Genomic DNA, 55368 nt, shown 5'->3' on the forward strand with positions numbered 1-55368 from the left:
TGTCCCGCGCGAACTGCCGCAGATACGCGTCGTGTCGTCCGGCGGCAATGTCGCGGTACGGCACGCCCCGCACGCCGGACGCCAGGCCCACGCGCGGCTGCCACGACAGTTCCAGCTCCCGCCCCTGGCTGCTCAGGGTGCGGGCGTACGCCTGATTGAACGGCGTGTTCCAGTCCTGAAACCAGCGGACTGCGCCGAACGTGCAGCCCAGTTTGCGTTCCACGGCGTCCAGCACGGCGGGACTGTTCACGGTCAGCCCGAATACGCCGCAGGACGGCAGGGGCGCCGCCTGCGCGGACGGCAGGGCGACCAGACCCCCCAGGGCCGCCGTCAGAATCCACTCATGAAGGCCACGTGGGTGACGTGGCGTGCGTTGGTCCGGACGGCCGTGAGACAGGGTGACAGCAGGCATGCAAGGCGCATGATGGCAGCGTTCTGGACGGCCTGCGCACATGCCCCCGTCCGGACCCCCTCTGACTGTAGGTCGGCTTAACGCTGACCCAGCGTGCCCGAAAGGTGGCATTCATGGCCCGTCAGTAACGGGCGACTAGCGTGTGATGCGTAGGGTGTGGTCGTGGGTCCCCGACCCCCGTCCCACCCCACACTGTGCCGGGAGGCAACGATGCTCGTCTTCGATTCGGTCACCTCATGAGACGAGTGGAGCCAGTGGTGAGACCGCCCCGAGGGAGGTCTCACCATGTCTATTCCGGTTTCTTTGCCGTCCACCACGCTGGGCTGGGTGCTGCTCATCATCGTGACTTTGCTGCTTCTCAAGGCCGTCCTGACGGTTACGCTGGCCTTCGCGCACGCCCGCACTGCCGCCCGCCGACGCGCCCGCGCCCAGGGCGCCCCACTGCCCGGCGTGAGCGTCATGATCGCCGCGTACAACGAGGAGGTGGGCATCGCCGACACCCTGCGGTCCGTGCTGGCCCAGCACGGCCCGGCGTTGCAGGTGCTCGTCGTGGACGACGGCTCGACCGACGCCACCGCCGCCATCGCCGAGGACTTCGCCCGCACCGACCCGCGCGTCACGGTGCTGCGGAAACCCAACGGCGGGAAGGCCAGCGCCCTGAACCTCGCCGCCGAACACCTGAGATATCCGGTCGCGGTCAGCGTGGACGCCGACTCGGCCCTGGCCTCCGGCACACTGGCCGCCCTGGCCCGGCACTTCCACGACCCCCGCGTGGGCGCGGTTGCCGGGGACGTGCGCGTCGCCGGTCCGGTCACGTCCCTGACGCAGATGCAGAACCTGGAGTACAGCGTCGGCCAGCAGATGGAAAAACGTGCCCAGGACATGCTCGGCGCCGTCAGCGTCGTCCCGGGCGCCGCCGGGGCGTTCCGCAGCGACCTGATCCGCCGCCTGCGCTACAGCCACGACACCATCACCGAGGACATGGACCTGACCGTCGCCATCGCTGCTGAAGGCTACGAGGTGCGCTTCGAACCTGGCGCCCTGAGCTACACCGAACCCCCCGTGGACCTGCGCAGCCTGTGGCGGCAGCGGATGCGCTGGATGTACGGCACCTTCCAGGTCATGGGCAAGTACCGCCACCTGATCATGACCCCCAGGGGCGGCCGCCTGGGCTGGCTGACCCTGCCGTACGTGCTGGTCTACGGCCTGACCCTGGGCGGCGCAGGCCCGATCTTCGACCTCGCCGCGCTGGTCCTGCTGACGCAGCACCTGAACGACGCGCTGCTGCCCCTGCTGCTCAACGTCGGCGCGGACGTCGCCGTGGCCGCCGCCGCCCTGCTGCTGGGCCGCCAGTCCCTGCGACCCCTGCTGATCACCCCCACACAGCGCCTGTTCCTGCGGCCGTTCGTCTCGCTGGTCGTGATCATGACCTGCGTGACGTTCCTGCGCCGCCGGAACGTCCAGTGGAACAAGCTGCCCCGCGTGGGCCTGCGCCTGCCCGGCGCCGACCCCACCCGCGAGCCCCTGCCGCAGGCGGGCGACTGATGAGCGGCCCCGCCCGCCGGCCCACGCTGCTCTGGTCCGGGCTGACCGTCGCCGCCCTGAGCGTGCTGGCCGCCGGTTCCGCCGTCCCCAGCCCGACTGTGCCCAGCCCGTCAATGTCCAGGCAGGGCGCCTCCAGTCGCCCAGCCGCTGCGCCCGCCCCCGGGAGCGTGCTGGCCACCCGCACCGTCACCCGCGACGCCCGCACGCCCGGCGGTGAGGTTGCCGGGCAGGTCAGCGTCACCGTGCAGCTCATCCGTGACGGGGCAGAGGTGCAGGCCCGCGCAACCTTCCACTCCACCCTGCCCGGCCCGGCCGTCGCCACCGGCACGCTGCGCCTGCTGGACGGGAATGGTAGCGAGGTCGCGCGGAGCAACCCGCGTCAGCTGGCCACCCTGGACCCGGGTACCACCCCGGTCCTTGTGACGCCCCGCACTCCCTTCGCGGACCACGCGGGGGCCGCGTGCGTGGACGCCGCGCTGAACGTCTGGAGCGGCCCGCAGACCCCGGGTGCGGACGCGCGGGTACGCAGCGGCCCGGCGCTGGACCCCACTGTGTTCACCGTGCAGGTTTGCCACGCCTGAACGCGCCCCGGGGCGGCCGGATGACGGGGTGTCCTCCAGAACAGAACCGTCACAGGGCAGCGCCCGCCAGATCGATTCCTGGCAGGCGCTGCCCTGTGTGTTGCGCGCTGCTGGTCGTTCAGCGCTCCCAGGGCCACGCGCCTGGCGCGGCGGCCAGCCCCAGGGCGCGCGGGCCGACGTGGACACTCAGGACCGGGTTCACGCCCGCACGGTCGGACCACACGATGGGATGGCGCGCCGTGAGCTGCGTGAGGGCCGTGTCGGCGTCCTCGGGGTGATCGCCGAACAGCAGGCCCACGCGCAGCGGCGTGCCCTCGCCGAAGCGGCGGGTGACCTGCTCGGTGAGGGCCTGGATCGCGCCGCGGTACGAGCGGGCCCGCGCGGCGTTCGTGTACGTTCCGGCGGCCTTGTCCACCGTCACGACCGGCTTGAGGTTCAGCAGGCCGCCCACGGCCGCCTGCACGCGTCCGATCCGGCCGCCCCGGCGCAGGTATTCCAGCGTCTCGATGGTGAAGTACAGTTCCGTCTCGGCGTGCACGGCGCGCATCCACTCGCGGGCCTGTTCGGTGCTCAGACCGCGCTCCGCCGCCGTGACTGCGGCGTGCATCTGGAAGGCCAGCGCGGCACTCAGTGTGCCGCTGTCATGCAATGTGACCTGCGGCCCACCCTGTTCCTGAAGGAGCTGCCGGGCCTGATCGGCGGAGTTGTGACTGCCGCTCAGGGCGGCGCTGGTCGTGACGGCCAGCACGTCGGGCGTGCCCGGGGCCTGCATGGCGGTCATCCAGTCCTGCGGGGTGGGCTGGGCACTGGTGGGGTGGGTGGGGTTCGTCTGAAGCTGCCGGTAAAGCTCCTCGCGGGTGATCTCGGTCATGCGGTAGGTGGTGCTGCCGAAGTTCACGGCAAATGGGGCCACCGGCACGTCGCCATGCAGGGTGGGGTAGACGTCGAGGCCGCCGTCGGTGACGACGCCGAAGCGGGGGGTGGGGGTCATCGGATCTCCTTGGCGTTCATTGCCTCGATGAGTTTCAGGGCGGCCGTGTGGTCCTCGTGCGCGCCGACGACGTGCTGGGCGGCGCGCAGCAGGGCCGCGACCTGCGCGAGGACCGGCGCGCTGCCCTGCACGCCCTGGGTGAGGTCCACGGCGATGCCGGCGTCCTTGGCGAGCAGGCCCAGCGCGAAGGTGGCGGGGAACTCGCGGGTCAGGACGCGCTGCGGGATGAGGTTCTCGCTGGCGTTGCTGCGGCCGCTGCTGGCGTTGATGACGTCCAGCGCCGCGCCCAGGTTCACGCCGGCGCGGCCCAGCACGGCCAGGCCCTCGCCGGTTGCCCAGAGGGTCACGCCCAGCAGGGCGTTGTTCACGGCCTTCACGGCGAAGCCCGCGCCAGTCCCGCCGACGTGCACGACCTTGCCCGCGAAGGCCAGGTGGGGCCGCACGGCCTCCAGCGCGGCGGCGTCGCCGCCGACCATGACGGTCAGGCGGCCCTGCTGCGCGCCGACCGTCCCCCCGCTGACCGGGGCGTCCAGGAAGGTCACGCCCAGTGCAGCCAGTTCGGCGGCCTGTCGCGTGGCGGCGTCCGGGTGCCCACTGGTGCAGTCCACCCAGGTCGCGCCGGGGCGCAGGTGGGGGCGCATCTGGCTCATGACCTCGTCCACCTCGGCGCTGGTGGGCAGGCAGGTGAAGATCACGTCGGCCGCCGCGACCTCGGTCAGCGTGGCGGCCTGGGTGCCGTGCGCGCGGGCGTGCGCCCCGGCCTTTGCGTGGGTGCGGTTCCAGACCAGGACGCGGTGCCCGTGCGCGCGGGCGTGCGTGGCGAGGTGCGCGGCCATCGGGTCGCCCATGGCGCCCAGGCCAAGGAAGGCAAGTGTGGTCATCAGTGTTCAGCGTAGTGGGGCGGGAGGTGCGGCCCCCGCAAAACTGAACCCGGTGCAAAAAGACGGGGTGGAGGTCAGCGCAGGTGCGCGTCCACGGTCGCCTCGCTCAGGTCCCACAGGCGCAGGGCCGTGCCGTCATCCTGCGCCTGCGGTGCGGGCGTGGTCTCGCGCGAGTCGCTGAAGTACCGCCCGCTGACAGTTACCGGATCGGCGGCGAGGTGAATGGTCGTCTGCGCGCCCTGCTCGGGCGTGATCGCGAAGCGGTCCACGATGCGGTAGGCGCGGCTGACCCAGCCGCCATTGTTGTGCGCGAAGCCCGTGGCGACCATGCCCGGGTGCAGGCTGTTGCTCTGGATGCCGGGCTCGCGCCGCGCGAGTTCCCGCGCGAACAGGACGTTCGCCAGCTTGCTCTGCGCGTACGCCGCCCACCCGCCGTACCCGCGGCGGAATTCCGGGTCGTCCAGGCGCACGCGGCCCATCATGTGCGCGGCGGACGCGACCGTCACGACCCGGGGGGCGGTTCCGGCGCGCAGCAGCGGCAGCAGTTCGCGGGTCAGCAGGAACGGCGAGAGGTGGTTCAGTGCCCAGGTCTGCTCGATGCCCTCGCGGGTCTCCTGCCGGGTGGTGAAGAACGCCCCGGCGTTGTTGATCAGGACGTCCAGGCCCCCCCCGCGCGCCGTGAACTCCTGCGCGGCCCGCTGCACCTGTGCCAGTTCGCTCAGGTCGGCGAGCAACGTCGCCTGCGCGCCGATGTCCCGGGCGACCTGCGTGGTCTTGTCCGGGTTGCGGCCCACGATGGTCACGTGCGCGCCACGCGTCACAAGTTCGCGGGCGGTGATCAGGCCGATCCCGCCGGTGGCCCCGGTGATCAGGACGCGGCGGCCATGCATGCTGGTCGTCATGCGCCCAGGATAGAGGCAGGTCGGGCCGGGGAAGGGCGTGCCGCGCAACAGTGACCTGCGCCCGTGCGCCGACGCATGACGGCGCAGGAAGAGAGGCCGCGCTCTGGGAGTCCGGCCTCTCGCGCTGCGGACTTCACTCGGCCCGCGTATTCACTTGTGCGCTGATGTCACGAGTGTACGCCGACCGGCCTCACAGGAGTGTCACACCCGGATAGAGCACTTCTTCACGCTCGGTCTTCATGTCGGCCCGGGCGCCGCACCCTGAAGGCCGGCCTGCACGAAGCGGTCGAGGGTGTCGGCCAGCGCCGCGACCTGCGCCGGTCCGAGGTTCGCGGTGATGGCGTGGGTGGCGGTCGCCTGAAGCAGCAGGGTCAGGCAGGTCAGCAGGTACGGCGTGCGCCCGCGTCCTGCCGGGGGGGTGACGTGGTGCTGGAGGCGCGTTTCGAGGTCGTGGAAGACCGCCAGACGGCGTTCGGTGAAGGCGGGCCCGCTGCCGCTCTGCAGCAGGGTCAGCAGGGGGCGTTCCTCAATGAGCTGCGAGAGGATCGTGGCGAACGGCCGGGGCTGGGCGTTCAGGTCGCGCAGCAGCGGCGCCAGACGCTCCTCGAACTCGGTCAGGCGCAGGTCGAGCAGTTCGCTCAGGATGTCGGCGGTCGAGGTGAAGTAGGCGTACACGGTGGGGCGGGAGATGTTCAGGTGGGCGGCGATATCGCCCATGCTGACCGCCTCGAACCCCTGGGTGGTAAAGAGGAACTCGCTGCCGCCCAGGATCTGCTGGCGCCGGTCGGCGGAGGGCAGGCGTCGCCGGGGCGTGGGAGAAGCGGGGGCATTCATGCCCCGAGTCTACCAGTCTGCTGACGATTTGTCACTTGACAGAGTGTCGATTGAGAGGCACACTACCCCCAGTTGACGGAACGTCAGAACCGATTCCCTGCCGAGGTGCCCATGACCCAGTCCCCACCCCCCCGCCCCTCCCTGCGCGACAGCTACCGCACCCTGAGCCCGGCCGAACGCGGCCTGTGGCGCTACCCGATCATGTGGGCCGCCGCGCTGGCCTTCCTGTTCATTCCCATCATCTACGTCGGCGTGTACCTCATGAGCGTGTGGGACCCCACCGGGAACTTGGACCAGCTGCCCGCCGCCCTCGTGAACCTCGACCAGGGGACCGTCTCACGCGGCGAGAAGATCAATGTCGGACAGGACCTCGTCAAGGAACTGCGCGACGATCCCCCGGTGAACTTCCGCACCTACCCCAGCGTACAGGCCGCCCAGCAGGCCGTCCGAGACGGAGAGGTCTACTTCGCGCTGACCATCCCCGCCGACTTCAGCCAGAAGGCCGTCGCGGGCAGCAGCGCGCAGCACGGCCTGCTGGGGCTGTACCGCGCGCCGGGCCTGAACTACTACGCCAGCACCGTCGCCGACCGCGTGGCAGGCACCATCGCCACCAACCTGAACGCCACACTCGGCGAGAACCGCTGGGACGTCGTCCAGACCAGCCTCCAGGACGTGCAGGAGGGCTTTGCGGACATCCGCGACGCCACCCGCAAACTCGCCGACGGCGCCCAGAGCCTCACTGACGGCACCCGCAAGCTGAACACCGGCGCGGGCGACCTCCAGACCGGTGCGGGCAAACTCGCAGTCGGCGCGGACAAACTGGCCGGAGGCGCCGGAACCCTCAGCGGGGGCGTCACCCGCCTGACCGGCGGCGTCACCCAGCTGAGCAGCGGCCTGCGCCAGCTGGAACAGGCCGCCCCCGGCAAAAAAGAACTGCAACCCCTGCGCGAGGGCGCGGCGCAACTGACCACCGGAGCGACCAGCCTGAGCGGCGGCCTGACCAAACTCGCCGCCGGGGGCGACCAGCTCGCCGCAGGCGCCGGGAAACTGAGTGCCGGGGCCACCCAGGTCGCCGGCGGCAACGCCCAGCTGGCCACGCAACTCCCGCAGATGGCGGCCGGCCTGGGCGACCTGAACAAGGGTGCCCAGCAGCTCAGCGGCGGCGCCGAGCAGCTGCGCAGTGGCGTCGCCAGCGGCCTGAAACCCGCTGTGGACGGCGCCGCGCAGCTTCAGGCCGGTGCCCAGAAACTCAGCGGCGGTCTCGGGCAGGCCAGAGGCGGGGCGCAGAAGGCCGCCGACGGCGCCGGGCAACTCGCCGCCGGACTGCCGAAACTGAGCAGCAGCCTCGGGCAGCTCCAGACCGGGGCGCAGACCCTCGCCGGGGGGGCCGGGCAGCTCGGCACCGCCGTGAAGGGCACGCCCGCCGCCCCCGGCGCGGCTACCCTCCAGACCGGCGCCACGCAGCTCGCAGGCGGACTGGGTCAGGCGCAGGCAGCCGCGCAGACCGCCAGCAGCGGCGCCCAGGCGCTCGCCACGCAGCTTCCTGGCCTCGTGAGCGGCCTGGGTGACCTTCAGACCGGCGCCAGCCAGCTTCAGGCGGGTGCCGACAAGTTGCAGGCGGGCCTGACCAGTGGCAGCAAGAGCCTTCAGGACGGCGCCGCGCAGGTGCAGAGCGGCGCTCAGAAACTCGCCCAGGGCGCCGCGAGCGCCCAGGCCGGGGCGCAGAAGGCCGTGACCGGCGCGCAGCAGCTCGCGCTGGGCAGCAGACAGGTCCAGAGCGGGGCGCAGAGCCTCCAGAGCGGCGCCAGGACCCTCGCGGATAACACCCGCAAGGCCGCGCAGGGTGCCCAGAGCCTCGCGGGCGGCGCGAAGGACTTCCAGGCGGGCGTGAACACCCTCGCGGACGGCAACGAGAAGATCAAGGGCGCGCTGGGGCAGATCACCGCGAAACTCCCCGCGCAGAAGGACCTGAACAGTCTCAACAGTGGCGGGAAGACCCTCGCCAGCAGCGCCCGGCAGCTTGCGGAGGGCGCCGCCAGCCTCCAGGACGGCACCCGCACCCTGAAAAACGGCGCCGGGGACCTCTTGGATGGCGCGCAGACACTCACCGACGGCCTGAACGAACTGCACGACAGGGTTCCCGCCAGCATCGAGCAACTGGGCGGCGACCCCACCGGCCTCGCCGAGAGCGTGCAGGTGCGCATCACCAACTTCGCGGACGTCCCCAACAACGGCAACGCCTTCGCGCCGTACTTCATCGCGCTGGCCCTGTGGGTGGGCGCCACCATGACCACCTTCATCTTCCCGTACCTGCTGCTCCCCGAGAGTGGCCGCCAGACCCGGCAGGCTGCCCGCGTGGCCCGCAAGCTCACGCAGCCGCTCCTGATCGTGCTGGGGCAGGCCATCATCGTCGTGATCGGCGTGCGCCTGATGGGCGTGCAGTTCGCCACCCCCGGGCAGGTCATCCTGACCACCCTGGCGGGCAGCGTCACCTTCCTGCTGGTCATCCTGGCGCTGAACCTCCTGATCGGCCCCGCCGGGCGCATCCTGGCCCTGGTGCTGCTGATCGTGCAGCTCGCCGCGAGCGGCGGCAGCTACCCGGTGGAACTCAGCAACCCGTTCTTCCAGACGCTGCACAACGTCATCCCCGTCACGGACGTCATCAACGCCCTGCGCCACGCCATGTTCGGCGCGTTCGAAGGGCAGTACTGGACGTTCATGGGCCGCATGGCTGCCGTCGCGCTCGTCAGCCTGACCGTGGCGCTGCTCAGCCGCCGCCGCTGGGTGTACACCGACGACCGGAACTTCCGCTCCCCGATCATCACCGACGTCGGCTGAGCCCGGCGCACAACGGCCCCCACCTTCCAAAGAGGGTGGGGGCCGCTGCTGTTCTACGTCAGGCCGCAGCTTTGCGGGTGTCGGGCACGTTCCGCACCAGGATCACGCCCAGCAGGAAGAACGCCGCCGCGATCCCGAACACCAGCGTGTACCCCAGGTTCCCGCCCTGCGCGTTCCCCCAGTCGAGCAGCTGCCCCTGCGGCAGACCCACGAACTGCGGCGCGACGAACGCCACATGCCAGATGCCCATGTCCCTCGCGTAACTCTTCTCGCTGGGCATGGCGTCGCTGCCCAGCGCCCAGTCCACGCTCGTGAACGCCCCGAAGCCCAGCCCGAACGCCACCGACAGCGCCAGCGCCGCCCCGAAGTTCGGTGCGAGCAGCAGCAGCAGCGCCGCCACGGCCATGGTCGTCCCGGCCACGTAGATCACGGGCTTGCGGCCAATGCGGTCACTCAGCTGCCCGCCCACGACCGCCGACAGGATGCTCGCCACGATGATGCACGCCAGCATCAGCGAACTGCTCAGGACCTCGTTGCGCTGGCGCAGCACGTCCCCGGCGTAGTACTGCAGGAACGGCTGCACGCTGTACTGCCCCAGCGCGAACAGCACCCGCGTGATGAACACCCACAGGAACGGCTTGAACGTGAACAGCTGCGTCCACGGCATGCTCTCGCCGGTCCGGGCGGGCGGCGCGTCCCCCTCCGGCACGCCGCGCATCGTGATGACGGCCGGGACGACCAGTGTCAGCGCGATCAGCACGAAGCCCACCACCTGCGGCAGGCCCAGCTGCCCGATCGCGATACCCGCCACGGCGCCCAGCAGCTGCGCGGTCGCCTGTAGCATCCCCATGATCCCGCTGTAGCGCCCGCGCAGTTCCGGCGGCACCAGCTGCGGAATCAACGCCGAGTACGGTGCCGTCGCGTAGTTGTTCCCCAACTGCACCAGCAGGAACCCCAACAGGTACACCCAGAAGCCCGTCATGCCGCCCAGCGTCGCGACCGCCACGCCCATCACCGCAAGGCCCGCGAGGTTCACGCCCACACCCAGCTTCAGGTACGGCAGGCGCCGCCCGGTCCGGTCACTGTGCGCGCCCACCAGTGGCGGCACGACCAGCGCGATGACCGCCCCGATGGCGGTCAGTGCCCCCAGGTACGTCCCTTTCTGCGCCTCGCCCACGAAACTCACCACGTTCGTGGGCATCAGGATCGTCAGCAGCAGCAGCCAGTGGAAGGCGGAACCGAACCAGAACGCGGACAGCACCCAGGGACTCACCCGGGGGCGTGAAGAGGACACGGCAGTCATGTGCGGCGAGTATACGGGCGCCCGGCGCGCCCCGCTGCCTAAACGCCCTCCGGCAGCGCGTCCCAGTACGCCTGCAGGTCCGGGGCCAGCGGCACCGAAGCGGCCACCTGCGCGCCCGCCCACGGGAACGCCACTCGCGCCGCGTGCAGCGCCTGCCTCGCCAGGCCCAGCCGCGCCGTCAGTTCCGGCGTCTGCCCCTCCTCCATGAAGCGCAGGAACACCCCGGGGTCCCGCCCGTAGATCTTGTCCCCGACCATCGGCAGGCCCAGGTGCGAGAGGTGCGCGCGGATCTGATGCAGCCGCCCCGAACGCGGGTACGCCTCGATCAATGCGTGCCCGGCGCGGCGGGCCACCACCCGGAAGTCCGTCACGGCGGGCCGCCCGTCCGGCACGACCCCCTGCCGGATCGCGATGCGGTTCGCGCCGCCCAGGCCCAGGTCGCCCAGCGGGGCGTCCAGCGTGCGCCGCTCCCAGTCCGGCGAGCCATGCACGAGCGCGAGGTACGTCTTGCCGACCAGATGCGTCTTGAACAGCGTGAAGAACCGCTGCGCCGCCTCCCGGTCCCGCGAGAGGACCTGCGCGCCGCTCGTCTCGCGGTCCAGGCGGTGCGGGGGGGCCAGATCCGCCTCGCCCGTCTCTCGCCGCATGAACGTCAGCAGGTCCGGCACGTCCACCCGCGCCCGCACCGGATGCGTCAGCCACAGCGCGGGCTTGTGCACCACGTAGAAATCAGGGTGATCGAGGATGATGCGCGGCTTCTCGGTGGGCGGCAGCAGGGGCGCGCGCCCCGTCACAGTTCCCACACGCTGGCGTAATCCCGGCCCATCAGGCGCGCCGAGAGGTCCACGCCCCGGTCCACCGTCCGGTTCAGTCGCTCGCGCAGCCAGTCGCCCGGCACGCCCGGCGCGGCCCAGTGCGCGGACGTCGCGTACACGAAGTGCGGGTTCACCACACAGCGGAAATCCACCATCAGCCCGAACGCGAACGCCCCGTGACTCAGGTACCCGTGATCCAGCCCGCCGGACACCAGGAACGTCACGGGCCGGTCGAACCAGGCGCCGTGCAGGCCGCGCGCGGCGTCGCTGCTGCCGGTCAGTTCCACCAGCGCCTTCACGCCGGACCCCAGGCCCCAGTTGTACACGGGCACGCCCAGGAACACCCCGTCCGCCTCGCGGATGGCGCGGTGGTACACCCCGGTCTGCGGGTGCGCGTAGCAGCCCTGCGGCCCCTGGTCGTTGTCGAAGGGCGGCAGGGGCGCAGCGCGCAGGTCAAGGTGCGTGACCTCGTGCCCCTGCGCCCGTAGCTGCGCGGCGGCAAGGTTGCACAGCCACGCGCTGCGGCTCTCCGGGTCGAGGCTGGTCGAGAGGACGGCGAACTTCACCCCGACAGGGTAGCGTCCCGCCGGACGCGTGACCCGGCGCTTGTCACTCGGTGGTCGTGTGGACCGCGCCGCCCTCGCCGACCACCACGCGCGCCGACTGGTCGTCCAGCGCCCCCAGGGCCACCTCGGCCCCGCCCACCTGCACGGTCGCCTGCCCCTCGACCGGCACCCGCCACGACTGATGCGGCCACAGCCGCGCCCGTTCCACGCACCCGGCCTGGCCGCACACCCGCAGGCCCGACAGCACCTGCCCGGACTGGTTGGCGACCTCCACGCCGCCCGCCACGCCGAACAGCAGCCACGCCCACGCCACCAGCGTCCCCAGGCCCAGCAGGCCGCCCGCCACCGACCACACGGGAACAGGGGCGGTGGGCCGGGGGCGGGCGGTGGGGGCAGGCGCGTTCATGCCTCCAGTGTGCCGCGCGTCTGTCGGGCGCGCATCAGCCGTTTGGTGCAGGTGTCACGATCCGCTGGACACGGCTTCAGTCACCCAGAGGGGCACCACGCCGGTGAACAGGCGCGGCCACGCCAGATGCGGCTCGCCCAGCTCCAGGGTCAGGCCCCGCCCCGCGAAGTGCGCGTCCCACACCGCCTGCACGCGCGGCGGCAGCAGCTCACGCAGGGCCGCCTCGGCGTCCGCGCGCTGCTCGCCCAGATCGAAGGGACTGGGACTCCCCAGCCGCTCGCGGACCAGCGAACGGACCTCGCCCTGGTACAGCACGTCGTCCGCGATGCGGGCCAGCAGCGCCTCCGCATGCGCCGCCCGGTCCGTCACGAGCGGCGCGAGCTTCCCGAACGCCACCGCCGACCCCAGCGTGTTGCCCGCCGTGTTCCAGGCGCTGAAGCCCGCCAGATCCGCCAGCGGCAGCCCCCCCATCAGCGTCCACAGCCGGCCCTCGGCGCCGTTCGGGTACGCGATGTCCGCCACGCTCACCGCCCGCCCGGCCCGCAGGTCCGCGCGCAGGGCGTCCACGAACGCCGGGAGGTGCCGGTGCGGCGTGTCCACCGTCGCAAAGTCCGGCTGCCGGTGCGCCTGCCGCGTGCCCGGCGTGTTCACCGCCAGCACGAACGCCGCCTCCTGCACGCAGTCCGCCAGTCGGCACCCCGCCGCGCGCAGGTGCGCCCGCACGAGTTCCCCCGCCGGGCGGTCCTCGTATAGCAGCTCCGCGCCCGCCCCGCCCAGCCCACTGAAGCGCACCCACACCGGGACCTCCTCGGGGTGCAGCGCGCGGGCCAGCAGCGCGCACGGCACCTCGTCCGCGCCGGGGTACACGTCCAGGCGATCCCACACGCCCAGCGCGTCCGCGCGGGCCTCCAGCAGGCGCCGGTCGAAGGCCGCCAGCCCGTACGGCGTGGTGTCGTCCAGCGTGAGGCACAGGTGACTCAGCACCCCCCCCGCGAGCAGGTCCAGCGCGGCCAGATGCAGCGACCGGTTGCGCTCTCGGGTGCCCACCCAGTCCGCCAGGATCTCCGCCGGAACTGCCGCGCGGGCCGCGTCCAGCGCCGCGCGTTCCGCCTCGCCGTGCCGGGCGTGCCGGTCGAACGCCGTCGAGTACGCCCGCAGCTCGCGGCCCCACTGGCCGTAGTACGCCTTCTCCTCGTGCGGGTCGTTGTCATGCGCCACCCGCACGATCACCCCGAACGCATAGATCCGCAGCGCCGGATGCGCGGCTTTCAGCTCACGCAGCAGCGCCAGCCGCTCCAGCGCTCCCGCCAGCGGCTCCGACACCCGCCGCGCCGGGATCATCCCGCCCAGGCACAGCGTCTCCAGGCACACGACCAGCACGTCCGCGTCCGCCGCCCCGGCCCGCAGCCACGCCGCGAGCACCCCGGTGTCGCCCGGCGTGAAGAAGTCCGGCAACGCCGCCGCCGGAGGCACTCGAACCTCCGCGCCGGTCATGCGCCCCAGCTGTGCGGGCAGGTCCAGGGTGGGCGGGCGGGTATCCGGCGGAACGAGCAGCACGCGGGTCATCCGCCCGAGGCTAGCAGGCCCCGGCAGGCCAGGGCCATGCAGACCGGGGGGCGGCCACGCCCTCGCCGCCCCCCGTCCCGGGCGCCGTTCAGGCCGCGCTGGCCGCTCCCGCCGGGCGCAGTCTGCGCCACAGCCAGTGCCCGCCGGCGATCAGCCATGCCAGGATGAACACCAGCACGTACTCGATCACGGGGATGCGGATCACCTCGTTCAGCTTGCCCCATCCGCGCCCGCTGTACACCAGCGTCACCAGCGCCACGAACGCGGCGATGGCCGTCCAGCGCGCCCAGCGGGGCCAGCCCAGGCCGTACATCTGCGTGGCGATGAAGATCGCGCCGAACCCGAACGCGAACATCGGCCACAGGCCCTTGCCCTGCCCGTACGCCACGAGCGCGCCGTGCACCAGCACCGCGACCTCCAGGCTGGTCGTCCAGGCGCGGTTCAGGTGCGCCCGCGTGAAGAACAGGCTGCCCTGCACGAGCAGCAGGAACATGTAGATGAAGCCGATCAGGTGCCCCGGCGTGGACACGGTCGGGTGGAACCAGAAGGTGTAGATGGTCGCCCACGCGAACACGTACCCGTGATACCGCTTCACCACACCGATGGCGCTGTCGGGCACGCCCGCGCTGCGGCCGAACAGCAGCCCCCGGCGGCGGCTTTCCATCAGGATCACCATCACGAGCAGCAGGATCACGGACCCCTGCGAACTGAACACGCTGACGTCCTGCGCCAGCCCGTCGTAGAAGACGTGCGTCTGGATCAGGTGCAACAGGATGAACGCGGCGTTCACGCCCAGCGCCCACACGTTGAACCAGTGCAGCCCACCCGTGTACCCGGGGCGCTGCATCTGCGCGCGGTAGATCAGCCACCAGATGATCACCTGATGCAGCAGGTACGGCAGCCACGCGCTGAGGCGCGTCCAGACGGTCGCCTCGGGCAGCTTCCAGTAGTACCAGGCGGCCCCCTGGTCCGGCAGCAGCCGCACGCCGTCCAGCCGGGGGCCGAGCAGCCAGATCAGGGCGGTGAACAGGAAGCTGAACGCGATGCCGCCCAGCAGCGCGCGGTTGGCCGAGGGGCCGGAAGGATCGGAAAGGGGTTTCTCCACCCCATGAGCGTACCGTGAAGATCATGTCACTCCCCACACAATCAGGAGGTTGGCAGGCTCAGCGGTCCGCCAGCAGGAACGCCAGCGTGTCGTCCCGCATGCGCCTGCTCGTGTAGTGCCCCACGCCCGGATACACCGTCTCACGCAGGACATCAGGGCGACCCGCCGAGGCGTACGCCGCGCGGTAGGCAGCCAAGGTGGGCGCGTGATGAGTCTCCAGCGGAAACACCGGGTCCGCCCCGCCACTGCCCAGGAACAGCGGCGTGGGCACGGCGTCCGCCGCGTGCGCCAGCGGGCGATGCCGGTTCAGGAACGCCTGGAGGTCCGGGCGGCGCACCTCCGGCTCGTGCCACACGCCGGACGTGATCAGCGCCGCTGCCCGCGCGACCCGCGCCTCCGTCCGCGCGAGGGTCTGCGCCACATATCCGCCCATGCTGGAGCCCACCACCCACACCGGCACCCGCCCGTAGGCCGCCTGCGCGGCGTCCAGCAGCGCCGGGGCCTCCGCGACCGTGCGGCGCACGCTCTCCCACACGAACTCGCGGGCGTTCAGGCCCGGCGGGGCGGCGCCCTGCCGCTCGCCGTGCAGCGCCGCGTCCGGCAGGACCACCGCCGCGCCCCACGCGGCCAGCGCGGCGTACACGCCCAGCTTGCCCTCCTTGGCCGCCCAGGCCCCGTGGTACACGACGCAGACCGCCCGCACCTCCCGGCCCGGCGCGGGGCGCTCCACCAGGCACGGCACGCCCGCGAGGACCTGCCGCTCCACCGCGTACGGCTCGCCCCCGACCAGCGGCGTCGCGTGCGGGTCACCCGGGTGGAACGCGCGGGTCACGCCGGGAGGTCCAGGCGGGTCGGCGCGCCCCCCGGCGTCCAGATCCACACGTCCGGGTTGCGCAGCGCCGTCCACCCGTCATTGCCCAGGCCCAGCAGCAGCGCCAGGAGGTTGCCGTGGGTGACGACTACCGTCACGCCCGCCGGGTCGCGGTGCGCGTCCAGCGCGGCCTGACCGCGCCCCCGGGCCGCCGCGCCGGACTCGCCGCCGGGCAGGGCCAGCGTGTCGTCCGCGAAGCTGTCCCGCAGCCGGTCGCACCAGTCCGCGCGGGGCACGCCCGTCAGGACCCGCTCGGTCAGGCGCTCATCCAACGTGACCGGCAGGCCCTGCGCCTCCGCCAGCGGGGCCACCGTATCCGTGGCGCGGCGCCACGGGCTGCTCACGATCCGCGTCGCGCCCAGTCCGCGCAGCGCGGGCACCAGCGCCGCCGCGCCCGCCTGACCCTCCGGGGTCAGTTCTGCGTCGGGTTCCTGTCCCGACGCGCGGGCGTGCCGCACCAGCAGCAGCGTCCCCGGCGGCAGGGGAGCGTCCGGCACTGGCGTGGCGGTCACGCGAATTCCAGCAGCATGCGGTGCGCCAGCCCTCGCCCCGACGCCCGCTGCCACGCCGCGCGCGTGTCTCCGGCCATGATCGCCCCCATGAAGCGCTCGTCCCGCGCCAGGGTCGTCAGCACCCAGTAGTCCCCCCAGACCTCCACCCCCCAGGCGTCCACCATCGCCCGCGACGCCGTCTCCCAGATGGGCTCGCTCAGGTGCTCCAGCGGCGCGATGAAATGCAGTTCGCCGTCCGTGCCGGGCGTCCGCGCGACCTCGCGGCGGTACTCGGCCCGCTCACGGGCACTCATGCGCTCCCACACGCCCGCCTCGCAGAAATGCGCCGGGAACGCACTGAACGTGTCGCGGCACCGCGTCGGGCGGGCCTCGTAGCGGCTGCACCCCCCCGTCTCCCGGTCCAGGATCGGGCAGAAGCCCACTTCCAGCCGGTGCCGCTGCACGTACTCGTCGTCACTGCGCGCCGTGCGGGCATTCGCGATCGCCGCGCGGGCGTGCGCCTCGACGGCCGCCGCCAGCCCCTCGTCCAGTTCGGCGGCCATCACGAGCGCCTCGGCCAGACTCACGCGGATCGGCATGTTGCAGCACGCCACGCATCCCGACGCGCAGTACACCCGCCCGCCCTGACGTGCGTAGCGGTCCATCCACTCCCCCGCACGCCGCCCGTAGCGGTCGTACGCGCGCCGCACGGCGTCTGTCACGTCACGGTTCATTGCCTGCACCTCACTCATCCGCGCAGCCTAGAGCATCCGCCCGCGCCCGACCGTGTGCCGCGCAGACCCTGCACGGCGGGGCGCGCCCCCGCGTGCGTATACTGACCGCAACGTGTTCAGGCGTCCCCGCACCCCCCAGACCCCGACCGGCACTCCAGACCCGCGCAAGACCGGGACCAGCCAGGAGCCGCTCGACCCGACGCGCGTGCTGGCGGACCTCGTGTCGCGCCCCACGCAGGAAGGCGTGCTGGAGGGGGCCCTGTCGTATGCCGCGACCCTGATGGGCGGCAACGTGCAGGGCTACGCGGTCGTGCGTCGCGGCCAGGACCGCGTCGCGGCCGTGTTCGGCGGGTACCCCAAGAGCCTGCTGGGCCTCGCCCTGACCGGCCCCTGGGGGCAGATGCGCTCCCGGGTCGTGCCCGACGGCAGCCGCGAACTGTTCGACACGAACGGCCCCGAGATCACCGCGCAACTCGAGGAAGCCGGACTGCGCGACGCGCAGATCAGTCTGGTCGTACCCCTGAGCGTCCGTGGCCGGCACCTGGGCGCGCTAATCCTCGACCGGGCCAGCAGCGACGGCATCGCGCCCGCCGCGCAGGAGGCCGTCACGAAGTGGGCGGCGGCCGTCGCGCCGATCCTCAGCATCCTCGAGGGCCGCGAGGAATGGAAACAGGCCGCCCGGCAGCTCACGGGCGCGCTCGTGGAGGCCGTCGAGAGTCAGGACTTCGACTCGCTGGGGCACGCGCAGGCCGTCACGGACGTCAGCCTGAAACTGGGCCGCGCGGTGGGCCTCACCGACCGTGAACTGGAAGAACTGTGGTTCGCGTCCATGCTGCACGACATCGGCAAGATCCACGGCGAGCAGGGCCACGCGCAGGTCGGCGCGAACTTCCTGCACGGCGTCCCGCACCTCAGCGAGGCGCAGAAGGCCATCCGGCACCACCACGAGCGCGTGGACGGTCAGGGCGAACCCGACAGGCTGGGCGGTGAGGACATCCCACTGTACGCGCGCATCCTGGCCGTCGCGAACGCCTACGTCCGTCTGGGCGGCCTGGAACGCCTGAAACCCCAGGCGGGCAAGGGCCTGGACGCCAAACTGGTCGGCCTGCTGGAAAAACTCCCGCAGTGAGCGCCGCATGACCCTGCGCCCCGCCCACCCCGGAGACCCACCCACCCCGCGCTTCCCGAACCTGGAAGCGCGGTTCGGCCCCCTGACCCCCGTGGACGCCGGCATGCAGAGCCGCGTGTACGCCACGCAGGACGGCCAGACCGTCATCAAGGTGTACCGCAACCACCAGGGCGAGCACGGCGTGGAGGCCGAGAACATGCGCCGCGCCGGGATGGGCGACCGCGTGATCGACGCGCTGGAGGTGGACGGCATCGAGGCGCTGATCATGCGCCGCTTCGACGGTCACCCCCTGCGCACGCCCGACGTGCCCCGCGCCCTGACGCAACTACGCGCCAGCCTGCGCGCCCTGCACGGCACCACTTGGGGCCGCGTGAACCTGCGCCGCGTTCAGGACCGCCTGCGCCGCTTCCGCAGCGCCCTGGCCGCCTACCCGCTGGACGACCTGTTCGACGCGGTCGAGATTCCCCTGGACCGCGGCCTGCTCGACCAGCCCGCCGCGTTCTGCCACCTGGACCTGTGGCACGACAACATCCTGATCAGCGAACCCCACGGCGAGGTGCTGATCATCGACTGGACGAAGGCCGACTGGGACGACCCGCTGCGGGACCTCGCGCTGCTCAAGACCGGCACCCTCGACCTGCTCCCGCCCGACGAGAGCCTCCAGGCGGCGCTGACCTTCCTGCCGGACCAGACGCCCGCCACGCTGACCCGCTACCGCGCGTACCTCGCCATGACCACCCTGCACGACCTGTACTGGTTCCTGATGAACGAACCGTACGAATTCGAGGGCCAGCGCGACCAGAAGGTGCCGCGCGCCCGCCACGCCCTGGCCCGCCTGCCCGGCTGAGCGGCCCCGCCAGGGCCGGACGCCCTGCGGGCCGCGGGGTATGGTGGGCGCATGGTTACTGTCGTCACCCATCCCCTCGTTCAACACAAACTCTCGGTCATGCGCGACGTGCACACCGGCGTGAAGGAATTCCGCGAGCTGGCCAGCGAGGTCAGCCTGCTTCTCGCCTACGAGGCCATGCGCGACCTCGAAGTCACCCAGGAGGAAGTCACCACGCCCATCACCACCGCCGAGTTCCCCATGCTCAGCGGCAAGAAGCTGGCGCTGGTCGCCATCCTGCGCGCCGGGCTGATCATGACCGATTCGATCGTGCAGCTCGTGCCCGCCGCGAAGGTCGGCCACATCGGCCTGTACCGCGACCCCGAGACCCTCGGGCCGGTCGCGTACTACAACAAGCTCCCCACCGACATCGCCGAGCGGCGCGTGTTCCTCACCGACCCCATGCTCGCCACCGGGGGCAGCGCCAGCGCCGCCATCGCCAGCCTGAAAGCGGCCGGGGCGACCAGCATCAAGCTCATGTGCATCCTCGCCGCGCCCGAGGGGGTGGCCGTGATCGAACGCGACCACCCGGACGTGGAGATCGTCGTCGCCGCCCTGGACTCCCACCTGAACGACCACGGGTACATCGTGCCCGGGCTGGGCGACGCGGGCGACCGCATCTACGGCACCAAGTGAGTGCAGGCGTAGAACGCTCGTTTTTAGACAACCTGTGCACCCCACACTGACCGCCGCTTACGCTGAACCCATGACCGCGTTCAGCCTTCTTCTTACCTGTCCTCCGGTGGAGTGAACGGCAAGGAGAACCGCGCCTGAACCCCCCGGAGGACTTCACCCTCCGGGGTTTTTCATTGCACCTCATACCCAGCGCCAGATTCCCAGCACCAGGAGCCGCCCATGACGACCGACACGAACCGCATCCGCATCTTCGACACCACCCTGCGCGACGGCGAGCAGAGCCCCGGCGTGGCCCTGAACCACACCCAGAAACTGGAGATCGCCCACCAGCTCGCCCGCATGGGCGTGGACGTCATCGAGGCCGGATTCCCCATCGCCAGCCCCGGCGACCTGGAAGGCGTCAGCCGCATCGCCCGCGAGGTCCGCGGCCCGATCATCACCGGCCTGGCCCGCGCCGCCCGCCCCGACATCGAGGCCGCCGCGAAAGCCGTCGAATCCGCCGAGAAACCCCGCATCCACACCTTCATCGCCACCAGCCCCATCCACATGGCGAAGAAACTCCAGCTGGAACCCGACGCGGTCGTCGAACGCGCCATCCAGGCCGTCACCTACGCCCGCTCCTTCGTGGACGACGTGGAATTCAGCGCCGAGGACGCCACCCGCAGCGACACCGCCTTCCTGATCCGCATCTTCAGGGCGGCCGTGGAGGCCGGGGCGACCACCATCAACATCCCCGACACCGTCGGCTACACCACCCCCGAGGAGATCCGCGCGCTGTTCGCCGAGATCCGCGCCGCGCTGCCCGCCCACGTCATCCTCAGCGCCCACTGCCACGACGACCTGGGCATGGCCGTGGCGAACTCCGTCGCCGCCGCGCAGGGCGGCGCGCGGCAGATCGAATGCACCATCAACGGCATCGGCGAGCGCGCCGGGAACGCCAGCCTAGAAGAACTCGTCATGGCCTTCCACACCCGCCGCGACCACTACGGCTTCGAGACCGGCATCCGCACCCGCGAACTGTACCGCGCCAGCCGCATGGTCAGCCGCCTGAGCGGCATGCCCGTCCAGCCCAACAAGGCCATCGTGGGCGACAACGCCTTCGCGCACGAGAGCGGCATCCACCAGGACGGCGTCATCAAGGCCCGCGAGACGTACGAGATCATGAACGCCGAACTGGTCGGCCGCGAAGCCGCCGTCCTGGTCATGGGTAAGCACAGCGGCCGCGCCGCGTTCCGCAAGGCCCTGAACGACCTGGGCTACACCGACCTGACCGACGACAAGGTCCAGCACCTGTTCGGCCGCTTCAAGGACCTCGCCGACCGCAAGGGCCAGATCTACGCCGACGACCTGCGCGCCCTCGTCGAGGCCCGCAGCGACGTCCCGCAGACCTTCACCCTGGAAGGCTTCCAGATCACCAGCGGCATGAACATGACCCCCGTCGCCTTCGTGCGCCTCCAGACCCCCGACGGCGCCGTCGAGGCCACCGCTCACGGCGACGGGCCCGTCGAGGCCGCGTTCCAGGCCATCAACCGCATCACCGGCCTGAACCCCGAACTGGAAAGCTACCGCATCCAGGCCGTCACCAAGGGCGGCGACGCGCTGGGCGAGGTCAGCATTGGCGCCCGCCACGGCGAGACCACCCTGCACGGCAGCGGCGTCGCCACCGACGTCGTCGAGGCCAGCGCCCGCGCCTGGGTCCGCATCCACAACATGGTCGTCGCCGGCATGGGCACCGAACGCCGCCAGGGCGAATTCGCCCCCGGCCGCATTTAAGGCCATAGTCGAATGTTGATGGGTCCGCCCCTGCGCGGCTGAAGGACAGGGAGGCTGGAAGCACCGGCCTCCCCGTTTTCCCGAAGGAGGAAGCATGATCCTGGAAATCGCCCTGCTGCAGATCCGACCCGGTCAGACGACCGAGTTCGAGGCGGCGTTCGCGCAGGCGCAGCGCATCATCGCGGGGATGCCGGGGTACATCCGGCACGGGTTGCAACACTGCCTGGAAGATGACCACCGCTACGCCCTGCTCGTCTGGTGGGCCACGCTGGAGGATCACACCGTGGGCTTCCGCGGCAGCGCCGGGTACCAGCAGTGGCGCGCCCTGCTGCACCACTTCTACGACCCGTTCCCGACCGTGGAGCACTTCACGCGGGTGGAGCTGGGCTGAACCTCATACGGGATTCAAGTGATTCCAAATCATTCGGAGTCGCCTGATGGCCCCCTCACCCTTCCGTCGCTTCGCTCCTCCCTCCCTCTCCCACAAGGGGAGAGGGGACAACGGAACGCGACGACGCTGCAAGCACGTCAATTTAATCCCGTATCAGACTGTCACGAGGCCCAGCGCGATGCCGCGCGCGACCGCCCCGGCGCGGCTCTGGACGCCCAGCTTGGAGTACAGCGCCTGCACGTGGAACTTCACGGTGCTCTCGCTGACGCCCAGGTCGCGCGCGGCGCGCTTGTTGCTGAGGCCCTCGGCGAGCAGGGCCAGCACGTCGCGTTCGCGGGGCGTGAGGGTCACCTCGCCCGAGGGGAGCGGCTCCTCGTCGGCCGGCGCCAGCCACGCGGGCGGCAGCGTCACCAGTCCCGCCGCCGCGCCGTGCACGGCCGCGATCAGTTCGGCGGGCGTGGCGTCTGCGGGCAGGCACGCCCAGCCGTGCGGGCAGAGGTCGGGCAGCACCTCCGCCCACGCGCGCGAGCCCAGTGACACGACCGCCGCGCCGTCCAGGGGTGAGGGGTCGTCCAGCCAGCCGTCGTCCACGATCAGCACGTCCGGTTCGCGGCCGTCCCGCGCGGCCAGGAACCCCGCGCCGCCCAGGATGGCCGCCACGCCCGCCGCGAGCACCGCCGAACCCAGCGTGACGAGCACGGTGGGCAGGGCAGGCGCGGCGGTCATGCCTGATCGTACCGGGGCGGGCGCCCTGCTGGTGGACGCGGGAACGGGCACGGTCAGCGTTCACCCACGCTGACGGTCACGTCCTGCTCCTCGCCGCCGCGCAGGACGCGCAGAGTCACCGTCTCGCCCGCGCGGGTGCGGACACGCGACAGCAGCTCCGCCGGGTGCGTGAAGCCCTCGCCGTCCAGCGCCAGGAGCACGTCCCCCACCCGGAAGCCTGCCGCCTGACCGGGACTGCCCGCCTCGACCTGCACGACCGTCAGGCCCACCCGACCGCCCGCGAACCGCTCACGGAAGCGGCGGAGTTTCTCCAGTCGGGCCTCGTCCATCCCACCCCGCCCGGGGTGACCGTGCCCGCCGTGATCCGGCCCACGTCCGGGACCGCGACGCCCGCCCCAGGGGCCCCCCTCACCCCGGGGGCGGCCCGGGCCGAAGCGGCCGCCACCGAACGGCCCGCCGGGGAGGGCGTCCTCATCCACCTCGTCCGGCGTCGCGGCGGCCGGGAAGTGCACGGGCTGCGTCGCCAGCCCCAGGTACCCGCGCGGCACGCGGCCCTCGCGGGACAGCAGGTCGGCCACGCGCGCCGCCCGCGCGGCCGGGACGGCCAGCAGCTGCCCGCGCCGCACGCCCGCGTTCAGCACGCCCACGAGTTCACCCTGCGCGTTCACGAGCGCGCCGCCACTCACGCCGGGGAACGGCTGGGCCCCGGCGTGCAGCCAGCCGTCCCGCACCCGGCCGGGATTCAGGCCCAGGCTGGCCTGCACGCCCCCGGGCGGGCGGCCCACCGCGAGCAGGAGTTCACCCGCGCGCCCCGCCTCACCTGCCGTGAGTGCCGGGATGGTCAGGCCGTCCACGCGCAGGAGCGCCAGATCGCTGCCCGGATCGCGGCCCACGACCACGCCCGTCCGGGTCTGCCCGTCCGGGGTGATCACCGGCACCTCGTCGGCGTGCAGCAGGTGCGCGGGCGTCAGGACCAGCCCGTCGCCCACCACCGTGCCGCTCACCGGGCGCGCCGCGCGCACCGTCACCACACTCCGCGCGGCCTGCTCGACCGCGTCCGCCATTGCCGTTGAAAGATCAGAAAGAGTCGTCATGCCGTCATGGTGCGCCCCGCCGCCCGGAAACACGCCCCCCACCCGCACAGGCCCGCGCCCCCACCGAACGGCCAGGGTCGCCGTATCCTGCCGGCATGTCCCTGACGCTGACCGTCCTGCCCGGCGAGTACGCCGTCGCCCAGCTCCCCGCCGGCAGCGCCGTGCCGGACTGGGCCACACGCGGCGACCTGTGGTGCGTCATGAACGCCCCGGATGAACTGAGCGTCGTGTGCCCCGCCGAGGGGGTGCCGGACGGCGTGCGCGTCCAGCGCGGCTGGCAGGCGCTGAGGCTCACCGGGCCGTTCGAGTTCACCCTGACCGGCATCCTCGCCAGCGTCCTGAACCCCCTGCGGGACGCGGGCGTGGGCATCTTCGCGCTGTCCACCTTCAACACCGACTACGTGCTCGTCGCGGCCAGCGACCTCGGCCGCAGCGTGGCGGCGTTGCGGGAGGCCGGGCACACCGTTCAGGAGTGAGGCGAGTCTGAACCGAGCTCCCGTGCGTAGCGGACGACCGGCACCACCTCGCCCATGTAGGATTCCGGGTCGGCGTGCCCGGCCTCCACGAACCCCAGGCGGCGCATCAGCGCGTGCGACCGCGCGTTCGGGGCGTGCACCAGCGCCGTCAGCCGCGAGAGCCCCAGCCCCGCCGCGTGCGCGATCAGCGCCTCACCCGCCCGGCGCGCTGCACCCTGGCCCCACAGCGCCCGCTCCCCGATGACAATCCCGAACTCCGCCGACGTGCCGTCCAGGCCCGCCAGATCCACGAACCCCACCAGCCGCCCGTCCAGCTCGGCGCCCAGCCGCAGGAACGCCGGGTCGCCCCCCGCGATGATCGCCGCCCAGTGCCGCCGCACCACGCGCGGCGCGAGCCCCGGCGTCCAGTCCGCCGAGCGGCAGAACACCGGATCGGCCGCCCAGCGCACCGCCGCCTCCTCATCCCCGGGGCGCAGGGGCCGCAGCGTGACGGTCACGGCGTCAGGCCTGCGACGATCTGCGCCGCCCCGGTCGCCTGCGCCTGCCGGTAACCGGTGCCGGCCCACAGGCTCAGGACGTCCGCCTGCCTCCCCTCCTGCGCGCCCGCCGTGCGCAGGGGGCGGGTCAGGGCGTTCTGGTGCGGGAAGGGGAGGGGATGCGTCACGGCGTCGGTGAGGGCGGTGCGAAGGCCCCGCGCCGCGCGCCCCGAGTACGCGCGGGTCAGGACGGTGTCGCGCGTGCCGTCCCGGATGGCCTGCCGGTACGGCGCGGAGGTGCCCGCCTCGTTGGCCAGGAGGAACGCCGTGCCGCACTGCGCCAGCGTCGCCCCGGCCGCCCGCGCCGCGCGGACGTGCCCGGCGGTCATCAGGCCGCCCGCCGCGAGGACCGGGAGGGGCGTGGCCCGCGCGACCTCCCGCACGAGGGTCAGGGTGTCCGCGAGGGGGTCGTCCTGCCAGCCGCCCCGGTGTCCGCCCGCCGCGCCGCCCTGCACGGTGACCGCGTCCACGCCGCTCTCGTGCAGGGCCAGCGCCTCGCTGAGGCTGGTGGCGGTGCCGACCGTCAGGATGCCCCGCGCCCGCAGGGCCGCCAGGGCGTCCGGTGGGACGGGGCCGAACGCGACGCTGAAGACCTCCGGGCGTTCCTCCAGCACGACGTTCAGCTGCGCGCTGAAGTCCTCCTGCACGCGCTCCGGCAGGGTGGGCGGGGGGAGGTTCAGCGCGTCGTGGAAGGGTCTGAGTTCTGCCGTGGCGACGGCCACCGCGTCGGGCGTGACGGCAGGCACCGGCTGCGGCGCGAACAGATTCACGAGCAGCGGCCCGTCTGTCAGCGCGCGCACCTCGCGGATCGCGTCTCTCAGTGCCTGCGGGGTCAGGTACGCGCCGCCCAGGCTGCCCAGCCCGCCCGCGCGGGTCACGGCGGCGGCCAGCGCGGGGGTGCCCACCCCACCCGCCATGGGGGCCAGCGCCAGGGGCGTGCGCAACTGGGCGAGCAATTCCGGCCAGGATCGCGGTCGGGTCATGCCGCCCAGCGTACGCTGCGGACGTGACGTTCCCGCACCCGTTCCGCGCGTTCACGGCGTTCCGGCGCGCCGCATATCAGGCGCAGGCCGCGCCCAGACGGCAGTTCCTGCCGCGCGAGTGGATTCAGGCCCTGCTGGACGGCGCGCAGGCGCGACTGCCGCTGGTGGACGCCCCCAGCCTCGACTGGCCGTATGCCGAGGCGGTGCACGATCCCGCGTTCCTGGCCCGCTGGCGCGGCGGGCAGGTCACCCGCGCCGAGGAGCGGGCGCTGGGCTTTCCCTGGACCCCGGCAGTCGTCGAGCGGGGCCTGGGCAGCAGCGGCGCGACCCTGGCCGCCACCCGCGACGCCCTGACGCGGGGCCTGGGCGTGAACCTGGGCGGCGGCACCCACCACGCCTACGCCGATCACGCCGAGGGCTTCTCGTTCCTGAACGACGTGGCGATCAGCGCCCGCTGGCTGCTCGACACGGGGCGAGCGCGGCGCATCCTCATCCTTGATCTGGACGTGCACCAGGGGAACGGCACCGCCGCGATCTTCGCGCACGAGCCGCGCGTGCTGACCGTCAGCCTGCACGCCGAGCGCAACTATCCCTTCCGCAAGGAGACCAGTGACCTGGACGTGTCGCTGCCCGACGGGACGGGCGACGCTGCTTACCTGCACGCGCTGGACGCGCAGGTCACGCCCCTCGTGACGGCCTTTCAGCCGGACTTCGCGTTCTACCTCGCGGGCGCGGACGTCCTGGCCGGCGATCAACTGGGACGGCTCGCCCTGACGCTGGACGGCGTGCAGGCCCGCGACCGCCGCGTGTTCCGCTGGGCGGCCCGCACCCGCACGCCCCTCGTGACCGTCATGGCGGGCGGGTACCACCGCGACCCCACGCAGCTGATCGCCGCGCGGCTGGGCACGCTGGACGCCGCGCTGGAGGCCTTCGCACCGCACGCGGCACGCGGGGCGGGACGTGCCGTATCATGAGGGCATGACGGTTCTCCTCACGCCCCCCTAGCGCGAGTCGAGACCCGCGTTGATTCCCACCTTCACGCATGTCCGGGCCGCGACCGTTCCAGGCCCGCAGGAGTTCCCATGACCAGCCCCGAGATCAACCCCGCCGCGCTCGCCAGCGAGATCGCCCGGCGCCGCACCTTCGCCATCATCAGCCACCCGGACGCCGGGAAGACCACCATCACGGAAAAACTCCTGCTGTACGGAGGTGCCATCCAGGAAGCCGGCAGCGTCACCGCCAAGGAAGGTCGCAGCCACACCAAGAGCGACTGGATGAGCATCGAGCAGCAGCGCGGCATCTCCATCAGCTCGTCCGCGCTGACCTTCGAGTACCGCGGGCGGCACATCAACCTCCTCGACACCCCCGGTCACCAGGATTTCAGTGAGGACACCTACCGCACCCTGACCGCCGCCGACAGCGCCCTGATGGTGCTGGACGCCGCGCGTGGCGTGCAGGCGCAGACCGAGAAGCTGTTCGCGGTGTGCCGCAACCGCGGCATTCCGATCCTGACGTTCGTGAACAAGATGGACCGCCCCGCCCAGGACCCCTTCGAACTGCTCGAGCAGCTGGAGGGCATCCTGAAGATCACGGCCGTGCCGCTGACGTGGCCGATCGGGGACGGCCCGGACTTCAAGGGCGTGTACGACCTGCAGACCCATCAGGTGCTGGCCTTCGAACGCACGTCCGGCGGCAAGCACCGCGCGCCCATGCAGACCAGCGGCCTGGACGACCCGAAGCTGGACGCGCTGGTCGGTGCCGACCTCGCCGCGAAACTGCGTGAGGACGTGGAACTCATCCAGGGCGCCATGCCGGAATTCGACCCGGCGGCCTTCCTGAGCGGCGAGCTGACCCCGGTGTTCTTCGGCTCGGCCATGAACAACTTCGGCGTCGAGCACTTCCTGAGCAACTTCGTGGACCTCGCGCCGCCCCCCGGCCCGGTCGAGACGAACCTGGGTGAACGCAGCCCGGAGGCGGGTTTCGCGGGCTTCATCTTCAAGTTGCAGGCGAACATGAGCAAGCAGCACCGCGACCGCACGGCCTTCATGCGGGTCATGAGCGGCCACTTCGAGCGCGGCATGGACGTCACGCACACCCGCACGGGCCGCAAGCTGAGGTTGTCGCAGGCGCACACGCTGTTCGCGCAGGACCGCGAGAAGGTCGAGGAAGCGTACCCCGGCGACATTGTCGGCCTCGTGAACCCCGGCGTGTTCCAGATCGGGGACGTGATCAGCGTGGACGCCAAGGTGGTCCTGCCCGGCTTCCCACGCTTCACGCCCGAGACGTTCGCCACCATCGGCCTGCGCGACGTGGGCAAACGCAAGGCGTTCATGAAGGGCCTCACGCAGCTGGCTGAAGAGGGCGTGGTTCAGGTGTTCTACCCGACCGACGGCGCGCGCGACCCGTACCTGGGTGCGGTCGGGCCGCTGCAGTTCGAGGTCTTCCAGGCTCGCCTCCAGGAGGAGTACGGCGTGGAGGTCGAGATGCACGTGACCAGTTACCAGCTTGTGCGCTGGCTGGCCGGTGACCCCACGAACGTCGCCCGCTTCGCCCGGCACGTCGAGGACGACCAGGGCCGCCCGGTCATGCTGTTCCGCAGCCGCTACGACCTGGAGTACACCGCCGAGCAGCACCCGGAGATCGAGTTCCTGCCGCTGCCCAGGGACCTCACGCGGGTGTAAGGGACGCCGATGGACGGGGGAGAGGTCGCGCGGCCTCTGCCCCGTCTTCATGTGACCTTGAGACAAACCGGTCAGGTGGCCCGTGCCATGCTGCGCGGGTGCATCTCGCCCGCCTGCTGGTCCTCGCCTGCGCCCTGAGTCTGCCCGCGCAGGCCGCCGCGCCGGCCTCCAATCCGCCCGGCTACGTCCTGAGCGGCATGCCGCTGATCCGCCAGTCGTACAACGCCTGCGGCCCGGCCAGCATCACGCAGGTGCTGGGGTACTTCGGGTTGCGGGTGGACATGACCGAGGTGAGCCGCCTGACCCGCCCCACCGAGCGGTCCTACATGACGGCGCAGGCCATCGTGGACTTCGCGCCGCGCGTGGGGATGCAGGCGCGCCTGTTCTCGGGCGGCAGCGTGAACACCGCCCGGGCTGCCATCCGCAGCGGCCTGCCCGTCATTGCCCTCCAGAGCCATATCACCGCCCAGGGTCAGGTCATCCCGCACTGGCGGGTCCTGATGGGCTACAACGACCAGACCCGGCAGGTGTTCATCATGGACCCCCTGCTGGGCTACGTGGCGATGGGCTACGACGACATGAACCGCGTGTGGGCCGACCAACGCGGGCAGTTCGCGGTGCTGTACCCGCCGAACATGGCCGCGAAGGTCAGGAGCGTCATCGGTTGACCCTCAGCGTCCGTCGTGCCGGGGACTGAACAGCGCCGCGCGGAACGGCTGCGCCCCCGCAAGGCCGTCCAGGGCCGCCTCCACCTCCTGCGCCTGCGCCGCGCTGAGGCTGGGTGTGCGGGCGTACACGTCCAGCCCGGCGGGCGTGAACGGCGTCCGCTCGAACACCGTGACCGCCCAGCCGTCCCCGGCGGCCAGCACCTGCCAGCGGCTGACCGTGAACCGCGTCAGGAGGCTCACGCCGCGCCACGCCCAGCCCCCATCGGGCAGCGGTGTGTCCACGCCGATGATCAGCCCTGCTCGTCCCCGGCGGGTGAAGCGCACGGTGTCCACCACCCGCCCGTCCGGCAGCGGCGCGTACGTCACGCTGGGGTTGTCCCGCGTGCGCCACAGCGGCAGGCTGGTACGGACCACGAACCACGTGCCGCTCACGACCGCCTCCGTCACGCGGGCCACTCCAGGCGCAGCAGGGTGTCCACGGTGGCCTCCAGCGTCAGGGCGCTGCTGTCCACGACTGCCCACCCGGCCTCCCGGTAGATCCTGGGGGGCATCTGCGGGTCCAGCCCGTCAATCAGCGGCGCGAGGGTCGACGTGTCGTACGTCTTGTTCGTGCGGGTGCGGTTGCGCTCGTGCGCGACCTCCAGCGTGGTGTACAGCCGCACCGGGCGCACCTCCAGCCCGTCCCAGTGCCGGGCCATGAACGCCAGATCGGCCGGCCACAGCACGTCGTCCACCGCCACTGCGAACCCCGCCTGCGCGTACAGCCGGGCCGACTGCGCCGCGGCGGTGCGGGCCAGCGCGAACTGCCGCACGGCCTCCGGCGGGTGATCGGGCGCCGGGTGCGCGAGGCCCGACACGACCATCTCGCGCAGGTCGTCAATGGGCAGGTGCAGCCCGAACGGGAAGTGGGCCAGCAGCGAGCGCGACACGCTGGACTTGCCCGCGCCCGGGCTGCCGCTCAGCACCCAGATCACGCCCCGCCCGCTCTGCCCAGTCCCCTCGGTCATGTCACGGAGCGTACAGTGCCGCCCTGCCGGGAAGGCGCTAGCCTGCACGCATGACCTTTTCCATCGTGGGCCGCGACGCCCGCACCGGGGACCTGGGTGTGGCGGTCGCCAGCAAGTTCCTCGCCGTGGGCGCCCTGGTGCCCTTCGTGCGCGGCGGCGTGGGGGCCGTCGCCACCCAGAGTTATGTGAACCCCACCTTCGGTCCCGAGGGCCTGCGTCTGCTGGCCTCCGGGCTGGACGCCGCCGCCGTGGGCGCACACTTCCAGGCGACTGACCCCGGCATCGCGCAGCGGCAGTTCGGGCTGGTCGGCGCCGACGGCAGCAGCGTCACCTTCACGGGGCCGGACTGCCACGCCTGGGCGGGTGGGTACGCCGCCGCCGACGTCGCCATCCAGGGTAATGTCCTGGCCGGGCCGGGCGTCGTGGAGGCCATGCGTGCCGCCTGGGAAGCCGGTGCCGAACTGTCCCTGCCCCGGCGCCTGCTGGCGGCCCTGAACGCCGGGGACGCGGCGGGTGGTGACCGGCGTGGGCGGCAGTCGGCCGCCCTGCTGTGCGCGGGGCCCGGGCGTGGCTACGGCGGCCTGACGGACGACTGGGTGAACCTCCGCGCGGACGATCACGCCGATCCCTGCCGGGAACTCGCGCGGCTGCTCGATCTGCACGACCTGCTGTTCACCCGCCCCGAGACCACCCGGCCCCTGACGGATGAGGAACTCGCGTGGCTGCGCGCCCTGCTCCTGGCGCAGGGGCACGCCACAGCGCTGCCCGGCGGCCCGTGGGACGCCGACACCGAGGCCGCCGCGTGGGCGCTGTTCGGCACCGAGAACCTGGAGGAACGCTGGGCACCGGGCGGGCAGGTCGATCCGGTCGCGCTGGCGTACCTGCGCGCCCAGTATGCAGGCCACGTACGCTAGCGGCGCGGTACACTGCGCCCCATGCGGCTTTCCGCCACCGACGTGTACGCCTTCCAGGCCCTGGGTTTCCTGGGGTCGCAGGCCCTGGACCGCTGGGTGTCCAGCGAGGAGATCAGCGAGGCGACCGGCGTGCACCGCCCGTACCTCGTGCGCATTCTGGCCGCCCTGACCGCCAAGGGCGTCGTGAAGAGCAAGAAGGGCATCGGCGGCGGATACGCCCTGGCCCGCAAGCCGGGGCTCATCAGCCTGTGCGAGGTGGTGCGCGCCATCGACGGGCCGGTCGCGCCGCTGTCGTGCATCAGCCTGAACTGGCACGACCCCTGCGTGGAGGAGGCCCGCTGCCACGCCCGCAACACCATCTACACCCGAATGCGCGACGCGATGCTGGGCGTCCTGCAGGAATTCAGCGTGCAGGACCTCGTCCTGGACGCGCAGCAGGGCGTCAGTTACGGCCACTGCCTGGGGCACCTGCTGAAACCGAACGCCTGACCGGCCCGGCCGTGTGAACAACCCGACGGTGCCCACCTGTGTGAGACGCCCGGCACGCCGCTCCCATCCGGGAAACGCGCGCCGGGCGGTACACTTCCCGGCAGTGAACAGCCCCGCAAACCGCATGATCAGGACCGTGAGAACCCTCCTGCTGGGAGGCCTGCTGCTCGGCAGCGCGTACGCCGCCCCCAGGGTCGGCCAGCACGACGGCTACACCCGGCTGGTATTCGACCTGCCCGCCGCCACGACTGCCAGCAGCCGGGTCACCGGCCAGAGCGTGACCGTTACCCTGGGCGCTTCCCTGAAGGCCGAGCAGGGCCCACTCAGTGCGTCGGGCGTCACCGCGTACGCCGTGGCGGGCCGGACCGTGACCGTCACCCTCGCCAGGGGGCACGCCAGCGCGAAGGTCAGCGTGCTGCCCGCCGGGGGCGGTCAGGGCGCCCGGCTGGTCATCGACGTGCCCAGCAGCGCCGCCGCAGCGGCCGTCCCGGCCCGTCCGGCGGCCACCCGGTCCCCTGTGCCCGCGCCGGTCGTGCGGCCTGCCGGGACGTCCGTGGTGCGGCCCCGCGTGGTCCTCGACCCCGGGCATGGGGGCACCGATCCCGGCATGGTCAGCCGCTGGGTGACCGAGGAGGACGTCACGCTGGACGTCGCGCTGCGCACCCGCGCTGAACTCCTCAAGCACGGCGTGGACGTTGTCATGACCCGCAGCAGCGACCGGCACCTCAGCCCCGACAAGAAACGTGACCTCGCGGCGCGGTCGGCCATGGCGAACAACGGTCAGGTAAGTGCCTTCGTGAGCATTCACGTGAACGCTGCCAGTCCGTCCGCGCAGGGCATCGAGACGTACTACTTCGGGCAGCCGCTCGCGGGTGGGAACCGCAGCCTCGCCGTGCTGGAGAACGGGGGCGGCAGCGTCGGTCTGGAACTCACGCGGCAGGCGTCCAGCACCGCGCAGAAGGAACTGGGGGACATCCTCGCGCAGGCCAAGATCGCGTTCAGCCGTCAGCTGGCCCAGAAGGTCCAGGCGCGCCTGATCGCCGCGACGGGCGCGGTGAACCGCGGCGTGCAGACCGACGCGTTCTACGTCATCAAGAACCCCACCACGCCCGCCATCCTGGTCGAACTGGGCTTCGGGTCCAGTCCGGTCGAGGGACCGAAGCTCGGCAGCGCCGCCTACCGCGAGGTGCTGGCACAGGCGCTGGCCCGCGCGATCCTGGATTTCTTGAACACGAAGTGAGCCGTCAGAGCGTGCGCCCCCAGCCGACCGGGGGCGCACGCCAGTAATGTGGGCCGGTCTGGGCTCAGTCGGGCTGATTGACCGGGCGGGCGTGGTCCAGCCAGCCCCAGTCGCGCAGGTACGCGCGGAAGTCGCCCAGCAGCTCGGCGGCCTCGGTCTGGTCCGTGCTGGGCAGCGTGCGCAGCCACGCCTCGCCGGTCAGGCGGGTGTAGGCCAGCAGGGGTGCAGGCTCGCCCAGGAACGCCTCAAGGCTCTCCAGCAGCTCCTCGGCGCGCGAGCGGGTCCAGGGGCGCTGGCGGGCCAGTTCATTCAGGTAGTCCGCAGCGGCGTGCTCCAGCAGCGCAGGGCGCCCCACGATCCAGGGGGCCTTGACGGGCGGCAGGCCAGTCGTCACGCGCGCCACCCGGGGAAGCCCTCAATGGCGACCAGCGTGGGGCGCGGGACGTTCGTGCCGGGTTTCGCGGCGAAGTTCGAACGGAGTTTGTCCAGGCTCTCGCTGTCCTCGCCGGGGTGCTGGATGGCCAGGAACAGCGTTTTCCCGTCCGGGGACCACACGGGACCGGTCATCTCGGCGTCCACCGGGCCGATCGCGAAGCGGTACGCCTTGCCCGCGTTGGGCCCCTCGGTGGGGAAGAAGAACATGGCGTTGTTGCCGTGGAAGCCCTTGATGGGGTTGGTGCTCAGGTCGCTGTTGTCCGTGACCATCCACAGGTTCCCGTAGGGGTCGAACACGAGGTTGTCAGGACTGGCGAAGCCGCTCTGCGGGCCGCCCACGGCGAACACCTCCCACAGGAACGTCTGCGCGGTCCAGTCGTCCTTGGCTTCACGGAACTTGATGATCTGCCCGAAGTAGTTGCCGTGCTTGCTGTTGTTCGTCAGGGCGACGTACACCTCGCCGGTCCGGGGGTGAATCTCGATGTCCTCTGGCCGGTCGACCGGGGTGCCGCCCACGGCTAGGGCGCTGGCGCGGGCGTCGGCCAGCACGTCGGCCTGATTGGCGAACAGCGGCTTGCCGTCGGCACCTTTGGCTTCCTGAAGTTTCTTGTTGCGGTCGAAGTCCAGCAGGACCCACGTGCCGTTGCCGAAGTTCGCGACGTACAGGTCGCCTTCTTCGAGCAGCTTCAGGTTCGCGGCGCGGTCGTTCGGGTTGTACTTGCCGCGGGACACGAACTTGTACACGCAGGAGTCCTGCATGTCGTCACCCATGTAGCCCACGACGCGGCCGTCGGCGGCGACGGTCACGGCGACGTTCTCGTGCCGGAAACGGCCCATCGCGGTGCGTTTCTTGGGCGTGGACTTGGGGTCGAAGGGGTCGATTTCGGTCACCCAGCCCTGGTGCATGGCCTCGTAGCCGCTGCCGGCCCAGGCCTTGGTGTAGCCGTCCACGTTCTCCTCGCAGGTCAGGAGGGTGCCCCAGGGGGTCTGTCCGCCGGAGCAGTTGCCGATGGTGCCCTTGACCATCGTGGCGCCCTTCACGGCGGCCGAGCCGCGCGCGGGGCCGGTCAGTTCGATGTCGGTCAGCGCGTCGATGCGGCGGTTGCGGGGGTCGGGCACGATGGCCCACTTGCCGCCCTCCTTGCGCACCCGCACGACACTGACCCCCATGGCTTCCATCTCAGCTTTGATCTGCCCGGGCGTGCGGTTCTTGGTATCGCCGCCGACGAACAGGGCGTTCACGTACTCGTGGTTGATGGTCAGCAGGGCGTCGGTGCTGCTCTGGCCACCCTCGAGCATGTCGATGGGGAAGAAGCCGACATAGTCGTGATTGAAGCCGATCTCGCGTCCGGCGTCCGTGAAGACTTCACCCCAGGGGGCCAGCACCTGATAGCGGAAGCCTGCGGGCAGGGTCAGGGCGTCGGCGTTGCCGGTGGGAATCGCGCGGAACGGCGGGACCGTCTGGGGTTTGACGGCCCTGGGGTCCACGGCGCTGGGGGCGCCGTTGTTCACGGCCTCGGCCTCGCTGATGGTCAGGGGCAGGGCGACGGCGGCGGCCGTGGCGGCGGCGCTGCCCAGCGCGCTGCGGCGGGTGAGTCTGGTGTCCAGCAGTCGGTGCCAGAAGCTGGCGGTACCCGTGTCCTGTGTCATGCGCCGAAGAATGCCGCGCCTTTGTGACGTGAGGGTCAATTCGGTGTCAGGCGCCTGTCAGGCTGGGACGGGTATGGTTCGCTCGGCGTCCCCCCCCGAAGGGGGGCAGGGCCGGATACCGCAAACATGTGGTGTCCGGCCGGGAGTGCCACGCTTAATATGAAACTGTTTCAACTGCGGTCCATCTGGACGGCCGGTTGGAAAGGAGCATGATTTTGGAAACCCTGCGCGTGTCCGGCACGTCCCGCCCCAATGCCATCGCCGGTGCTATCGCCGCTCTACTGCGTTCGCAGGGGCAGGTCGAGATCCAGGCGATCGGTCCGGCGGCCGTGAATCAGGCGGTCAAGGCCCTCGCCATTGCCCGTGGATACCTGGTGGGCGACCACCTGGACCTCTACACTCAGCCTGAATTCGTCAAGCTGGACGTTCATGACGAGGAACGCACCGCAGTGCGCTTCTTCGTGCAGGGCATCCCGGCACCCACAGCCCCGCAGGGCTGAGGACTGCCAGTTCTGGAGGGGCGCGCCATGCGGGGGACCGTGGGCGCGCTCTTTCCGGTGGTTCTCGGGTCAAGACAGCCAGAGGGGAGTCTCATAAAATCTGAGTCTGACTCGCTAAGATATGAGGCAGGAGGCAGTCTGACATGGAATTCCTCGGCCCCTACACCCCGCTGATCCTGCTGATCCTGATCGCGTCCTTCGTGATCCAGGGCTCCCTGACCCGCACCTACCGCCGCTGGAGTGGGGTGCGCAACCCCCGCAACCTGACCGGTGAGCAGGTGGCCCGGATGATGCTCGACGCCAACGGCCTGAACCACATACCCGTGAACGCCGTCCCCGGCAGCCTCAGCGACCACTACGACCCCATGCGCAAGACCGTGAACCTCAGCGAGGGCGTGTACGGCGTCCCCAGCGTCGCCGCGATGGCCGTCGCCGCGCACGAGGTCGGGCACGCCATCCAGGACCGCGTGCGCATGCCCGCCCTGGTCGCCCGGGGCCGCCTGGCCGTCCCGCTGAGCCTCGGCATGAACCTCGCGCCGCTGCTCGTCATGGCGGGCATCTTCCTGCAACTGACCGGCCTGCTGTGGCTGGGCGTGGTCCTGTTCGGCGCCGCGCTGCTCTTCCACCTGATCACCCTGCCCGTGGAATTCGACGCCAGCCGCCGCGCCCTGGCCTACCTGAACCAGACCGGCCTGAGCGGCAGCCCCGAAGCGAAGGGCGGCGCCCGCAGCGTCCTGACCGCCGCCGCGCTGACCTACGTCGCGGGCTTCGCCATGGCCCTGGCGCAGTTCCTGAACATCTTCAGCATCGCCCGCAACAGCGACTGACCGCCCACGGAAAACCGCCCCGGCCTTGCGCTGGGGCGGTTTGCTTGCACTGCGTCATACGGATTCCGTCTGTTTCGTTCACAACCCGGAACATCACCGGGTTGTAAACTCCACGCCCGGAACCCGTTTTGCTCCTGCTCGCATCCGCTCGGGTTGAAAGGTTTGCAAACCTTTCAACCGGAGTCCGTCTCAGACGTTGAAGCCGAACATGCGCATCTGACGCTTGCCGTCCTCGGTCATCTTGTCCGGACCCCATGGCGGCGTCCACACGAACTCCACGTTCACCTCGCTGACGCCGTCCAGGCGGCCCACGGCGAGTTCCGCGTCGCTGCGGATCAGGTCCTGCACCGGGCAGCCCACGCTCGTCAGGGTCATGGTGATGTCCACCAGACCGGACGCCTGGATGTCCACGCCGTAGATCAGGCCGAGGTCCACCACGTTCACCGGGATTTCCGGGTCCTTCACGACCTTCAGGGCCTCCAGCACCTGCGCCTCGCTGGGCAGGCCCGCCGGGGTCGGCGCGTTCTCGGGCGCGGTCATCAGTTCCCGCCCTGCACGCTGGGCAGGCCGTCCTGCACCCAGGCCATCGTGCCGCCCTCGAGGTTCACGACCGAATCGTACCCCTGCGCCTTCAGGAACTCGCCCGCGCGGGCGCTGCGCGCGCCACTGCGGCAGATCATGACCAGTTCACGGTCCTTCGGGAGTTCCGCGTAGCGGGTCTCGAACTCGCTCAGGGGGATCAGCTGGGCACCCTCGGCGTGCACCTCGTCGAATTCGTTCTGTTCGCGGACGTCCACGAGCAGCGCGCCCTGCTGCACGCGGCGCAGTCCTTCCTGTGGGGTGACATCTTCCATGCGGCCCAGCATACCCGAGCGCACGGGTCGGAATGTGCCGCGTGCGCGTATCCTGCGCGCATGACCCTGCCCGAAGGTGCCACCGTCATCGACCTGCGCCCTGAGGACCTGCGCGCCGCCGAACCCCTAGCCGGGCTGACCGCGCTTCCCGTGCGGGCCGTGAGCCTCCAGGCCATCGAGGACGGCGCGCACGGCCTCACCCCGGACCTGGGGCCGCTGGTCGTGATCTGCGAGCGGGGCGTGCGCTCCGGGCTGGCCGCCCGCTACCTGACGGCGGACGGGCTGGACGCGCGGGCATACCCCGGCGGCGTACCCGCGCTGAGAGGCGTGGTGAACGGCAACTGACCGGGCGGGGACGCCTCTCACGCCGGGGGGCTCTAGACTGACCGGCATGAGTGCCCTGCCCCCCGGTTTCATCTCGACCCGTGACGTGCTCGACGAGCGCCTGAGCGGCGCGGACGTCCGCCGTCTGGAACTGAAGTACGGCAACGAGGAACTCCTGTACGGCCTGGACGTGCTGGGCCTCGCCGGGCCGTTCTCCCGCGTGACCCCCTGGGAACTGGAGGACGAGCGCGGCGTGCGCCGCATCAACGCCAGCGGGTACGCTGCCACGCCCTTCGGCGAGATGCCGCCCGCCATCACGGAGTTCATGCACGAGTTCCTGCGGAAGAACCGTGCGATGGGCCTGCCGCAGCAGTCCACCGGCCCCTGGCGCGCCGCCCTTCAGGCGAACCTCGTGGGGCTGCTCGCGCGGGAACTGCCCAGCCACGCGGACAGTCAGGTGTTCTTCTGCTCCAGCGGCACCGAGGCCATCGAGGGCGCCCTGAAGTTCGCCAAGGCGTGGCGCCCGAAGGCGAAGTACCAGATCTCGTTCGCCAGCGGGTACCACGGCAAGACGCTCGGCAGCCTGAGCCTCACGCCGAACCCCGAGTACCAGGACATCTTCCGGCCTCTCGTGCCCGGCGCGCTGACCAGCCCGTACGGGGACCTGGATGCCCTGACCCGCCTGATCCGCCGGGTCGGCGCGGACAACGTGACCTGTGTGGTCGTGGAACCCATCCAGGGCGAGGGCGGCGTGAACATTCCCCCCGCCGGGTTCCTGCGCGGCGTGGGCGAACTGTGCCGGAAGTACGGCATTCCCGTCATCGCGGACGAGATCCAGACCGGGCTGGGCCGCACCGGGCACTGGTTCGAGTCCGCCGCGCAGGGCCTCGACGCGGACATCGTCACGCTCGCCAAGCCGCTGGGCGGCGGCATGACGGCCGTGGGCGCCACCATCGTCCGCGCGCCCATCTACAAGAAGATGCTGGGCGGCCTGAGCAGCAAACGCCACAGCAACACCTTCGGCGGCGGCGCGCTCGCCATGGCGGTCGGCCTCAAGAGCCTGGAGTACCTGATCGAGAACGACCTTCCGGCCCGCAGCGCCGCGCTGGGCGCCGAGGGCCTCGCGCGGCTCCAGGCGGTCCAGAAGCGCTTCCCGAACCTGCTGGAGGCCGTGCGCGGCCAGGGCATGCTGTTCGCGCTGCAGTTCCGGCCCATGGTGGGGGTGCCGCTGCCCGGCGCGCTGAAGGAACTCGTGTTCGAGGCGACCGCCATCCTCGCGCTGCGCGAACTGCACCAGGGGGGCGTCATGGCCAACCTGTCCCTGAGCAGCAAACGCACCGTGCGCCTGACGCCCGCGCTGGACATGCCGCACGACGTGTTCACCACGATGTTCGACCGGGTGGAGGCGTTCGCGCAGACGCACCCCGGCGCCCGCCACCTCCTGACGAGCACGCCCCCGCAGGTCACCGCGCGCCTCGCGGCGTTCGCGGCCAGCAAACCCAAGAAACGCACCCCCAGCGACGGGTGAACCCGGATCGGCCCTGACCGGGCATAGGCCAGTGTGCCGTCGACGGCGTGCAGGCGCGGGTGTACGCTGGACGCATGATCGATCTGGGGCCACTGGCCTGGATGGTGCACGTCGCGGCGGCCTTCGCCATCGCGTTCTTCGCGCAGTCGGTGTTCAGCCCGAAGGGCCGCGAGGCGCGCGTCGTGATCCGTGCCATGATTCCCGTCGTGATCCTGACCCTGCTGGGCGCCGGGTGGCTGCCGCATCCGGTCGCGGGCATGTTGATCGGATACTTCGGCTCGCGGGCGTTCGGGCCGTGGGGCTCGGCGCGCGGCGGCCTGCTTGCGGCCGTGATCGCGGCGGTCGTCCTGATGCAGCTGGGCGCGTCGTGGCTGCTGTTCCCGCTGTTCTTCATGGGGCTGGGCTGGCTCGCGTCGGGCGGCCCGGCGCGGGGTCGCCGCCGCGCGCCGAAGGTACAGGCGGAAGTGGCCGAGCTGCCGGCGCAGGCGACGGGCACGCCGTTGCCTGTGGCTGCCCCGTCCGCGGCCGAGGGACCGCTGGCGCCCTTCCTGGCCGACGCGCGGCTGCCCGCCCAGGCACGGGCGCAGCTCGTCGCGTTGAACCTCCGCACGCAGGAGGCGCTGTCGCTGCTGAAGGATCAGGGCCTGGAGGGCACCGAGGGGTTCTTCGTGGCCCGCGCGATCCGCGAGGAGTACGCGCCGGAGGCCGTGCAGGCGTACCTGAAGCTGCCCCGCTCGCTGGCGGACACCGGCGTGATTCAGGACGGCAAGACCGGCGCGGCCCTGCTGTCCGAGCAGCTGGAGTTGCTGCTGGACGGCGTGCAGGACATCATTGCGGGGTCGCTCCAGTCGGGTGGGCAGGCGCTGCTCACGCACGGGCGGTTCCTGCGCGAGCGCTTCGCGAAGGCCGAGCAGGACCTGCGCGTCCCGGTGATGATCCCGGCGGCCGACAAGGTGAAGTGACTCCGGCCGCCGTTACGTGCTGGGCGTAACGCGGTATGCTGGGGGGCGATGTCCGCGCCCGCTTCCCACCCTGCCACTCCTGACGCTGCCACCCTGGCCCCCGCCCTCGACCTCCTGAAACGCGTGTGGGGCTACGACGCCTTCCGGGGCGTGCAGGCGCAGATCGTCTCCACCGTCGCGGGGGGCGGCAACGCCATGGTCCTCATGCCGACCGGCGGCGGCAAGAGCCTGTGCTACCAGGTGCCCAGCCTGCTGCGCCCCGGCGTGGGCATCATCGTGTCCCCCCTGATTGCGCTGATGAAGGACCAGGTGGATACCCTGCGCGGCCTGGGCGTGCGCGCCGCGTACCTGAACTCCACCCTGTCCCTGGACGGCGTGCGCGAGGTCGAGGCGGCCCTGCTGAGCGGCGAACTGGACCTGCTGTACGCCGCGCCGGAACGCCTGCTGCTGCCCCGCACGCTGGACCTGCTCGAACGCGCCCCGGTGGCCCTGTTCGCCGTGGACGAGGCGCACTGCGTGTCCCAGTGGGGGCACGATTTCCGGCCCGAGTACCAGGGCCTGAGCGTCCTGCCCGACCGCTTCCCCAACGTGCCGCGCATGGCCCTGACCGCCACCGCCGACGACCGCACCCGCGCCGACATCCTGCGCGTGCTGGATCTGGGCGCCGCGCCGCAGTTCGTGTCGTCCTTCGACCGCCCGAATATCCAGTACCGGGTGGGGCAGAAGGACAGTCCCAAGACCCAACTGCTGGAGTTCATCCGCGCCGAGCACGCCGGGGACGCCGGGATCGTGTACTGCCTGTCGCGCAAGTCCGTCGAGGAGACCGCGAAGTGGCTCCAGGCGCAGGGCGTGGACGCCGTCGCGTACCACGCCGGCCTCCCGCCGCGCGAACGCACCCACGCGCAGGACCGCTTCCTGAACGAGGAAGGACTGGTTGTCGTCGCCACTGTTGCCTTCGGGATGGGCATCGACAAACCCAATGTGCGCTTCGTGGCGCACCTGGACCTCCCCAAGAGCATGGAAGGCTACTATCAGGAGACCGGCCGCGCCGGACGCGACGGGCTGCCCAGCACCGCCTGGATGGTGTACGGCCTCAGTGACGTCGTGAACGTGCGGCGCATGCTCGCCTCCAGCGACGCGCCCGAGGAGGTCAAGCGCGTGGAGGCCGGGAAGCTCGACGCCCTGCTGACCTACTGCGAGACGGCCGCCTGCCGCCGCGAGGTCCTCCTGGCGTACTTCGGGGAAGCGTACCAGGGCCCCTGCGGCAACTGCGACACCTGCCTGAACCCCCCGCAGGTGCGCGACATGACCCGCGAGGCCCAGATGGCCCTCTCGGCGGCGATCCGCACCGGGAACCGCTTCGGCGCGGCGCACCTGACCGACGTGCTGCTGGGCCGCGCCACCGAGAAGGTCGTCAGCATGAACCACCACACCCTTCCCACCTTCGGGGTCGGCACGGCGCACGACGAGAAGACGTGGCGGGGCGTGCTGCGCCAGCTCGTCAGCCTGGGTTTCCTGGCCGCCGGGGAACACCACGGCCTGAGCGCCACCGGCAAGGCCCGCACCCTCCTGAAGGGCGAGACCACCCTGACCCTGCGCGCTGACACCCTCATGCCCCACGCGGCGGGCCGCCGGGCCGGGAAGCAACCCCGCGCGGGCCGCGCACCGGTCGCGGAAGCCGACCAGCCGCTGTTCGAGGCGCTGCGCGCGTGGCGCCTGGACCGCGCCCGCAGCCTGGGCGTCCCCCCGTACGTGATCTTCACCGACGCCACCCTCAAGGGCGTCACCGACCTGAAACCCACCAGCCACGCCAGCCTGGGCACCGTCAGCGGCGTCGGGCAGCGCAAACTCGCGGACTTCGGGGACGAGGTCGTGCAGATCGTCCGCGATCACCTGAGCGGGCACCCTGACCCGGCCCCCCGCCCCGCCACGCCCCAGGAACGCGGCGCACGCGAGAACGCCGCCGTGCTGGGCGCCCTGCGCCCCCGGCCGCAGACCACCCCGGTCGCCGCGCCCCTGCTGGGCCAGCCCACGCCACAGGCGACTCAACTTGAGGGTGCCCAGCCCAACTCAGCTCAGCCTGACTCCATGCAGGCCGAACGGGTCGCCGCCGCCCTGCGCGAGGTCCGCCGCACCATCACCCAGGAGACCGGCCTGAGTGCCTTCCTGATCTTCCCGAACGCCGCCCTGGACGCCCTCGCGCAGCGCCAGCCCCGCACGGAAGCCGACCTGCACGGCATTCCCGGCTTCGGCCCCAAACGCATCGAAACGTACGGCGAACGCGTCCTGACCACCATCCGCGAGACCCTGGACCGCTGACGCCCGGCCACGACCCTCCTCACCTCCGAACCCGGCCAGGGGCGAGCGGGGAGCTACGGCCAGGCCCGCCGCCATCCCGACGCGGTGCCCGGATTAGATGGAGTCCGGCTCAGTCGCGCGCGTGCCGTTCGACGAACGCGGCGCGGGACATCACGGCGAGTTTCGGCGTGTGGCGTTTCTGCGGATCGGACACGCCGTACGCGCGGCGGATCACGCGGGACCACCACGTCAGGCGCCGCTCGTGCGCGGGCGGGAGGTCCACCACTGTGAAGCCGTACAGGCCCAGCACGTCCGAGAAGATGCTGATGCTGAACACCGCGCCGAACGTGTTCAGGTCCGGGTCGTCCCGCAGGGCCCGCGCGAGGTCCCGCACGGACGCCGTCACGATGCGCCGCCCGGCGACGGGCCGCTCGGCGAGTTCGGTCAGGCGGGCGCTGTCGAGGTGGAACTCGATCAGCCGCTCGCCGCGCCGCACGGTGCCCCCCTCGCGCAGCGGTTGATCCGCCAGCGGGTACGGGGCCGTACCGGCCCGGAACAGGCTGCTGGCGCGGTTCCCGACGCGGCGGATGCGGCCCAGCCGGTCGTACCAGACGTCCACCTCCTGCAGGGCGGTGGCGGGAAGGTCGCGGGGACGTTCCGGGCGCAGGCCGCGCAGGGCGCGCAGCGGCAGCACCTCGAACTCCCGCGCGCGCAGGTCCGCCAGCAGCGCCGGCAGCTGCGCGGCCAGCCGGTCGTCGGTGCCCGGCAGGTGCAGCAGCGCGCCGGGCCGGACGCCCGACAGGCTCCCGTCCGGGCCCGCGTGGCCCTGCCCGGCGATGACCGGCGCGCCCGCCAGGAACCCCGCCAGCCAGCCCGTCAGCGTGGGGCGCGCGCCTACGCTGAGCCCGGCGGGATCCTGGCCCAGCACGCTCCGCAGGGCCGCTGTCGCCTGCCGCGCCGCTCCCCACGCCCAGGGGTGGCGCGGCAGGCGGGCGGTCACGTCATGCCCCTGCGCCTGCACGGCCCGCACGAGGTCCGGGTGCCGGCGGGCCGCCGCGCCGTTCAGCGCGAAGGTCGCCTGGACGCCCGCCTCACCCAGCGCCGCCAGCAGGGCCGGCGTGACCTGCGGGTGCGGGCCGCCCTCGAAGATCAGGCCCAGGCCCGGCTGCGCGGACCGCGCGCGGCGCAGCGCCCCCAGGCCCGCCCAGCGCCACCCCCACGCAGCCAGCAGCGTGGCAGGCAGCAGCAGGACGCGGCGTCTCACGTGGCCGCCCGGCGGGGTGCCCGCGTGACCGCCGGATTCGTCTGGCCGCCGCGCCAGGGCGTGTTCTCCGGCTGGACCGGTCCTCGACTCGCTACACGCTGGTTCACCCGGTCACTCTAGCGGGCGCGGTCCCAAACATACGGCTTCCGTCCTGCTTCTTCTCTGCGGGGCTGCTCTGCGAGTCGCGTCCGCTTGCATTAAACGGTTTGCGCACATCATCCAGTCGGAGTCCGTATCACGGCATGAGCGGCAGCAGGTCCTGCCACAGCGCCAGCCGCCGGGCCTCACCGCCCGCCGAGCGGGTCAGGCCGTCCAGGGTGAGGTGCGTGACCTGCGGCTGTTCGGGCGTCCACGCTGTCCAGTCCGCGCCGGGGTGTCCGTGGTGCACGAAGTGCGCCCAGCTGTCCTGCATGGCGCGCGCCAGCCGGGCGCGCCGCGCGCGGTCGCCGCCCCTGATGACGTCCGACGACAGGCCCATCGGGCGGGGCCACAGGAACAGCAGCTCCAGGCCGTGCGCGGCGCCCAGGTCGAAGAACCGCGTGCCCCAGTCGAAGCGGTACCGGAACGAGGGGGCCGGGTGCGCGCGCAGCAGCGCGTCGTTCGGCGCGTGGAAGAACAGGTCGGTGCCCAGCGCCACCAGCCCGTCCGGGTCGTCCGGGTACCCGGCCAGGATCGCCCGGGCGCGCGCGTCGCCCGCCGCGCCGGTCAGGACGCGGGTCAGGAGCGCGCGGTCGGTGCGGGGGAACACCCGGTCCGGGAGTTTCACGAACAGGGCGTACTCGTCGCGGTTCGCGCCCGCCAGCAGCGGCACGGGCGCAGCCGGTCGGGCCAGCAGCTCGGACACGCTGCCGGGCAGGACCGCGCCGTCCAGCGTGGGGCGGGAGTTCAGCTGCCGGGGCCGCACGCGTTCCAGCGTGTGCAGGCTGCGCACGAACGCCGATGCGGGCAGCGTCCACAGGCGGTCACGGGTGGCCGCCTTCACACCCAGCGCCCGGGCGTACGCGGCGGCCAGCTCCACGCTGTTCTCCCGGGTGGACAGCTGGTTGACCCCACCGCTCTGCGCGGCCGCGCCCGCGAACAGGCCGCGTGCCGTCGGGTCGCGCAGCAGCAGGTTCACCGTCACAGCACCCGCCGATTCCCCCGCGACCGTCACGCGGGCCGGGTCACCCCCGAACGCCGGGACGTTGCGGGACACCCACGCCAGCGCCGCACGCTGATCCAGGTACCCGGCGTTCACGGCGAACTGATCATCCCCGAACAGCCCCGCGAAATCCGCGTAGCCCAGCGGGCCTAGCCGAGAATTCACGGTCACGACCACCACGCCCCGGTGCGCGGCGTACTCGCGCCCGTCGTACAGCCGACCGCTGCCCGCGCGGTACGCCCCCCCGTGGAACCACACGAGGACCGGGTGCGGTCCGGGCGTGGCCGGAGCCCAGACGTTCAGCACCAAGCTGCCCTCCACCGACGGGCGCAGCGTCACGGATGGGTCCAGCGGTTGCAGCATGTCCGGCGCGAACTGCGTGGCGTTCCGCACGCCCGTCCAGCCCGGGTGCGGCTGCGGCGCCCGGAACCGGCCCGCGCCGGAAGCAGGCGCCGCGTACGGCACGCCCAGCCACGCCAGCGCCACCTCGCCGTGCACGAGCAGCGCGCGGCCCTGCACCCGCCCGGACTCGGTCATGCGGATCAAGTGCCTAGCCACCACGTCGCCTACACACTGAGCTGCACGATCAGGCGCTCCAGCGCCACCCCGGCATCCAGGCCGCGTTTCATGGCCAGATCCGCGTCCAGGATGCGGCCCAGGTGCGTGCGGATCTTCGCCTCGTTCAGGCGCCGGGCCACCTCCAGCGCCTTCTTGGCCGGGTACGGCTTGACGCCCAGCCGCTGCGCCGCGACCTGCTCGGTAATGCGCCCGCCCTCCTGCTGCAGGGCCACGCAGCGCGCCACCAGCGAGTACTGCCACACGACCGCGCCCATCAGCTTGAACGGGTCCTCGCCGCTGGCGAGCAGGCGCCGCAGCTGCGTGACCGCCTCCCCGGGGCGGCCCGTGGTGGCCGCGCCCAGCATCGCGAAGCTGTCGCCCGGCGGCTCCCGGCCCACCACGCGCTGCACGGCCTCCCGCGTGAACGGCCCGTCCAGCAGCGCCAGCTTGTTCAGCTCCCCGGCGATGCCCGCCAGATCCGCCCCGAAGACCTCCGCGAGATACAGGCTGGCCTCCCGGTCCAGCGGCAGTTTCGCCTTCTTCGCCCGCGTGGTCACCCACCCCGCCACGTCCCCGGTCTTGGCGGGGGCGGGGGACGGGACGACCTCGCCGCGGCCCTCGTACACCTTCAGGCGGGTGGTGGGCGGCGACTCGTCGAGCACCGCGACCGTCACTGCTGCACCTGAGAGCAGCTCCAGCAGCGCCTTGTCGGGCTTTACGCCTTCCAGGTCCACGATCACGCCGCCGTCCCCGAACAGCCCCGGGCTGAGGTGCGGGCCCAGCGCGTCCGCGGTGACGTCCTCGCCCGCCACGCGCGGCAGCGAGCGGGCGTCCAGCCCCCGGGCGCGCAGCGTGTCGCGCAGCGTCTCGTCGGCCAGGAAGCGGTTCCCGGTGAACGCGATCAGCGGCATTCGCCCGCCCAGTCCTCCAGGTCCGGCAGGGCCGGGAGGCCCAGCGCGCCGCGCGCGTCACTCAGGTCCGTGTACAGCGCCGTGGCGCTCGCGGGCCGCTGTGTCCGGTCCCGCGTCAGGCAGCGCGTCAGGAGGCCGTGCAGCGCCTCCGGGCCGGGCAGCGGCGCGCGCAGGTCACTCAGGCCCGCCAGCCACCCGAACGCGTCCTCGAAGGGCGGTTCGCCCGCCAGGCAGTCGAACAGCAGCACGCCCAGCGAGTACAGGTCGCTTCTCGGGTCGCCCCGCACGCCCAGGAACTGCTCGGGTGCCATGAAGTGCGGGGTGCCCATGCGCGTCCCGCTGTGGATGTCCAGCGGCAGCTTCACCGAGTGGCTCATGCCGAAGTCGATCACGCGAACCGCGTCGAACGCTGCGCGGCCCCCGTCGAGCATCACGTTCTCGGGTTTGAGGTCGTGGTGCGTCACGCCGCACGCGTGCAGCGCCGTCACGGCGGCCAGCACCCCCCCGGCGACCAGCGTGGCCTCGTCCGCACCGAGTGGCCCCCCGTCGAGCCGTTCGCGCAGCGTCACGCCCCCGATCAGCGGAAACAGCAGGGCGTCGCGCGCCACGGCAAGCGGCGATACCACCAGCGGGTGCCGGACGCTGGCGGCCACGCTGCCCTCGTGCTCGAACCGGGCGCGGGTGTCAGGATCGTCGAAGACCAGCGTCTTGGCGAACACTGCCCGGCCCGCCCAGCACGCCGACTCGCAGCGCACCCCCGCCCGCTCGCTGAGGGTCACCCGGTCCGTCAATGCCCCCTGGGCGTTCAGAGCCTGCGCGTCATTCACTGCCGTTAAGTCTTTCACATTCCCCCCGCGAGAATGGAGGCACCTGAACACTCTGCCCCGCACTCCGGCCCGCCCGGCGACCCGGCGGCCATCACCGGCGCTCCAGCGTGCGGTAGAACGCCGCGACCTGCCGCGCCACGTCCGGCGTGAAACGGTTCCCGCCCAGGTGCCCGCCACTCAGGCGCACCAGTCCGCCCACATCCGGCTCGCCCGCCTCGGCCCACAGCGCCTCGCCGTTGCGATCGAAGGGCACCGTGCGGTCATCGGGACTGCCGAACACCAGCAGCGGACGCGGCCCCCAGGCCCGGGCCAGCCACGCCGGATTCAGGTCCTCCGGCGGGTCAGCCAGTCCGTACGCCGCCCCGATCTCCTCACGGCGCGACAGGGCCGAGCCCCACGCGAGGCGCAGGTCCACCCACCCGTCGATCAGCGCCACGCCCTCAACCGGGTACGGCGCACCCGGCAGCGCCGAACGCAGCGCCATCAGGCCGCCCATGCTCAGGCCCAGCGCGTACGTGCGCCCCGACCACCTGAAGAGGTCAGTCGCCTGCGCATGCACCTGCCCCAGCGCCGCCAGCCCCGCCGGGCTGCCCCAGCTGGCCGGGCCGCCGTCCCCGGAGAGCAGCACCGCGAACCCAGCGTGAATCAGCGCCGAGGTCAGCACCGACGCGCTGGTACTGTCGCGCAGGTGCGCCGCCGACTGCCCGCGTGGGTGCGACACGACCACCAGCGCGCACGCCTGCACGCACGATTTCGGCACGCGCAGCAGTGACAGCGCCTCGCCGCTTCCGACCGGCACCCACACACCGGAGGGCACCGCCGCGTGGTGCAGCGTCTGCGGGCCAGCGTGACCGGTCACCTGCGGGACCATCACCATGGCCTGCGCACCTGAACAGACCAACCCTGCCACCACTGCCGCCGCCCGCACATGCCTCACAGCGCGGCACTGTAGCGCCCGCAGGCCCCACGCGGCTGAGAACGCCCTCACCGGCCGAACAGCCACGTGCTCAGGCGGGTGTGCAGCAGCGCCCGGCCCAGCAGCGCCGGGATGCCCAGCGCGAGCAGGAAGTACCCCAGCATGGTCAGCGCCACCTGCCACGGCGTGCCGTCGGGCGCGTCCCAGCGTTCCAGCGCCTGCAGCAGCGCCGGGTGGATCAGGTACACCTGCAGGCTGACGGTGCCCAGCAGCGCCACGGTCAGGCGCACCGTGGACGCGCTGCGCTGCACCCGGAAGGCCAGCCCCAGCAGTGCCAGCGCCGTCAGGCTGGTGTACAGCCACGACAGGCCCGAGTACACGATGGGCGTGACCCGCTCGCCACGCGCGTAGGCCAGCGCCTCGGGCAGGTACAGGCTGAACGCCAGCGTCAGGACGGGCAGCAGCACCCAGCGCCGCCGCCGCCACCACGCCGGGAACTCGTCCAGTCGCGCGCCGACCGCCACGCCCAGCGTGATGGGCAGCATGTACCACAGCACCGTGCTCGCCGGGAACGGCAGGCGCAGCACCTCGCGGTTCAGGAGGTACAGGCCCAGCTGCAACGCCGCGCCGAAGATCAGCGCCGCCGTGATGCTGGGCTTCCGCCGCGCCAGGGGCAACATGAGGGGCAGCACCACGTAGACCTCCAGCGCCACGAGCAGGAAGTACAGGTGGTAACTGGCCTTGCCGTACAGCAGCCAGTCCCGCCAGCGCGCCGGGTCGGTCAGGGATTCGGGCAGGCGCTGGTCCGTCCACACGTACCACAGGGCGTACAGCACGCTCCAGAGCAGGTACGGCCAGCCGCCGCGCGTCAGGCGACGCCAGAAGTACCGCCCCGGCTCGAAGCGCTTGAGCAGGCTGCGGGTCAGGACCACCGCCGACAGGAACACGAACGCGGGCACCGCGAAGTGCAGCGTGCGGTTCAGGATCAACGTGTACAGGTGCGCCGTCGAGGCCGGGTCGAGGTACCGCAGCATCACCCCGGTCGAGTGGTGCGCGACGACCTCGATGATCGTCAGCCCCCGGAACATGTCGATGGCCGTCAGGTTGCCGCCGGGCGCGGCGGGTGCCCGTGCGGGCGGGGCAGGTGAAGCAGGGTCAGGGTCCGTCACAATCCCCTCACCCTACCCCGCGCCCATCAAGACTGCGTGAACGCCCACCAGCCGCAGGACCGGTCAGGCGCGGCCACGCACCTCGAACCCCGCCGTCTGGAGGATCGCGGCCGCACTCGCCACGTCCTCCGGGGTTTCCAGGCCCAGGCGGATCGCGCCGCCGTCCTCGCGGATCGCCAGCACCTCGATGTCCTTGATGTTCACGCCTGCCGCGCCCAGCGCCTGCGTGACCGCCCCGATCTGGTTCGGCCTGTCCGGCACCGCCACGACCAGATCGTGTCGCTGCGGCAGCAGACTGCGCCGCACGATGGGCAGGCTGTCGCGCGTGCGCTTGCCCTCACGCGCGGCCTCCAGCAGTTCCTCGGGTTCGTCCAGGTCGGCTTCCAGGCGTTCCAGCTGCCGCCGGAAGCGGGTCAGGGCCTCGCGCAGCGCGCCCTTGTTCTCCACGACCATGTCGCGGCTCATGCGGGGGTCGCCGCTCGCCACGCGCGTCAGGTCCCGGAAGCCGCCCGCCGCGAGCAGGCTCAATCGTTCGTCCCGCGCGACCATGTGCGTCAGGGCCAGACTCGCGAGGTACGGCAGGTGACTGATCGTGGCGACCAGCGCGTCGTGCGCGTCCGGTGGCATCACGACCGGCGCCGCCCCCAGTTGCTCCACCAGCGTCCGGGCCTTACTCAGGGCCGTCAGCGGCGTGTGGTCGGTGGGCGTCAGCACCCATACGGCGTTCTCCAGCAGCGCCGCGCGCGCGTGCGTCACGCCGCCCCGTTCACTGCCCGCCATGGGGTGCCCCGCCACGAAGTGCCGCACGCCCAGCCGCTCCATCTCGGCGGCAATGCCGCCCTTCACGCTGCCCACGTCGGTGACCAGCGCCGACGGGTTCAGGAACGGTGCCAGTTCGCGCGCCAGCGGCGCCAGCGCCCGCATCGGCGCGGCCAGCACCACCAGATCCGCGCCGCGAAGCCACTCGCCGCCCCTCGTGTGCACCTCGTCCACGACGCCCAGCGCCTCGGCCTCACGCAACACCTCGGGGCTGGCGTCCAGGCCGATCACGCGCCGCGCCAGCAGCCGCTGCCGCAGCCCCAGCGCGACACTCCCGCCGATCAGCCCCACCCCCGCCACCACGGCGGTCTCGAACAGCGGGCCAGGGGCGGACGGTGAAGCGGCACTCATGACGCGGAGGCTAGCACGCCCCCGTCAGCCCGCCGACCCGCCTGCATAACGTCCCCGGCACACGGACGCCGCGCCACCCACGTTCGCTACGCTGTCCCGGTGCCCGGTCCCGAAGTCCTGCTGTACGGCCTCCCCCTCGCCTTCCTCGCGGGCTTTATCGACGCGGTCGCCGGGGGCGGCGGCACCATCACCCTGCCCACGCTGTTCTTCATGGGCCTGAGCCCCGCGCAGGTCGTCGCCACGAACAAACTCCTGGCGATCTTCGGATCCGGCAGCGCCACCGTGCAGTACTGGCGCAAGGGCCACGTGGACCGCGCCCTCGTCGTGCGCCTGATCCCCCTGGCCCTGCTGGGCAGCGCCATCGGCGCGTCCCTCGTGCGCTTCGTGAACCCCGACGCGTTCCGCACCCTGGTCGGCGTGGTCATCCTGGTCGTCGGTGCCCTCGTGCTGGCGAACAAGTCCTTCGGGCTGGAGGACCGTTACCCCGGCCTCACCGCCCGCACGCTGGCCCTCACCCTGCCCGGCACGTTCATCATCGGCGTGTACGACGGCTTTCTGGGGCCCGGCACCGGCACGTTCGCCATGTTCCTGTTCGCCCTGGCGGGCTTCAACCTCGTGCGCGCCAGTGGGAACGCCCGCACCCTGAACTTCGCCACGAACCTCGGCGCGTTCACGTTCTTCCTGATCGGCGGGCAGATGGTCTGGTGGATCGGCCTGCCCATGGGCCTCGCCAACGCGCTGGGCGCCACGCTGGGCGCGCGCATGGCGATGCTGCGCGGCAGCGCCTTCGTGAAATGGATGTACGGCCTGATCGTCCTGCTCGTCAGCGCCCGGCTGTTCCTGGGCTGACCGCCCCATCCCGCGAGGCCGCCTCCGCCTCGGCCCCCCGCGCGCGGTGCCCGTCGATCTCGCGCTGCAGGAAGAAGTTCAGCAGCGTCCGCAGCGCCGCGATGGCCGCCAGCTTCCCGATGTCGTCCCACGACGGCGCGATCGCCGTGCGCAGGATGTCCGCCGCGAGCGTGAACTCCAGCGCCACCGCCAGCCAGCGGCCCAGTTCCAGCCGCAGCGACTCCTTCTGCGTGTCCGGTTGCGCCGAGGGCCGCACGAACGCCACCAGCGCCCGGATCAGCGCCAGCAGCGCCGCCAGCGCGATGATCAGGGCCGCCGCGACCTCCACCCCGGTCGCCACGACCTCCGTCCAGCCCTTCACCAGCTCCAGCATTCACCCAGCCTGCCACGCCCACCGCAGCCCCGGTGGGGGAGATCAAGAATCGGTGGAGGGTTGCCCCAGCGACCGCACCGCCCGCGTGTACGCCGCCCGCTCGAACACGAACGGCCCGAACCCCTCATACGACCAGAACGGCGTCGGTGTGCGCTGCGGGTTCAGGGGATCGGCCTCTGGCTTTGCCCGGTAGGGCTGCTGGAAGTCGAGCCAGCGAACCGCCTGCCCATCCATCTCGATGCGGGCCAGCAGCGGCCAGCATCCGGGCTCGCCGCACTCACAGATCAGCAAGGTGACCCGGTCACCCTCGGCCTGGAGGCTCCTCCCCTGCGGCTCACCCAGCCACGCCGTCTGAATCTCAGGTGCGCACCAGGCGGGCAGGCCGGCGTAACTGCCCGCCAGGGACCGTTCTCCGGTCGCCTGCGCAGCCACGTCCTCCCAGCGGCGCACGAGTTCCACGAGGGGCGTGCCGTTCACGAGGACCAGCACCGTATCCTCCTCGCCGTCCCACGATTCCCACCTGAGTTCCAGCGTGTCGAAGGTCATGCGGTCAGAGGGTCAGGGCCAGCTCGACCGCTTCGCGCAGGCCGCCCTCGTCCACGTGCGCGACACGGTAGCGGCTGGCGGCGACGGCGGGTGCGTCGGCGTTCCCCATGGCAACCGGGTGCCCCACGACGCGCAGGGCGGTCACATCGTTCTCGCCGTCGCCGACCATCATCACGCGGTCCATGCTCAGGCCGTACTGCGCCGCGACGCGCTGCACCGCCGTACCCTTGCTGACCCCGGCGCGCGTGACGCTGATGAACATCGCGTCCGGCATGACCGGGCTGCCCGCCGGGTGCAGGTCCAGGCCGGGGTGCGGTTCGGCGACGACCGCGCCTTCTTCGGCGCGGGGCACGACCCACTGCGCGCGGACGACCGTGCCGTCCAGGCTCTCCGGCGTCCGGGCCTCGTACGGAACGCCCAGCAGGGCCGCGTGCCGCTCGGCGAGGTCACCGGGTTTCGTGATGGCGAACTCCAGGTCGGTGTAGACCTCCAGCAGCCGGTCGGTCTGCGCGGCGCGGTCGATCAGCAGCTTTAATCCATCCTCGGGAATGGCTTCGGACAGGCTGGCGCCGCTGCCCACGTTCACGATGCTCGCGCCGTTCTGGAAGACGTGCCAGCCGTCCGGGTCAAGCCGCTCGGCGTACGCACGGGCGTTGCCGATGGCGGGGCGGCCACTGCACAGCGCGATCCGCACGCCGCGCGCGCGGGCATCCGCCAGCGCGGCCCACACGTCGTCCCGCACGAGGTTCCCGGTGCCCACCAGGGTGCCGTCCACATCCACACAGATCAGTCCAAGCATCCGGGAATGATAGACCCCGCCTGTCAGGGAGGTGCCGGGTCGTGCAGGTTTCCTTCAGCGGGTGGCGGTCGTGGGGGGCGACCAGACGCCCTCGCGTTCCACGGTGGCGCAGCCGCCCACATGCACCTTCGTGACGCGTTGCCCGTCGAGTTCCAGTTCGACCTCGACCTCGCCCGGCGTGCCCAGCGCGTGCCCCTGGTACACGAGGCCGCACGCGCGGTCACCGCGCACCGGCAGGCGGCCCTGGCTGGCCAGCAGCGCCATCAGGGCGCCGCCCGCGCTGCCGGTCACGGGGTCCTCGGGGATGCCCAGGGCAGGCGCGAAGTCCCGCGCGGCAAAGCGGTTCACGCCCATCGGCGCGTACGCGTAGATGCTGCCCACGCCCAGCGCGTCGCTCAGCGCGTGGACGCGCGTCAGGTCCGGTTCCAGTCCGTCCAGGATCACGGCGTCCAGCAGCGGCACGAACACGCTCCAGAGGCCCGTACTGGCGGCGGCCAGTGGCAGGCCGCGGTGGATCATGCGGTGGTCGATGCCCAGCGCCTCGGCCAGATCGGCGCGCAGCGTGGCGGGCACGGCGCGGTAGGCGGGGGAGGGCTGCCGCATCCACACGCGGCGCGGCACGCCCGCCTCGCTGTGCAGGCGCAGCGGCACGCGGCCCACCAGCGTGTCGAGGTGGAGGTCCTGCCCGTCGGGCCACTGCCCGGCCTGCGCCAGCGTGAACCCCAGGGCGATGGTGGCGTGCCCGCAGAAGTCCACCTCCTGGGTGGGCGTGAAGTACCGGACGCGCGCGATGGTGCCCTCGCGGCGGGTAATGAACACGGTCTCGGGGGCGCCCAGCAGCTCGGCGAGCGCCTGCATGTCCTGCCGGGAGAGGTGCGCGGCGTCCAGCACCACGCCCGCCCGGTTGCCGTGCCCAGGCGTCTCGGTGAAGGCACTGACCTCGCTGTAGGCGATCATTTCGGCATTTTACCGCACAGAAGATAAAACAAAGGGACAAAAATTTCACGCGTTGATTTAATCGTGAAACTATTCACTTACTATATCTGCTCATTATGAGATTGATCAGCCGAGGCCAGAACGGAGATCGCCGCGCGCCACCTTCCCCAGCGGCGTCCTCGGGAGCGGACCCAGCACCCACCGCACGGGCCTCAGGCGACGCGGCCACTGCGACTGCGCGAAGGCGCGCAGCGCCGCCTCGTCCACGCCACCCTCCACGAACGCCACCGGCCGCTGCCCATACTCCGCGCATGGCACGGGCAGGACCGCGCACGCGACGATCCCCGGCACAGCCAGCAGTGCCGCCTCCAGCTGAGCGGGCCACACGTTCTCCCCGCCGATCACCATCAGGTCGTCCGCGCGCCCCCGCAGAGTCAATCGCCCCGAGGCGTCCAGCACGCCCAGGTCACCAGTCCGGTGCCAGCCCCGGCGCAGCAGCCCGCGCGCCAGGACCCGCCCGTCTGGCGCGACCCGCACGGACACGCCGGGCAGGGGCCGACCCACCGATCCCGGCGCGGCGCGCAGGTCAGCCGGGGTGGCCAGGGTCAGCACGCCCAGTTCCGTGCTGCCGAACGCGTCGAACAGCACGTCCCCCAGCCGCGCGCGGGTCGCGGCCGCCAGCTCCGGCGACAGCGGCGCGGATCCGCTCAGCACCACCCGCAGCCGGGGCGCATTCCCCGGCGCGGCCAGCAGACGGTGAAGGACCGTGGGGACGACCGCCAGCACCTCCGCGCCCTCGGCCTCCAACGTGGTCCAGATCGCTTCCGGTGATGCCCCGGCCCGCAGGTGCAGCGGCGCCCCCACCCCCAGTGCCAGGGCCAGAGTCGCCAGTCCGTGCCCATGCCACAGCGGCAGGGGCAGGACGACCCCCGCGTCCCGGTGTGGCCGCAGCGCGTCCAGCAGCGCCCCCGCGACCCGCAGCGCCGCCACGGGCCGCACGGCCGACCGGACCAGCCGGGCTGCCCCGGAACTCCCAGAGGTCATAAGCACCGGGCGTCCCGCACGCGGCGGCACCCAACCTCCCCGACCGGCCACCGGTGGGGAAGAGGATGGTGGGGGAGACGCCAGCCCCATGTCCACCCGACCCGGCGCGAGCGGCACGACCCGCCAGCCCAGCCGCAGTCCGGCCAGGAGATCCACCACGAGCCCCACCTGCCCGCCTCCACCCTCCAGGCCGACGAGGGTGCTCGGCGGGTGCGCGCCCCGCCACACCCGCACCTGCTCCTGCACCCGCCCCTGTAACTCGGCGTAGGTCAGGCGTTCCGTCCCGTCCGACAGGGCCAGCCGCTCCGGGGCGCGCCACGCCTGCCACGCCACCACGCCCGCCAGGGTCGGGCCCTCGCGTCCCAGGCAACACAGAAGGGACAGGGCGGCGCGCACGGGTCGCTCGCCGAGCGCGCCCGTCGCCCGAACCGCCGCCCAGGCCTGCCTCACCGACGCCGCTCCAGGCAGGCCTCGAACCGCTCGGCCCACGCCAGGCCCCGTGCCAGGACGCCCGGACACACGATGCCCGCGACCTCCACGCCCGGCAGCCACCACGGCGCGACCCGCACCACCGACCGCACGAACGGCAGCGTGACCACCTCGGCCGCCTCGGGGGCACTCAGGGCAGGCAGGAACCGGTACGCGCGGGTCGGGGCGATCATCGGCGTGCGCACCAGCGGCAGGTACACCGACGCGCCCCGCACCCCCGGCCACTCCGCGACCGCCGCCTGCACCCACAGGTCGAACGCCGCCTTGCTGCCCTGGTACGCCCCCCAGCGCGGCGCACCCACGTGCCGCGCGGATACGCTCGACACGTTCACCACCACGCTCCCCGCCACCAGCGCCGGGCGCAGCGCCAGCAGCAGGCGGGCCGGACCCGTCACGTTCACCGCCAGCAGCCGCTCCAGATCCGCCCTCGGCGCGCCGTCCAGCGCCCGCCGCCGCACCGACCGCCCCGCGTTGCTCACCACGCCCGCCAGGACCGGTGCCGCCTTCAGCACCTCGCGGGCCGCTCCA

General features: G+C 72.0%; 59 protein-coding genes and 1 riboswitch (2 of these 60 running past the window's edge). Of the genes, 22 read left to right on the forward strand and 37 right to left on the reverse strand.

The features are described from left to right. Positions 1–412, reverse strand: partial view of a glycoside hydrolase family 26 protein gene (locus SY84_RS00540; RefSeq protein WP_157882833.1) — the start only. It extends 563 nt beyond the left edge of the window; 412 of the gene's 975 nt are visible here — the first part of the coding sequence; it begins with the start codon at positions 410–412; the stop codon falls past the left edge of the window. Positions 413–603: 191 nt separating this feature from the next. Further along, positions 604–690, forward strand: a riboswitch (cyclic di-GMP riboswitch). Positions 691–697: 7 nt separating this feature from the next. On the opposite strand from SY84_RS00540, the gene SY84_RS00545 reads away from it, so the two are divergent. Beyond that, on the forward strand, positions 698–1957 hold the full coding sequence (locus SY84_RS00545) for a glycosyltransferase (protein WP_229755680.1): 1260 nt from the start codon (positions 698–700) through the stop codon (positions 1955–1957). After that, positions 1957–2538: a hypothetical protein gene (locus SY84_RS00550; protein WP_046842358.1), complete on the forward strand. Its 582-nt coding sequence runs from the start codon at positions 1957–1959 to the stop codon at positions 2536–2538. Before SY84_RS00545 ends, SY84_RS00550 begins: the two co-directional genes overlap by 1 nt. A 118-nt stretch (positions 2539–2656) precedes the next feature. On the opposite strand, the gene SY84_RS00555 is transcribed toward SY84_RS00550, so the two are convergent. The 4 genes from SY84_RS00555 to SY84_RS00570 form a co-directional block, all read right to left on the reverse strand. Next, on the reverse strand, positions 2657–3529 hold the full coding sequence (locus SY84_RS00555; protein WP_046842359.1) for a DegV family protein: 873 nt from the start codon (positions 3527–3529) through the stop codon (positions 2657–2659). Then, the gene (locus SY84_RS00560; RefSeq protein ID WP_380081393.1) at positions 3526–4413 is read right to left on the reverse strand and encodes an NAD(P)-dependent oxidoreductase; all 888 of its coding nucleotides are present in this window, start codon (positions 4411–4413) and stop codon (positions 3526–3528) included. The genes SY84_RS00555 and SY84_RS00560 overlap by 4 nt, the downstream gene beginning before the upstream one ends. 71 nt (positions 4414–4484) lie before the next feature. Then, the gene (locus tag SY84_RS00565; protein WP_046842361.1) at positions 4485–5312 is read right to left on the reverse strand and encodes an SDR family oxidoreductase; all 828 of its coding nucleotides are present in this window, start codon (positions 5310–5312) and stop codon (positions 4485–4487) included. A gap of 237 nt (positions 5313–5549) precedes the next feature. Further along, the gene (locus SY84_RS00570) at positions 5550–6146 is read right to left on the reverse strand and encodes a TetR/AcrR family transcriptional regulator (protein ID WP_046842362.1); all 597 of its coding nucleotides are present in this window, start codon (positions 6144–6146) and stop codon (positions 5550–5552) included. A gap of 111 nt (positions 6147–6257) precedes the next feature. Here SY84_RS00570 and SY84_RS00575 point away from each other — a divergent pair, with 111 nt between their 5' ends. Beyond that, positions 6258–8984 (forward strand): YhgE/Pip domain-containing protein, encoded by a 2727-nt coding sequence (locus tag SY84_RS00575; RefSeq protein ID WP_081424636.1) that lies wholly within the window; start codon positions 6258–6260, stop codon positions 8982–8984. 58 nt (positions 8985–9042) lie between these two features. On the opposite strand, the gene SY84_RS00580 is transcribed toward SY84_RS00575, so the two are convergent. The 9 genes from SY84_RS00580 to SY84_RS00620 form a co-directional block, all read right to left on the reverse strand. Continuing rightward, entirely contained in the window at positions 9043–10287 is a 1245-nt protein-coding gene (locus SY84_RS00580) for an MFS transporter (RefSeq protein WP_046842364.1), read from the reverse strand. Between the two features lie 38 nt (positions 10288–10325). Further along, positions 10326–11081 (reverse strand): RluA family pseudouridine synthase, encoded by a 756-nt coding sequence (locus SY84_RS00585; protein ID WP_046842365.1) that lies wholly within the window; start codon positions 11079–11081, stop codon positions 10326–10328. After that, positions 11078–11668, reverse strand: coding sequence for an NADPH-dependent FMN reductase (locus SY84_RS00590; RefSeq protein WP_046842366.1), 591 nt, complete (start codon positions 11666–11668; stop codon positions 11078–11080). Before SY84_RS00590 ends, SY84_RS00585 begins: the two co-directional genes overlap by 4 nt. 43 nt (positions 11669–11711) lie before the next feature. Beyond that, positions 11712–12074, reverse strand: a complete 363-nt coding sequence (locus SY84_RS00595) for a hypothetical protein (protein ID WP_046842367.1) — start codon at positions 12072–12074, stop codon at positions 11712–11714. A gap of 54 nt (positions 12075–12128) precedes the next feature. After that, positions 12129–13640: a DUF4127 family protein gene (locus SY84_RS00600; RefSeq protein WP_046842368.1), complete on the reverse strand. Its 1512-nt coding sequence runs from the start codon at positions 13638–13640 to the stop codon at positions 12129–12131. Positions 13641–13728: 88 nt separating this feature from the next. After that, positions 13729–14745 carry a hypothetical protein gene (locus tag SY84_RS00605; protein WP_052750984.1) on the reverse strand — a complete coding sequence of 339 codons (1017 nt, stop codon included), beginning with the start codon at positions 14743–14745 and terminating at the stop codon, positions 13729–13731. A gap of 58 nt (positions 14746–14803) precedes the next feature. Beyond that, on the reverse strand, positions 14804–15577 hold the full coding sequence (locus SY84_RS00610) for a serine aminopeptidase domain-containing protein (RefSeq protein WP_046844813.1): 774 nt from the start codon (positions 15575–15577) through the stop codon (positions 14804–14806). Further along, positions 15574–16128 carry a histidine phosphatase family protein gene (locus tag SY84_RS00615; protein ID WP_245621364.1) on the reverse strand — a complete coding sequence of 185 codons (555 nt, stop codon included), beginning with the start codon at positions 16126–16128 and terminating at the stop codon, positions 15574–15576. Before SY84_RS00615 ends, SY84_RS00610 begins: the two co-directional genes overlap by 4 nt. After that, complete coding sequence (locus SY84_RS00620) at positions 16125–16859, reverse strand: YkgJ family cysteine cluster protein (protein WP_245621365.1); 735 nt, start codon at positions 16857–16859, stop codon at positions 16125–16127. The genes SY84_RS00615 and SY84_RS00620 overlap by 4 nt, the downstream gene beginning before the upstream one ends. A 94-nt stretch (positions 16860–16953) precedes the next feature. On the opposite strand from SY84_RS00620, the gene SY84_RS00625 reads away from it, so the two are divergent. The 5 genes from SY84_RS00625 (at position 16954) to SY84_RS00645 (ending at position 21656) form a co-directional block, all read left to right on the forward strand. Next, positions 16954–17970, forward strand: a complete 1017-nt coding sequence (locus tag SY84_RS00625) for an HD-GYP domain-containing protein (RefSeq protein WP_046842369.1) — start codon at positions 16954–16956, stop codon at positions 17968–17970. 7 nt (positions 17971–17977) lie between these two features. After that, entirely contained in the window at positions 17978–18817 is an 840-nt protein-coding gene (locus SY84_RS00630; protein ID WP_046842370.1) for a phosphotransferase family protein, read from the forward strand. Between the two features lie 51 nt (positions 18818–18868). Next, on the forward strand, positions 18869–19492 hold the full coding sequence (gene upp / locus SY84_RS00635; RefSeq protein ID WP_046842371.1) for a uracil phosphoribosyltransferase: 624 nt from the start codon (positions 18869–18871) through the stop codon (positions 19490–19492). A gap of 219 nt (positions 19493–19711) precedes the next feature. Continuing rightward, a complete protein-coding gene (locus SY84_RS00640; protein ID WP_046842372.1) occupies positions 19712–21265 on the forward strand; it encodes a 2-isopropylmalate synthase in 1554 nt (517 codons plus the stop codon). A gap of 94 nt (positions 21266–21359) precedes the next feature. Further along, positions 21360–21656, forward strand: a complete 297-nt coding sequence (locus SY84_RS00645; protein ID WP_046842373.1) for an antibiotic biosynthesis monooxygenase family protein — start codon at positions 21360–21362, stop codon at positions 21654–21656. A 153-nt stretch (positions 21657–21809) separates the two neighbouring features. Here SY84_RS00645 and SY84_RS00650 read toward each other — a convergent pair whose 3' ends face one another. Both SY84_RS00650 and SY84_RS00655 read right to left on the reverse strand, forming a co-directional pair. Then, entirely contained in the window at positions 21810–22382 is a 573-nt protein-coding gene (locus SY84_RS00650) for a response regulator transcription factor (protein WP_046842374.1), read from the reverse strand. 53 nt (positions 22383–22435) lie between these two features. Continuing rightward, a complete protein-coding gene (locus SY84_RS00655) occupies positions 22436–23476 on the reverse strand; it encodes a S1C family serine protease (RefSeq protein ID WP_046842375.1) in 1041 nt (346 codons plus the stop codon). A 95-nt stretch (positions 23477–23571) separates the two neighbouring features. On the opposite strand from SY84_RS00655, the gene SY84_RS00660 reads away from it, so the two are divergent. Next, the gene (locus SY84_RS00660; RefSeq protein WP_046842376.1) at positions 23572–23952 is read left to right on the forward strand and encodes an ACT domain-containing protein; all 381 of its coding nucleotides are present in this window, start codon (positions 23572–23574) and stop codon (positions 23950–23952) included. Here SY84_RS00660 and SY84_RS00665 read toward each other — a convergent pair. Then, the gene (locus SY84_RS00665) at positions 23943–24449 is read right to left on the reverse strand and encodes a GNAT family N-acetyltransferase (RefSeq protein ID WP_046842377.1); all 507 of its coding nucleotides are present in this window, start codon (positions 24447–24449) and stop codon (positions 23943–23945) included. The two genes, SY84_RS00660 and SY84_RS00665, sit on opposite strands and share 10 nt — an antisense overlap. Beyond that, a complete protein-coding gene (locus tag SY84_RS00670) occupies positions 24446–25471 on the reverse strand; it encodes an NAD(P)H-dependent flavin oxidoreductase (protein WP_046842378.1) in 1026 nt (341 codons plus the stop codon). Before SY84_RS00670 ends, SY84_RS00665 begins: the two co-directional genes overlap by 4 nt. Before the next feature lie 23 nt (positions 25472–25494). On the opposite strand from SY84_RS00670, the gene SY84_RS00675 reads away from it, so the two are divergent. The 3 genes from SY84_RS00675 (at position 25495) to SY84_RS00685 (ending at position 28820) form a co-directional block, all read left to right on the forward strand. Continuing rightward, complete coding sequence (locus SY84_RS00675; RefSeq protein WP_052750986.1) at positions 25495–26445, forward strand: histone deacetylase; 951 nt, start codon at positions 25495–25497, stop codon at positions 26443–26445. Positions 26446–26553: 108 nt separating this feature from the next. Continuing rightward, a complete protein-coding gene (locus SY84_RS00680) occupies positions 26554–28152 on the forward strand; it encodes a peptide chain release factor 3 (RefSeq protein ID WP_046842379.1) in 1599 nt (532 codons plus the stop codon). A gap of 98 nt (positions 28153–28250) precedes the next feature. Continuing rightward, positions 28251–28820, forward strand: a complete 570-nt coding sequence (locus tag SY84_RS00685; protein WP_245621366.1) for a C39 family peptidase — start codon at positions 28251–28253, stop codon at positions 28818–28820. A gap of 3 nt (positions 28821–28823) precedes the next feature. Here the strand turns inward: SY84_RS00685 and SY84_RS00690 are convergent, their stop codons facing one another. Together SY84_RS00690 and SY84_RS00695 are read right to left on the reverse strand one after the other, a co-directional pair. Beyond that, entirely contained in the window at positions 28824–29276 is a 453-nt protein-coding gene (locus SY84_RS00690; RefSeq protein ID WP_046842380.1) for a hypothetical protein, read from the reverse strand. Then, on the reverse strand, positions 29264–29827 hold the full coding sequence (locus tag SY84_RS00695) for an AAA family ATPase (RefSeq protein ID WP_046842381.1): 564 nt from the start codon (positions 29825–29827) through the stop codon (positions 29264–29266). The genes SY84_RS00690 and SY84_RS00695 overlap by 13 nt, the downstream gene beginning before the upstream one ends. A gap of 50 nt (positions 29828–29877) precedes the next feature. On the opposite strand from SY84_RS00695, the gene SY84_RS00700 reads away from it, so the two are divergent. The 3 genes from SY84_RS00700 to SY84_RS00710 all read left to right on the forward strand — a co-directional run bounded on the left by SY84_RS00700 (position 29878) and on the right by SY84_RS00710 (position 32470). Continuing rightward, the gene (locus SY84_RS00700; protein ID WP_046842382.1) at positions 29878–30741 is read left to right on the forward strand and encodes a DUF1028 domain-containing protein; all 864 of its coding nucleotides are present in this window, start codon (positions 29878–29880) and stop codon (positions 30739–30741) included. A gap of 21 nt (positions 30742–30762) precedes the next feature. Then, complete coding sequence (locus SY84_RS00705) at positions 30763–31230, forward strand: Rrf2 family transcriptional regulator (RefSeq protein WP_046842383.1); 468 nt, start codon at positions 30763–30765, stop codon at positions 31228–31230. Between the two features lie 136 nt (positions 31231–31366). Beyond that, on the forward strand, positions 31367–32470 hold the full coding sequence (locus SY84_RS00710) for an N-acetylmuramoyl-L-alanine amidase family protein (RefSeq protein ID WP_245621367.1): 1104 nt from the start codon (positions 31367–31369) through the stop codon (positions 32468–32470). Between the two features lie 64 nt (positions 32471–32534). Here SY84_RS00710 and SY84_RS00715 read toward each other — a convergent pair whose 3' ends face one another. Both SY84_RS00715 and SY84_RS00720 read right to left on the reverse strand, forming a co-directional pair. Continuing rightward, positions 32535–32864: a hypothetical protein gene (locus SY84_RS00715; protein ID WP_229755686.1), complete on the reverse strand. Its 330-nt coding sequence runs from the start codon at positions 32862–32864 to the stop codon at positions 32535–32537. Then, entirely contained in the window at positions 32861–34555 is a 1695-nt protein-coding gene (locus SY84_RS00720; protein WP_052750987.1) for a PhoX family protein, read from the reverse strand. Before SY84_RS00720 ends, SY84_RS00715 begins: the two co-directional genes overlap by 4 nt. 215 nt (positions 34556–34770) lie before the next feature. Between SY84_RS00720 and SY84_RS00725 the strand changes: the two genes are divergently transcribed. Both SY84_RS00725 and SY84_RS00730 read left to right on the forward strand, forming a co-directional pair. Next, positions 34771–35055, forward strand: coding sequence for a stage V sporulation protein S (locus tag SY84_RS00725; RefSeq protein ID WP_046842384.1), 285 nt, complete (start codon positions 34771–34773; stop codon positions 35053–35055). A gap of 143 nt (positions 35056–35198) precedes the next feature. Beyond that, complete coding sequence (locus tag SY84_RS00730) at positions 35199–35882, forward strand: zinc metallopeptidase (protein WP_046842385.1); 684 nt, start codon at positions 35199–35201, stop codon at positions 35880–35882. 189 nt (positions 35883–36071) lie between these two features. On the opposite strand, the gene SY84_RS00735 is transcribed toward SY84_RS00730, so the two are convergent. Further along, a complete protein-coding gene (locus SY84_RS00735) occupies positions 36072–36422 on the reverse strand; it encodes a metal-sulfur cluster assembly factor (RefSeq protein ID WP_046842386.1) in 351 nt (116 codons plus the stop codon). Beyond that, the gene (locus tag SY84_RS00740) at positions 36422–36736 is read right to left on the reverse strand and encodes a rhodanese-like domain-containing protein (protein ID WP_245621368.1); all 315 of its coding nucleotides are present in this window, start codon (positions 36734–36736) and stop codon (positions 36422–36424) included. The genes SY84_RS00735 and SY84_RS00740 overlap by 1 nt, the downstream gene beginning before the upstream one ends. A 60-nt stretch (positions 36737–36796) precedes the next feature. Between SY84_RS00740 and SY84_RS00745 the strand changes: the two genes are divergently transcribed. The 4 genes from SY84_RS00745 to recQ all read left to right on the forward strand — a co-directional run bounded on the left by SY84_RS00745 (position 36797) and on the right by recQ (position 41869). Beyond that, positions 36797–37081, forward strand: coding sequence for a rhodanese-like domain-containing protein (locus tag SY84_RS00745; RefSeq protein WP_046842388.1), 285 nt, complete (start codon positions 36797–36799; stop codon positions 37079–37081). A 46-nt stretch (positions 37082–37127) separates the two neighbouring features. Continuing rightward, positions 37128–38588 (forward strand): aspartate aminotransferase family protein, encoded by a 1461-nt coding sequence (locus SY84_RS00750; RefSeq protein ID WP_046842389.1) that lies wholly within the window; start codon positions 37128–37130, stop codon positions 38586–38588. 74 nt (positions 38589–38662) lie between these two features. Then, a complete protein-coding gene (locus SY84_RS00755) occupies positions 38663–39550 on the forward strand; it encodes a hypothetical protein (RefSeq protein WP_046842390.1) in 888 nt (295 codons plus the stop codon). Between the two features lie 48 nt (positions 39551–39598). Further along, positions 39599–41869, forward strand: a complete 2271-nt coding sequence (gene recQ / locus SY84_RS00760; RefSeq protein ID WP_046842391.1) for a DNA helicase RecQ — start codon at positions 39599–39601, stop codon at positions 41867–41869. 109 nt (positions 41870–41978) lie between these two features. On the opposite strand, the gene SY84_RS16605 is transcribed toward recQ, so the two are convergent. The 7 genes from SY84_RS16605 to SY84_RS00795 form a co-directional block, all read right to left on the reverse strand. Further along, positions 41979–43112, reverse strand: coding sequence for a YkoP family protein (locus SY84_RS16605; RefSeq protein WP_046842392.1), 1134 nt, complete (start codon positions 43110–43112; stop codon positions 41979–41981). 235 nt (positions 43113–43347) lie between these two features. Beyond that, a complete protein-coding gene (locus tag SY84_RS00770; RefSeq protein ID WP_052750988.1) occupies positions 43348–44790 on the reverse strand; it encodes a carboxylesterase/lipase family protein in 1443 nt (480 codons plus the stop codon). 29 nt (positions 44791–44819) lie between these two features. Continuing rightward, the gene (gene holA / locus SY84_RS00775; protein ID WP_046842393.1) at positions 44820–45722 is read right to left on the reverse strand and encodes a DNA polymerase III subunit delta; all 903 of its coding nucleotides are present in this window, start codon (positions 45720–45722) and stop codon (positions 44820–44822) included. Beyond that, entirely contained in the window at positions 45713–46549 is an 837-nt protein-coding gene (locus SY84_RS00780; protein ID WP_229755737.1) for a serine/threonine-protein kinase, read from the reverse strand. Before SY84_RS00780 ends, holA begins: the two co-directional genes overlap by 10 nt. A gap of 91 nt (positions 46550–46640) precedes the next feature. After that, a complete protein-coding gene (locus SY84_RS00785; protein WP_245621369.1) occupies positions 46641–47408 on the reverse strand; it encodes an alpha/beta hydrolase in 768 nt (255 codons plus the stop codon). A gap of 125 nt (positions 47409–47533) precedes the next feature. Then, positions 47534–48634 carry an acyltransferase gene (locus SY84_RS00790; protein ID WP_046842394.1) on the reverse strand — a complete coding sequence of 367 codons (1101 nt, stop codon included), beginning with the start codon at positions 48632–48634 and terminating at the stop codon, positions 47534–47536. A gap of 63 nt (positions 48635–48697) precedes the next feature. After that, positions 48698–49804, reverse strand: a complete 1107-nt coding sequence (locus SY84_RS00795; protein WP_046842395.1) for a prephenate dehydrogenase — start codon at positions 49802–49804, stop codon at positions 48698–48700. A 99-nt stretch (positions 49805–49903) separates the two neighbouring features. On the opposite strand from SY84_RS00795, the gene SY84_RS00800 reads away from it, so the two are divergent. After that, the gene (locus SY84_RS00800; RefSeq protein ID WP_046842396.1) at positions 49904–50653 is read left to right on the forward strand and encodes a TSUP family transporter; all 750 of its coding nucleotides are present in this window, start codon (positions 49904–49906) and stop codon (positions 50651–50653) included. Here the strand turns inward: SY84_RS00800 and SY84_RS00805 are convergent. From SY84_RS00805 to SY84_RS00830, 6 genes are all read right to left on the reverse strand, one after another. Next, complete coding sequence (locus SY84_RS00805; RefSeq protein ID WP_046842397.1) at positions 50628–51026, reverse strand: DUF1622 domain-containing protein; 399 nt, start codon at positions 51024–51026, stop codon at positions 50628–50630. The genes SY84_RS00800 and SY84_RS00805 overlap by 26 nt on opposite strands. 42 nt (positions 51027–51068) lie before the next feature. Further along, entirely contained in the window at positions 51069–51572 is a 504-nt protein-coding gene (locus tag SY84_RS00810) for a hypothetical protein (protein ID WP_046842398.1), read from the reverse strand. A gap of 4 nt (positions 51573–51576) precedes the next feature. After that, positions 51577–52371 carry a Cof-type HAD-IIB family hydrolase gene (locus SY84_RS00815; protein WP_046842399.1) on the reverse strand — a complete coding sequence of 265 codons (795 nt, stop codon included), beginning with the start codon at positions 52369–52371 and terminating at the stop codon, positions 51577–51579. A gap of 54 nt (positions 52372–52425) precedes the next feature. Next, the gene (locus tag SY84_RS00820; protein WP_046842400.1) at positions 52426–53328 is read right to left on the reverse strand and encodes a PhzF family phenazine biosynthesis isomerase; all 903 of its coding nucleotides are present in this window, start codon (positions 53326–53328) and stop codon (positions 52426–52428) included. 105 nt (positions 53329–53433) lie between these two features. Further along, positions 53434–54747, reverse strand: coding sequence for a class I adenylate-forming enzyme family protein (locus SY84_RS00825; protein WP_162200791.1), 1314 nt, complete (start codon positions 54745–54747; stop codon positions 53434–53436). A 50-nt stretch (positions 54748–54797) separates the two neighbouring features. After that, positions 54798–55368: the 3' portion of an SDR family NAD(P)-dependent oxidoreductase gene (locus SY84_RS00830; RefSeq protein WP_046842402.1), read on the reverse strand. The gene runs 263 nt beyond the window's last position; only the last 571 of its 834 coding nucleotides appear in the window; the start codon falls outside the window, past its right edge — the gene reads right to left on this strand; the stop codon is at positions 54798–54800.

This window comes from Deinococcus soli (ex Cha et al. 2016), from assembly GCF_001007995.1.
Classification (GTDB): Bacteria; Deinococcota; Deinococci; order Deinococcales; family Deinococcaceae; genus Deinococcus; species Deinococcus soli.

Excerpts from the sequence above, each read along its gene's own strand:
- SY84_RS00545 (WP_229755680.1), top strand. The coding sequence starts at position 698 with ATGTCTATTCCGGTTTCTTTGCCGTCCACCACGCTGGGCTGGGTGCTG.
- SY84_RS00550 (WP_046842358.1), top strand. The coding sequence starts at position 1,957 with ATGAGCGGCCCCGCCCGCCGGCCCACGCTGCTCTGGTCCGGGCTGACC.
- SY84_RS00555 (WP_046842359.1), bottom strand. The coding sequence starts at position 3,529 with ATGACCCCCACCCCCCGCTTCGGCGTCGTCACCGACGGCGGCCTCGAC.
- SY84_RS00565 (WP_046842361.1), bottom strand. The coding sequence starts at position 5,312 with ATGACGACCAGCATGCATGGCCGCCGCGTCCTGATCACCGGGGCCACC.
- SY84_RS00570 (WP_046842362.1), bottom strand. The coding sequence starts at position 6,146 with ATGAATGCCCCCGCTTCTCCCACGCCCCGGCGACGCCTGCCCTCCGCC.
- SY84_RS00575 (WP_081424636.1), top strand. The coding sequence starts at position 6,258 with ATGACCCAGTCCCCACCCCCCCGCCCCTCCCTGCGCGACAGCTACCGC.
- SY84_RS00580 (WP_046842364.1), bottom strand. The coding sequence starts at position 10,287 with ATGACTGCCGTGTCCTCTTCACGCCCCCGGGTGAGTCCCTGGGTGCTG.
- SY84_RS00595 (WP_046842367.1), bottom strand. The coding sequence starts at position 12,074 with ATGAACGCGCCTGCCCCCACCGCCCGCCCCCGGCCCACCGCCCCTGTT.
- SY84_RS00600 (WP_046842368.1), bottom strand. The coding sequence starts at position 13,640 with ATGACCCGCGTGCTGCTCGTTCCGCCGGATACCCGCCCGCCCACCCTG.
- SY84_RS00620 (WP_245621365.1), bottom strand. The coding sequence starts at position 16,859 with ATGAGTGAGGTGCAGGCAATGAACCGTGACGTGACAGACGCCGTGCGG.
- SY84_RS00630 (WP_046842370.1), top strand. The coding sequence starts at position 17,978 with ATGACCCTGCGCCCCGCCCACCCCGGAGACCCACCCACCCCGCGCTTC.
- upp (WP_046842371.1), top strand. The coding sequence starts at position 18,869 with ATGGTTACTGTCGTCACCCATCCCCTCGTTCAACACAAACTCTCGGTC.
- SY84_RS00640 (WP_046842372.1), top strand. The coding sequence starts at position 19,712 with ATGACGACCGACACGAACCGCATCCGCATCTTCGACACCACCCTGCGC.
- SY84_RS00645 (WP_046842373.1), top strand. The coding sequence starts at position 21,360 with ATGATCCTGGAAATCGCCCTGCTGCAGATCCGACCCGGTCAGACGACC.
- SY84_RS00650 (WP_046842374.1), bottom strand. The coding sequence starts at position 22,382 with ATGACCGCCGCGCCTGCCCTGCCCACCGTGCTCGTCACGCTGGGTTCG.
- SY84_RS00655 (WP_046842375.1), bottom strand. The coding sequence starts at position 23,476 with ATGACGACTCTTTCTGATCTTTCAACGGCAATGGCGGACGCGGTCGAG.
- SY84_RS00660 (WP_046842376.1), top strand. The coding sequence starts at position 23,572 with ATGTCCCTGACGCTGACCGTCCTGCCCGGCGAGTACGCCGTCGCCCAG.
- SY84_RS00670 (WP_046842378.1), bottom strand. The coding sequence starts at position 25,471 with ATGACCCGACCGCGATCCTGGCCGGAATTGCTCGCCCAGTTGCGCACG.
- SY84_RS00680 (WP_046842379.1), top strand. The coding sequence starts at position 26,554 with ATGACCAGCCCCGAGATCAACCCCGCCGCGCTCGCCAGCGAGATCGCC.
- SY84_RS00695 (WP_046842381.1), bottom strand. The coding sequence starts at position 29,827 with ATGACCGAGGGGACTGGGCAGAGCGGGCGGGGCGTGATCTGGGTGCTG.
- SY84_RS00700 (WP_046842382.1), top strand. The coding sequence starts at position 29,878 with ATGACCTTTTCCATCGTGGGCCGCGACGCCCGCACCGGGGACCTGGGT.
- SY84_RS00705 (WP_046842383.1), top strand. The coding sequence starts at position 30,763 with ATGCGGCTTTCCGCCACCGACGTGTACGCCTTCCAGGCCCTGGGTTTC.
- SY84_RS00720 (WP_052750987.1), bottom strand. The coding sequence starts at position 34,555 with ATGACACAGGACACGGGTACCGCCAGCTTCTGGCACCGACTGCTGGAC.
- SY84_RS00730 (WP_046842385.1), top strand. The coding sequence starts at position 35,199 with ATGGAATTCCTCGGCCCCTACACCCCGCTGATCCTGCTGATCCTGATC.
- SY84_RS00735 (WP_046842386.1), bottom strand. The coding sequence starts at position 36,422 with ATGACCGCGCCCGAGAACGCGCCGACCCCGGCGGGCCTGCCCAGCGAG.
- SY84_RS00740 (WP_245621368.1), bottom strand. The coding sequence starts at position 36,736 with ATGGAAGATGTCACCCCACAGGAAGGACTGCGCCGCGTGCAGCAGGGC.
- SY84_RS00745 (WP_046842388.1), top strand. The coding sequence starts at position 36,797 with ATGACCCTGCCCGAAGGTGCCACCGTCATCGACCTGCGCCCTGAGGAC.
- SY84_RS00750 (WP_046842389.1), top strand. The coding sequence starts at position 37,128 with ATGAGTGCCCTGCCCCCCGGTTTCATCTCGACCCGTGACGTGCTCGAC.
- SY84_RS00755 (WP_046842390.1), top strand. The coding sequence starts at position 38,663 with ATGATCGATCTGGGGCCACTGGCCTGGATGGTGCACGTCGCGGCGGCC.
- recQ (WP_046842391.1), top strand. The coding sequence starts at position 39,599 with ATGTCCGCGCCCGCTTCCCACCCTGCCACTCCTGACGCTGCCACCCTG.
- SY84_RS00770 (WP_052750988.1), bottom strand. The coding sequence starts at position 44,790 with ATGACCGAGTCCGGGCGGGTGCAGGGCCGCGCGCTGCTCGTGCACGGC.
- holA (WP_046842393.1), bottom strand. The coding sequence starts at position 45,722 with ATGCCGCTGATCGCGTTCACCGGGAACCGCTTCCTGGCCGACGAGACG.
- SY84_RS00795 (WP_046842395.1), bottom strand. The coding sequence starts at position 49,804 with ATGAGTGCCGCTTCACCGTCCGCCCCTGGCCCGCTGTTCGAGACCGCC.
- SY84_RS00805 (WP_046842397.1), bottom strand. The coding sequence starts at position 51,026 with ATGCTGGAGCTGGTGAAGGGCTGGACGGAGGTCGTGGCGACCGGGGTG.
- SY84_RS00810 (WP_046842398.1), bottom strand. The coding sequence starts at position 51,572 with ATGACCTTCGACACGCTGGAACTCAGGTGGGAATCGTGGGACGGCGAG.
- SY84_RS00815 (WP_046842399.1), bottom strand. The coding sequence starts at position 52,371 with ATGCTTGGACTGATCTGTGTGGATGTGGACGGCACCCTGGTGGGCACC.
- SY84_RS00820 (WP_046842400.1), bottom strand. The coding sequence starts at position 53,328 with ATGATCGCCTACAGCGAGGTCAGTGCCTTCACCGAGACGCCTGGGCAC.